We start from the raw sequence: 57,671 nt of genomic DNA, 5'->3' as shown, positions 1-57,671 counted from the left end.
TATTCCCACCATATCAAGGTGCACCTATGTTTAAAACATCATATTTAAAGGAACATCCTGAAATCAAAGCACCACTTAACAAATTAGCAGGTAAGATATCTGATGAAGATATGCAACAAATGAATTATGAAGTTACAGTGAAAAAACAAGATCCTTATGAGGTAGCTAAAAACTATTTAGAAAAACATAATTTAATTGATTAATTCATAAGACAATACGAGTTTAACAATGTGTTTTACTATGTTAAAGCACACATTAAGTTGAACTCGTATTTATATTTGATTAAATTCTCACTTCAAAAAAAGTTACATTGATTTTCAATGGAAATAAGGTATATAATGGTTACTAAGTTTTGAAATTTCTGTAAATTTAAGGAGGCCCGAATCAACAATGAAAAAACAAATAGAACAATTATCAGCATATCAACCAGGTTTATCACCAAGAGCACTAAAAGAACAATACGGGATTGAGGGTGAACTTTATAAATTAGCTTCTAATGAAAATTTATATGGACCGTCACCTAAAGTGAAAGACGCAATCACGCAGCATTTAGATGAATTGCAATTTTATCCTGAAACAGGTTCTCCGTTAATTAAAGAAGCAATAAGTGAGCATTTGAATGTTGATCCAGCACGTATTTTGTTCGGTGCAGGATTAGATGAAGTGATATTAATGATTTCACGTGCTGTTTTAACTAAAGGAGATAAAATTGTTACAAGTGAAATGACTTTTGGTCAATATTATCATAATGCCATAGTAGAAGCAGCAGATGTTGTTCAGGTACCACTAAAAGATGGTGGGTTTGATTTAGAAGGCATACTTTCTGAAGTTGATGATAACACTAAACTTGTATGGCTATGTAACCCTAATAATCCTACTGGCACATATTTTACACATGATGAATTGCAACGTTTCTTGTCACGTGTGCCTCAAGAAATACCAGTAATTATAGATGAAGCTTATGTTGAATTCGTGACAGCTGAAGACTTTCCAAATTCATTAGCACTACAAGAGCAATTTTCCAATGCTTTTTTACTTAGAACGTTCTCTAAAGCATATGGATTAGCAGGTATGCGTATTGGATATGTGGTCGCTGCTCAAGAAGCAATTGAAAAGTGGAATATTATACGACCACCATTTAATGTAGGACGGTTATCAGAACACGCTGCACTTGCTGCATTAGAAGATCAAGCGTATTTAGATTCTATTCGTGAAAAAAATGCTCGAGAAAGAGCAAAATTCTTTGATTCAGTTAGTAGTCATAAATTAAATCCAAGCCAAACGAACTTCATTTTTGTGAATACGTCACGACCTCACGAATTGTATGAAGCATTGTTAAAACAGGGGTGCATTACAAGAGAATTTCCGAATGGTGTCAGAATTACGATTGGCTTCCCTGAGCAAAATGATAAAATGATCGAAGTATTAAATAACTTTGATTTATAACAAACATCATTTATAACGTTCAATAAATTAAAATGTATAAAGCTTGAACTATATAACGAAAATATTTAATTTATATAGTATATTATGATAGGCTTATGTACAATTTTGGTTTCATTGAACGTTTTTTGCTATACTAATAATGATAAACAGGGTCATGTTGTCAGATGATTAATGTAATCATGCGTGATCATTGTTAGTGAATGAGAACTTAAAAGGGAGTAGAGTATGAGATGACTAGAAAATCAATTGCTATTGATATGGACGAAGTACTTGCTGATACAGTAGGTGCACTGATTGAAGATGTGAACAAACGTACAGATTTAGGTATAACCTATGATATGCTGGACGGTAAAAAATTACGTCACGCAATGCCCGAACATGATGGCTTATTGCATGAAATTTTACGCGAACCAGGTTTTTTCAAAAAATTGAAAGTGATGGCACATGCTCAAGAAGTTGTGAAAAAATTAACTGAATACTATGATGTTTATATTGCTACTGCTGCAATGGATGTTCCTACATCATTTCATGATAAATATGAATGGTTAAGAGAGTATTTTCCATTTTTAGATCCACAGCACTTTGTTTTTTGTGGGCGTAAAGATATCGTAAATGCAGACTATCTCATAGATGACAACCCTCGTCAGTTAGCTATATTTACAGGTAAGCCAATTATGTATACTGCGTCTCATAATGTAAACGATGATCGTTTTACACGTGTAGATGACTGGTATGATGTTGAAAAATATTTCTTAGGTGACCGTGATTACGATATATAAATTTAATGACATGCACGTATCTTTGTGTGTTTAAATATGTAATTTTAATGATGCTATACTTAAAATGTGCAGAATCTTGAAAATTCATGAGTGAGCGGGCGATAAGTTCAAGTGTACTATCTATACTTTAAGAGAGTAAACATTTCTAAACGCTATATCAAAAGGACTAATCCATTGTGTACGTGGATTAGTCCTTTTGAATAAGATTTTATTTAGTAAACATTATATATAGTGTATTTATTCATATTCATTATCAGGCGTATTTTCAGGTAACGTTAAAATTTGTATTGCTTTAGGTATGACTTCAATATGGATAGGTGTTTTTAATGCAATTTCTCCATCGATGTCCACCTTCATTTCGGGTGTGGTCTCTATTTTGATATCTTTAGATAATAAATGCTGAATACCGTTTGTCATATGGTTCCAGTTCATGCTATCTCTTTGTTTAAATATATCACTCAATACACTCGAACTGTGTTCTTTAAAAATAAATAAATTCAGATAACCATCACTAGGTGAAAGGTCTGTTAAAGGTATGCGACTGCCTCCTATAAATGACCCATTAGCAACAACGAGCATTGCAGTATTACCATCAATAACTTTACCGTCAACGGTTAATTGATAATCAAAATGCTCCGGATTAAGCAAAGTTTTAACTGTAGATCCTACGTAACTCAATTTGCCAAAGATGTCCTTATTGCCGTTTTGAACATTTTCTGCATTTTGAACAATGAGTCCCAATCCAGCAAAGTTTAGTGCGTATTGATCATTGATTTTCATAACATCATAAGACTGCAACTCTGATTGAATAAGTTGTTGACTGGCCATTTTATGACGTGGACTCAGGTTTAATGTTTTAACAAAATCATTAAATGTGCCACCTGGAATAATACCAATAGGGATATTCAATTCATGTTGCATTATGCCATTGATTAATTCATTGACAGTACCATCGCCACCAAGGAGGAAAATGATATCTACATCGTCACTATAACTTTGGTCTTTAATCTTCTGACAAAATCTTATAATATCACCCTCGTCTTCACTTAGTTGAAGCGACAGATGTTTACAAAATGTAGTTAAGGAAGCTGCTACATCTCCAAGTCCCCGATATATATCTTTAATACCACTATATTCATGATAAAATAAGACACCGTGTTTGAATTTAGTATTTTCCAATTTTTTCACCATATTCTTTTAAATTTTGTTGCTTATTCACTTTACCCATATTTTCACAGTTATAATTATATAGGAAGAGTTGGTGGCATTTACTTTATTTTTAAATTTTTTTGCTGTGACAATTTTTTGCAAGGATGAATAGGATAATGTTTATCTGAGCTTTAGCGCATGAAAAAACCCACTTACTCAATAAAGTGAGAAGTGGGCTTGATACGTGTGCTATTTAATGCCACGCATACCTTTGACGATTTTTGGTACAAATGCTAAAACAATCAAACTAACTACAATTGCAATACTTCCTAAAAATAGGAAGTAATTTTTGTGTCCCAGAGGCTCAATGAGCTTCACTAAAGTACCATTTATAGCTTGTGCACAGGCATTTGTTAATAACCATAAACTCATCATTTGCGTATTGAAAGCTTTTGGTGCGAGTTTAACTGCTGCACTGTTACCTGTAGGTGATAAACAGAGTTCACCGATAACACAAATAATATAAGATAGAATAACCCAGTTGACACTAATGTCTGCACCGCCAGCTGAATGCCCAATAGAGCCAATCATTATGTAAGAAGCACCTGCTAATATTGCGCCTAAAACAAATTTTGTTGCTATGCTTGGTTGACGTCGAGCCATTTTGGCCCAAATCAATGAAACCACTGGCGCTAACAATACAATAAATAATGGATTTATCGACTGGAAGAGTGTAGGACCGAAATCTGTTTTCCACCCAAATAGATTTAATTTCATGTCACTGCTTTCAAATGCAAAGAGATTAAGAACGTTAGCACCTTGCTCTTGAATAGACCAGAATATTACGCCAAGTATAAATAGCGGTATAAATGCGATTACTCTTGAGCGTTCATCATCTGTGACTTCTTTACTTCGAATCATAATTGTGAAATATACGATTGGTAATGCAATCCCTAGTATAAGTACTGTTGTACTAACTAAATTAAATGATAATGTGCCTGTTAAGCCAGTAATTAATAATACAACTGCAATGATTACAATGATTGCAGCAAATAAAATACCATATTTTTTCTTCTCACTTTTATTCAATGGGTTGGTTGGTTTTGTACCAATTTGACCTAAATTTCTTTTATTGAAAAATATGTACCAAACGAGTCCAAGCGCCATTCCAATTGCAGCGATTAGGAAACCGCCGTGGAAGTTACCTGTATGTACAAAGCGATCTAGAATAATAGGTGAAAGTAATCCGCCTAAGTTAACAGACATATAGAATATAACAAAACCAGCATCTATTCGTGTATCTCTATCGGGATATAATCTACCAACAATATTTGAAATGCTTGGCTTCATTAAACCAGAACCTACAATAATAAAGAACATAGAAATAAATAATCCTACGATATCTAAAGGTAAACTTAAGAAAACATGTCCAATAATGATTAGAATACCACCGTAAAACGTTGCTCCGCGTGTTCCTGTAATTCTATCGGAAATCCATCCGCCGAGTACAGAGGTCATGTATATCAGTGCCCCGTATACTGCCATAATTGACTGTGCAGTACTTTTATCCATGCCGAGTCCGCCATCTTTGATAGCGAAATACATGTAGAAAATGAGTAAGGCACGCATACCGTAATAGCTGAACCTCTCCCAAAATTCAACAAAGAATAATACGCCTAGCCCTTTAGGATGTCCAAAAAATCCTTTTTGTGGGATGGATTGAACCGCTTGTTCATGGGCTTTATCTTGATTTTGCATAAAAACATTCCCCGTCCTTTCATACTCCCTATAAGAATGTATAAAAATGATTTTACGCTTAATTAAATTAAATTTCAATAATATTCTCAAAAAAAGAATATTTAAAATATTGCCACTATTCAAAGAAAGTGTTATTTTAGTTGTATCTAATATAAAGGGGGATTTTAATATGCAAACAGTAAAAAAATTGTTGATTAGTTTTTCTGCAATCTTGTTATTTGGAGGTATATCAGTTGATTCTCCTGATGCGAGTGCAAAGGGAAAGGCTAAAGACACTGCAAAATATTTAGAAACTAAAGGTGGTTGGAAAGACGGAGAACCTGGTTATACTGCAGGTTGTAATATTAGTTGGGCACTTGGCATTAAAGATGTTTGTGGAGAGAAAAAGGATTCTTTATAAAACTGTGAATTAAATAAAAAATATAATAAGATTAATTAAGTATTTATAGATATATTCAATTTAAGATTAAACTAAGTTTGTAAATATGACTATTTTAATGTGTGAACATTTAGTACGCATATTACTACGATAGCAGTCTTCTGAGCTTTCTCAGTAGACTGCTTTCTTAATTAATAAGATTAATCAATTGGAAGGCTTTAAGTAATTGGGATATCGAGAATAGAGATTATAGGCTCGACTAGATATTTTAAATAATAATCTCAATACCTATAAAAAAGCTATGAAAAAACGATTGTCAGATTTTTCATAGCTAAGATTAGTCAATTTTATGAGTGAGCAAGAAAAGATTAACGATTATCTATTTTTTCTGGATAGAGATCATGATTCATTAAACGATGTTCTGCCATTTTTTCATATTTACTGTCAGGGCGACCATAGTTTGTATAAGGATCAATAGATATACCACCACGAGGCGTGAATTTGCCCCAAACTTCTATATAATGTGGATCCATTAAGTCGATGAGATCATTCATAATAATATTCATACAGTCCTCATGAAAATCGCCATGATTTCTAAAGCTAAATAAATACAATTTTAATGATTTAGATTCTACCATTTTAATATTTGGAATATACGAAATATAAATAGTAGCAAAATCAGGTTGACCCGTAATAGGGCATAAAGATGTAAACTCAGGACAATTAAATTTAACAAAATAATCACGGCCCGGGTGTTTATTATCAAATGATTCTAATACATCTGGTCGATAATCAAAATCATATTTATTATTTTGGTTTCCTAGTAAAGTAATATCTTTTAAATCTTCATGTTTACGTCCTTCAGACATCGTAATTGCTCCTTTAATATTTAGATTTTTGTTCCTTTTTCTGAACGGTTAACGGTTGGCGTCTTGCTTTTTCAAACATATAATAGCTTGCACCAATAATAATGATATAACCTAGAATTGCATAGAAATCTGGTGACTCACCAAATAAAATAAAACCAAATAGCGCGGTGAATATAATAGATGCGTACGTAAATATTGAAATATCTTTAGCTGGGGCAAAACTATAGGCTAAGGTAATACCTATTTGACCAGCAGCCGCAGCTAAGCCAGCACCGATTAAATAAACAACTTGCATGACAGACATTGGTTCGAATGTAAATATCGTAAATGGAATGAGTGCTATTATAGAGAAGAAAGAAAAATAAAAAACAATCGTATATGGTGCCTCTTTGCTACTTAATGCTCTAACACAAGTATAGGCACTTGCCGCGAAGATACCTGATAGTAATCCGCCAATCGCTGGAATCATAGAAGAAGAAAACTCAGGTTTCACAACGAATAACATACCAAAAATGGCTACGATCATAGCAATAAATTGGTAATTGCGTACTTTTTCGTTTAAGAAAATCAAACTAAGTAGTATCGTCCAAAAAGGATTTAATTTCATTAATGTATCTGCGTCACTAAGAATCATATGGTCGATGGCATATATATTTAATAATACGCCAATTAAGCCAAGCGCAGAACGAGATATTAATAAAGGCTGGCTACTCAATTTACCAAAAAGTGGTTGTTTGTACTTAAATATAAAATACAAAGGAATAAACATTGCCACTAGGTTTCTTGCCAATGATTTTTGAAAGACAGGGAGATCTCCAGCTAATCTAAAAAAAACAGACATAAAGCTAAAACCAACTGCAGAAATTAGAATAGCAATAATACCTTTTATTTTTGGATTCACATATATCGCCTCAATTTTAAAATTTTAACGTATCTATATTAGCATAGTTAATTAGAAAATGTATATATCTTGAATTTAAAAGGGAAATATATTAAAGTATAAATACGAACAAACGTTCTGTTTATGTAGTGTTTCATTAAGAAATTTTAAAAGTAATTAAGTATAGCAATTAGTTCTAAAATATAATATATGAAGCGCAATATATAAGGCCTATGGCTAGATAATCCAGATATATCAAGCTTTAAAGAGAAATTAAAAAAAGCAAGCATTGAGCCTCTAAAAGTCGAAAAAATATTTTTTAAAAATTTAAAATTGAGTTTAAGGTTGAATTGGTGCCATTTTCATACTGTTTTCATTGTTTTGACATAAATTAAAGACTTTTAATAAGGCGATGAGTTATGTATAATGAAACACATAATATAGTATTAATGGCCAGGACGAAACACTATATATTGTGTTTTGATACGTGGTCAATTTATTTATAATAAATCAAATTTTAAGTAAAATCACACAGTTTCAGGCTTTAAATAATGACAAATAAGGCATTAATACTTAAATGTTGAGTTTTTACATACCTACTTATAGAATTACAAGTTACTATATATAGTGGTTATTTCAATCATTTAATACATTCAAAAGCAACACCTCGAAAGCCTTACAATTTTTGATTTTCCAACTTACGTATTTCTATTAGAAAGAAGGTGAGCCAATGAAAGTGGTATATTTTTCGTTTTCCGGCAATGTGCGCAGATTTATAAAAAAAACCGAACTGACAAATGTTATGGAAATCACGCAAAATAATTGTTCAGAGAGAATTGAGGAGCCATTCGTTTTGGTCACTGGGACAATAGGATTTGGTGAGGTACCCCAACCAGTTCAAGCGTTTTTAGAAGTAAATGATGATTTATTAAAAGCTGTTGCAGCTAGCGGAAACCGTAATTGGGGACAAAATTTCGCAAAAGCTGGACGATCAATTTCGGAACGTTACCAAGTTCCATTATTATTGAAGTTTGAAGTACAGGGCACTGCAGATGATATAGATGAATTTAAAGATAAGGTGGGAAATTTCAATGAAGATTATGGACGAGAAGAAATACAATCATATTGAATTAAACAATGAGGTTACAAAAAGAAAAGATAATGGTTTCTTTAATTTGGAAAAGGATCAAGAAGCGCTAGCAGTTTATTTAGAAGAGATTCAAGATAAGACAATCTATTTTGATACTGAAATTGAACGCTTACATTATCTCGTGGATAACGATTTTTATTTTGACGTTTTTGAAAAATATTCAGAAGCGGATTTACAAGAAATTACAGATTATGCTAAAAGTATTGACTTTCGTTTTGCCAGTTATATGTCAGCAAGTAAATTCTTTAAAGACTATGCGTTGAAGACAAACGATAAAACACAGTTCTTAGAAGATTATAAGCAACATGTTGTGATTGTTGCACTATATCTAGCAAATGGTCATAAACCAACAGCTAGACAACTTATCTCAGCTATGATTGAACAACGTTATCAACCAGCAACGCCAACGTTTTTAAATGCTGGGCGTGCGCGTCGTGGTGAGCTTGTGTCATGTTTCTTACTAGAAGTAGACGACAGTTTAAATTCAATCAATTTTATAGATTCTACAGCGAAACAGTTAAGTAAAATTGGTGGCGGTGTTGCTATCAACTTATCTAAATTGCGTGCTAGAGGAGAAGCGATTAAAGGTATTAAAGGCGTGGCAAAAGGTGTATTACCTGTTGCTAAATCTCTTGAAGGTGGATTTAGCTATGCTGACCAATTAGGACAACGTCCTGGGGCTGGTGCTGTGTACTTAAATATTTTCCATTATGATGTAGAAGAATTTTTAGATACTAAAAAAGTTAACGCGGATGAAGATTTACGATTATCAACTATTTCTACTGGTTTAATTGTACCTTCAAAATTCTTTGAACTGGCAAAAGAAGGTAAAGACTTTTATATGTTTGCACCACATACAGTTTATAATGAATATGGTGTAACGTTAGATGACATTAATTTAGATGAATACTACGAAAGTTTAGTAGCCAATCCAAATGTTGATAAAAAGAAAAAAGATGCTCGTGAAATGCTAAATATGATTGCACAAACACAACTGCAATCTGGTTATCCTTATCTAATGTTTAAAGATAATGCGAATAAAGTACATCCTAACTCTAATATTGGTCAAATTAAAATGAGTAACTTATGTACAGAAATCTTCCAATTACAAGAAACGTCTATTATTAACGATTATGGTATCGAAGACGAAATAAAACGTGATATATCTTGTAACTTAGGATCTTTAAATATTGTTAATGTTATGGAATCTGGAAAATTTAAAGATTCAGTGCACACAGGCATGGATGCATTGACAGTGGTCAGTGATGAAGCAAATATACAAAATGCGCCAGGTGTTAGAAAAGCTAATAGTGAATTACATTCAGTTGGATTAGGCGTTATGAATCTACATGGTTATCTAGCCAAAAATAAAATTGGTTATGAGTCTGAAGAAGCAAAAGATTTTGCTAACATATTCTTCATGATGATGAACTATTATTCAATTGAAAGATCCATGGAAATTGCAAAAGATAGACAAGAAACATTTAAAGACTTTGATAAATCAGATTATGCGAATGGGAAATATTTTGAGTTTTACACTTCGCAAACGTTTGCACCAAAATATGAAAAAGTACGTAAATTATTTGAAGGTTTAGAAATTCCTACACCTGAAGATTGGAAAGCATTACAAAAAGAAGTTGAAACTCACGGCTTATTCCACGCATATCGTTTAGCGATTGCACCAACACAAAGCATTTCTTATGTTCAAAATGCGACAAGTTCAGTTATGCCGATAGTTGACCAAATTGAGCGCCGTACTTACGGTAATGCAGAAACGTTTTATCCAATGCCATTCTTATCACCAGAAACAATGTGGTACTACAAATCTGCATTCAATACTGATCAAATGAAATTAATCGATTTAATTGCTACGATCCAAACACATGTGGATCAAGGTATTTCTACAATTCTTTATGTAAACTCAGAGATATCAACACGTGAATTATCTAGATTATATGTTTATGCACATCATAAAGGGTTGAAATCTTTATATTACACTAGAAATAAATTATTAAGTGTTGAAGAATGTACGAGTTGTGCAATATAAAACGAGGCTATCTAATTTAATAAACAAGGAAATATGAATCTTGAAATATCGCATATGTTTTAAAAACAAAAAGGTAATGCATTAAGTGAACATGATTTAAATTAAAGTGTATCAACATTATAGAAATAGAGTCACTTATGCAGAGGGATAGAAAATCTAAAGATATATTTAGATTTCTGTCCCACTTTCTGTGTTTTATAATTCAAATAAATATTTACTGGATAGGGGAATTATCTAAATGAAAGCAGTCAATTGGAATACTCAAGAAGATATGACAAATATGTTTTGGCGACAAAATATTTCGCAAATGTGGGTAGAAACTGAATTTAAAGTTTCAAAAGATATTGCAAGTTGGAAAACATTATCCGATGAAGAAAAAAACGCATTTAAAAAAGCATTAGCAGGTTTAACTGGTCTGGATACACACCAAGCAGATGATGGCATGCCATTAATCATGTTACATACTACAGATTTACGTAAAAAAGCGGTTTATTCCTTTATGGCGATGATGGAACAAATTCATGCTAAAAGTTATTCTCACATCTTTACAACTTTATTACCATCTAGCGAAACAAACTACTTATTAGATAAATGGGTCCTAGAAGAGCCACATTTGAAATTTAAATCGGATAAAATTGTAAATAATTATCATAAATTATGGGGTAAAGAAGCATCGATTTATGATCAATATATCGCACGTGTATCAAGTGTTTTTCTAGAAACATTTTTATTCTATTCTGGTTTCTATTACCCATTATATTTAGCTGGGCAAGGTAAAATGACAACCTCAGGAGAAATCATTCGTAAAATTTTATTAGATGAATCTATTCATGGTGTGTTTACTGGGATGGATGCGCAAAGTTTACGAAATGAATTGTCTGAAAGTGAAAAACAACAAGCAGACCAAGAAATGTATAAACTATTAGATGAATTATATAAAAACGAAGTTTCTTATACACAATCTTTATATGATGATATCGGTTTAACTGAAGATGTGCTTAACTATGTAAGATATAATGGTAACAAAGCATTATCAAACCTTGGATTTGATCCGTACTTTGAAGAGAGAGAATTTAATCCAATTATCGAAAATGCGCTAGATACATCTACAAAAAACCATGATTTCTTCTCTGTTAAAGGCGATGGTTATACATTAGCGCTAAACGTTGAAGCATTACAAGATGAAGATTTTATTTTTGAAGACTAAATTGCGACCATTTCAACTATCATAATAATATAAAATTTAGTGATTGCAGATGTCTGAAATATAAGCAATTTTTAATCACCAAAAAACGTCAGTTTCTATTGAAATTATATAGAAATTGACGTTTTTTTAATTTGTATAAGTTTCGTTCGATGTACTACAATTTACAAATTTTATGCCAATACAACTAATTCGAACACTAATTTTGTCTTACGTAATAGTTGAATGAGTGATTCAAGTGAAACGACAAAAATTTCTATAAATACTTGAGTATAAAATGAAAGTACTTGATTAAATGTATTAGTTTCTAATTTAGATATTTTTAACATAAATGGAGAATTGTTTTGATAATCTCTATTATTGCTATTGAATTTACTTGCAAAGATGATAAAATTTAATTTATAGGTATTGATAATGATTATCACATTCAATACGATATAGCGTTTATGAAAGGATTAATTACTCACTATGAAATTTTTACTAAATGGCGTTGTCTTAGCTATTATTTTATTCTTTTTAACTATCCTTTCTTTATTTATAGGCGTTAGTAAAGTATCGATTACTGATATTTTTCATTTAACGCATGAACAAATAAATATCATCGTGTCTAGTAGGATCCCCAGAACTATAAGTATTTTAATCTCTGGAAGTACTTTAGCGCTTTCTGGACTTATTATGCAGCAGATGATGCAAAATAAATTTGTGAGTCCAACGACAGCAGGGACAATGGAATGGGCCAAGTTAGGTATTTTAATATCAATGATATTTTTTCCACAAGAGAATATTATTATTAAATTAATATTTGCAGTAATATTAAGCATCGGTGGCACATTCTTATTTGTTAAATTAGTACAGTACATACGATTCACAGATGTTATTTTTATTCCACTTTTAGGTATTATGCTTGGTGGTATTGTGTCTAGCTTAGCGACATTTCTTGCTTTAAGAACGAATACTGTACAAAGTGTAGGCAACTGGCTTAACGGAAATTTTGCTATCATTACGAGTGGTAGATATGAAATATTATACTTAAGCATTCCTTTATTAATACTTACATATATATTTGCTAATCATTTCACGATTGCAGGGATGGGGAAAGATTTTAGTAATAACTTAGGCGTTAACTATGAAAAAATAATAAATATTGGTTTATTTATCACTGCAACTATAACAGCGCTTGTAGTTGTTACAGTGGGGACATTACCATTTTTAGGCCTCATTGTTCCGAATATTGTGTCAATTTTTAGAGGTGATCATTTAAAACAAGCATTGCCTCATACAGCAATGTTAGGGGCAGTATTTGTTATGTTTTCTGACATAATTGGTAGGATTATTGTCTATCCATATGAAATAAATATTGGTTTAACAATTGGTGTCTTTGGCACGATTATTTTCTTAATCTTATTGATGAAAGGAAGACATAATTATGCAGATTAGTGCTAAATCAAAGTTAATGATATTAATCGCTATCACTTTATGTGTTGCTTTAATTTATCTTTTCATCGGTATTGATTTCGAAATTTTTAGATACCAGTTTATCAGCCGTTTTAGAAAATTAGTGCTTATGCTATTGGTAGGTGGAGCAATTGCAGCTTCAGTAGTCATTTTTCAGGCAATTACAACGAATCGTTTGTTAACACCGTCGATTATGGGTCTTGATGCTGTATATATGTTTGTGAAAGTATTGCTGGTATTTGTGTTTGGTGTACAGTCTGCATTTGTTACTAATATATATTTAAGTTTTGCTACTTCACTGTTAGTAATGGTTATATTTTCACTATTACTATTTCAAGGCATTTTTAGAATTGGTGATGTGTCAATATACTTTATTTTACTCATAGGAGTTATTTTAGGCACTTTCTTCAGAAGTATCACTGGATTTTTAGAACTGATTATTAACCCTGAAGACTTTTTGGCAGTTCAGAGTTCAATGTTTGCCAATTTTGATGCTTCCAATAGTAAATTGGTGATGCTGTGCGGAGTTATATTAATGATATTAATCCTTATTACAGTGATTGCGATACCGTATTTAGATGTACTTTTATTAGGCAAAGACCAAGCAATTAATTTAGGTTTGTCTTATAAAATGGTTACAAGATTATTACTTATACTTGTTGCGATATTAGTATCCATCTCTACTTCATTGGTAGGTCCAATTACATTTTTAGGATTGTTAACTGTTAATCTAGCACACGAATTGATGAAAACCTATGAACATAAATATATATTACCGGCAACGATTTGTTTAAGTTGGTTGAGTTTATTTATTGCACAGAGTGTAGTGGAAAATTTATTTGAAGCGACGACGCAAGTGAGTATCATTATAGACTTAGTAGGTGGAACGTACTTTATCTATCTATTAATTAAAAGGAGACATGCGAATTGATACGTGTTCAAGGATTGACTAAAACGATTCAAGATAAAACGATTTTAAATGACATTAATGTAGAAATCAGTAAAGGGCGTTTAACTTCAATGATAGGTCCAAACGGCGCTGGTAAGAGTACCTTATTATCAGCAATCACACGCTTGATTGATTTCGATAAAGGAACTATTGAGATTGAGGGGAAAGCTATATCTGAATATAAAAGTAATGAGTTATCTAAAAAATTATCTATTTTGAAACAGGCCAATCATACTGAGTTAAATATTACTGTGGAGCAACTTGTTAATTTTGGAAGATTTCCATATTCAAAAGGACGCTTAAATGAGGCGGATCGAGCGCAAGTTGAGTATGCACTTGAGTTATTGAATCTTAAAGAAATTAGACATCGTTACTTAAAAACATTGTCAGGTGGTCAACGACAACGTGCATACGTAGCTATGACGATAGCACAGGACACAGAGTATATTTTGCTTGATGAACCATTAAATAATTTAGACATGAAACATTCAGTTCAAATTATGAAAACATTACGTCAACTCGCTAAATCCCTCAATAAAACTATTGTTGTTGTCATTCATGATATTAATTTTGCTTCGTGCTATTCAGATGACATCATTGCATTGAAAGATGGAGAAATGGTCAAAGCAAGTACTAAAGATGAAGTTATACAAGAAGATACGCTTAAGACACTATATGATATGGACGTTAAAATTGAAGACATTCGCGGACAACGTATTTGTGTATATTTTGATGAAGAAACAGCAGAGTATGAACTATCGATATTACAATCAGTCTAAAATGAAATGGTTGTTAATGAAGGGAGTGATGCAACTGCAACGTTGTTCATTTTAAAAGGCATATTGAAATGGTGATTAACTTTATTATTCCAGGAGGATTAAACATATGAAGAAATTTGCTTTATTTATGGTTATAGGTTTAATGTTTTTATTAGTAGCATGTAATAATGGAGGTTCAGACGACAAAAAGTCATCTGACACAAAATCAGATAATAATGAATCAAATAAAACAGTTAAGATAGAAAATAATTATAAAGCTAATGGCGAAAAGCGTGATGGCAGTGACGCAAAATCTGTAAAAGAATCAGTTGATGTTCCAGTAAATCCTAAAAATGCAGTTGTCTTTGATTATGGTGCATTAGATACATTAAAAGAGTTAGGACTTGAAGATAAAGTTAAAGCACTTCCTAAAGGTGAAGATGCTAAATCATTACCAGATTTCTTAAGTGAATTTAAAAGTGATAAATATTTAAATACTGGTAGTTTGAAAGAAGTGAATTTTGACAAAGTTGCAGAAGCAAAACCTGAGGTAATATTCATATCTGGACGTACAGCTAACCAAAAAAACTTGGATGAATTTAAAAAAGCAGCACCAGATGCTAAAGTTGTTTACATAGGCGTAGATAATAAAGATGAAGTTAAGTCGCTTAAAGCAAACGCTGAAAAAATAGGTAAAATTTATCAAAAAGAAGATGAAGTTAAGTCTCTTAATAAAAAATTAGACGATAAGATCGCAGGTATAAAAGAAAAAACAAAAGATTTAAAAGATCAAAAAGCGTTATATTTATTAGTAAATGAAGGTGAATTATCAACATTTGGTCCAGGTGAACGTTTTGGTTCTATGATATTTAATACAATGGGCTTTACACCAGCAGATAAAGAAATTAAAGAAAGTAATCATGGACAAAATGTTACAAATGAATATGTTGCAGAAAAAAATCCTGGTATTATTTTTGCGATGGACCGCGGACAAGCTGTAGCAGGTAAATCTACTGCTAAAAAACCATTGAGCAATGATGTCATCAAAGATGTTGATGCGATTAAACATAATAAAGTATATGAATTGGATCCAAAACTTTGGTACTTCTCAAGTGGTTCAACAACAACTGCAATTAAACAAATTGAAGAAGTTGAGAAAGCAATAGATAAAAAATAGTAATAGGCATAAGTGGGGATTGTCTTAATAACGTATACTAAAAGCAGTGAAAATCACTTTAAACGTGAATTCACTGCTTTTTTAATATGGTATAGTCTTGCTTACCGGTTGTTAATAAATGTGACAGGGATGCGCTTGATTAGTCTCAATTGTTTTTTGTTTGGCTCAGTACTAAAATGACATTGAGCACTTAAGTAATAAATTGAGTTGAAAACTTGTATAATGAATAAAAATAGTAAAAGAAGGTGACATAAAAATGATTTTAGATAATGTGAACCCAAATGATTTATTTCCAACAGAAAAGAAAGGTCCCAGTGTATTGGGTACGATAGAGTATTCTGTACAAGGTTCTACAGAATTTGAAGGTGCGTTTATTGCTACAAACGAACGCATTATTTTAAATGTAGATATGAATGGGGAATTCTATTATAGAAGTATAGGTTATGATGAAGTAGAGAAAATTACATACGAAGACGGTCGCATTCATTTCACATTTAATATTGGACCAATGCCGATGAAAGATATACAAAAAGGTGATGCAGAAGCGTTTGTACAATTTGTAAAGGACAAAATAAACATTCAATAAGAAGATAGTGTTTGAGAGAACGTGCCTTTACTATGTTTAAAATGGATTTACGATATTTGAATATATCAAAGAGAGAGACAGAAATTAGAAAAATAAATTTCTGTCTCTCTCTTATTGTTAAACGCCAATTATATAGAAAAGTACGTGCTGTAATGATATTTACAGCGATTATTAAAATGGGCATCACAGTTTGGACAAGCTTCAATCAACATATATGCATTGATTGTCATTTCATGTTTACATACACCACATAAAATAGCTTTTGTATTAAACGCTTCAGTTTCCCATCTCTGTATTGGGTGAGAGGTGTCTTCATTATGAGATTTATAACATGGATAATATTTATTACAGCATTTGAATTTAATTGCTATTACATCTAACGGTGTATGGTAGTGTGTACAACGTGTCTCGCTATCTACAGTTGCACCATATATTTTTGGCATCTTATAACACTCCTAACGTTCAATAGGATGCTCACCGATGATTCTAACTTCTGGATGAAGTTCAACATCAAATTTAGCTTTAACTGTTTTTTGTACGTGATGTATTAAATCTTCGTAATCAGTTGCAGTACCTTTATCTACGTTTACCATAAAACCTGCATGTTTCTTTGATACTTCTACGCCACCTATGCGATAGCCTTGTAGATTTGAATCTTGTATTAATTTACCAGCAAAATGTCCTGGTGGTCGTTGAAAGACGCTGCCACAAGATGGATATTCTAGTGGCTGTTTTGTTTCCCTTCTTTCAGTCAAATCATCCATTTTCTCTTGGATATCTTGTAGATTGCCAGGCGTTAATGTAAATGCAGCTTCTAATACAACTAAGTGTTCTTTTTGAACGATACTATTACGATAATCTAACTCAAGCTCTTTGTTTGTCAGTGTGATTAAGTCTCCTTTTTCATTAACGCATAGGGCATAATCGATACAATCTTTGACTTCACCACCATAAGCCCCCGCATTCATAAATACAGCACCGCCAATTGACCCTGGGATACCACAGGCAAACTCCAATCCAGTTAGTGCATTGTCTCGTGCAGTACGTGATACATCAATAATTGCAGCACCACTTCCTGAGATGATTGCATCATCTGAAACATCAATATAATCTAACTGGAGTAAACTGATGACAATGCCTCTAATTCCACCTTCTCGGATAATAATGTTTGAACCATTCCCTAAATACGTGACGGGGATATCGTTTGTGTAAGCAAAATGGACGATAGCTTGTACATGCTCATTTTGCGTTGGAGATAAGTAATAATCTGCTTGACCTCCCGTTTCAGTGTATGTATAGCGTTTTAGTGGTTCGTCAACTTTTATAATATTTTTTGGAACTATTGCTTCTAATTCTTTTAAGATGTCATCTTTATGCAATTATAGAACATCCTTTCCTGTTGAATTCATTTATATATTATACCAATGATTTAACTTGTTTGCTAAACAGTATATCGCTTTATTGAAAACGATTCAGTTTATTTATTCTTTTAATGATTAAACGTTAGTGATGTGTGTTCGATAAATCTTTATTAATTTCACGGAGTAGTTGTTTAAAAAGTAATTGTTTCTGATTTTCGTATTCACGGATTGGCGCTGTATCAGTTGCTAAATTGTACTTTTGTTTTCCGAAGTGAGTTGCTGAAGATGCATTGATTGTTAAATAATAATTTGTCTTCAGATAATCATTATAAAGTTGTGAGTCTATTTGAACAATATGTAATCGAGCAATTTGTTTTAAATCAATGAGATTATTAAATTGAGCCATAACTACTTTTTTGTGATATGGATGATGAAGTCTATAAAAACCTTGATAATTTAGTCTTTTTTCATCTAAAGCAGTGATATCATGTAAATCATCTACCCCTACTAATACATCTAAAATAGGTTCAGTAGGGTAGTTGAAGTGGCTAGTCCCTCCAATATGATGTGTTGTTTTTACTGGTGTATCTAAAAGGGTCAATAATTTATGACGTAGCATCTTATATTGTTTAATAAAAGTTTGCTGAACATCTTCTTTGATAAAAGGTTGAACATCCGAATACATTGAAATAAATCACTCCTTTAAATGATCAAAATAAATTGTTAAACTATAAATTCTGGAATAATATATCATATATTATTTTCAAGTTAAATAAGTTTCTGTATAATACGTAATGATAAGGAGTGCAGAAATGAAAAAATTAATGTGCTTTGTTTTATTGGTTTGTTTTGCTGTCGTAATTGTTGCTTGCGGACATGAAGGTGCCAACGAATTTAAAGATTTCGATAGCACTTTAAATGATGTAAAGCAAAAAGAAAAGGCGTTCAATAAAGAAATGGATTCTATTGATTTAGAAAACATTAATGATTTAAGTAAAACAGATATGACTGATAAAAACAAAAAAGAATTTAATCAATTGCAAAACAATTTGAATAGCAGGTTAACACCTAAATTTGAAGCATATGAGAAAGCTACAAAAAATCTGCCAGCACAGTCCGAAGAAACCAAGGAATTAAAATCTAAATATTTGACATCAATCAAAAAGAAAAAAGCTGCGATTGATGAACTTAAAACATTTGTTGATTTATACAATCAGTCAGTTAAAGCAAATGAAGATATTTTAGATTATACAAAACTTTTTGAAAAAAATAGATCACAAGTAGAAGAAAATATGAAAAAAGCTAATAATGCAGGTGAAAGTGTTAAAGGCTTTAAAGAGAAATTAGAACAAAATAATAAAGATTTAAAAAATACAGCGGAAAAAGAATCAAATGCTAGAAGTGCTAAATCAGAGCAACAAGCCATTGAAAATCAAATTATGCCATTAATAAAAAAACAAATTAAAGACTTAAACAAGGCAGAAATTACAGATGGTTATGTGAATGATGCGCGTAAAAATACGATTGAGATGTACTACAGCTTACAAAATTACTATGAAACAAGAGAAGAGACAATTGAAATTGGTGAAGCAATAGCTAAAATAGACATCAATCAATTACCGAAAGAAAGTAAAGATTTAAAACAATATGATAAGGATTTTAATAAAAAGTATGCCGAAATAAAAGGTAAATATCAATAATAAATTATTCAATTAAGTTATGAGATTTGTAATAAACTGTTAACAATAAAAAGGTAATTGTGTATAATTGGAAACAATGATATGTGAATATCATTGGAATTTCACACTTTTAGATACAATGTGGTGTGTTAAATATTTTTAGAGGTGAATAGAATGGCTATAAAGCTGAGTTCGATTGACCAGTTTGAGCAAGTTTTAGAAGAAAATAAATATGTATTTGTGCTGAAGCATAGTGAAACATGTCCTATTTCAGCCAATGCTATTGATCAATTTAACAAATTTTTATATGAAAGAGATATGGATGGTTATTATTTAATCGTACAACAAGAAAGAGCTTTATCAGATTATATAGAAGAAAAAACGAATGTAAAACATGAATCGCCACAAGCATTTTATTTTGTGAAGGGACAAGCGATTTGGAATGCAAGTCACGATCATATTAATGTGAAATCTTTGGCAGGCGCTGAAGAGTAAAAAAATAAATATTTAAAAAAGAAACGCTTGTTAAGCTTTAAGTTATATTAAAAGGTTTAGCAAGCGTTTCTTATAATGTGAAAAATTGTGTTTTGGCATGTATAATATAAAGTTGAATTAGTCATAAATCCACGGTAATTGAATATTGATCATTTTATCAGGCGTGGTATTCGCGTCAATTTAAAAATAAAGCTATGAAAAATGTAAGGTAATATGAATATTAGAGGTGACAAAATGAAAGTATTAGTAGCGATGGATGAATTTAATGGTATTATATCTAGCTATCAAGCCAATCGGTATGTAGAAGAAGCGGTTGCTAGCCAAATAGAGAAAGCGGATATCGTACAAGTACCGTTGTTTAATGGTCGGCATGAATTGATGGATTCTGTCTTTTTATGGCAATCAGGTACCAAATACAGAGTGGTTGCCCATGATGCAGATATGAATGAAGTAGAAGCAGTTTATGGTATTACAGATAATGGCATGACAATTATTGAAGGCAATCTATTTTTAAAAGGACAACGACCAATTATAGAAAGAACAAGTTATGGTTTAGGTGAAATTATACTTGATGCAATAGAAAATGGTGCTGAACATTTAATTATTTCGTTAGGTGCTATTGGTAGTTTTGACGGTGGTGCTGGTATGCTTCAAGCACTCGGAGCTAAATTTTATGATGACGAAGCGCAAGAAATCGATGTTACGCAAGGCAGTCGTGTACTAAAATATATTAGACGTATAGATGTTTCTCAAGTTAATCCAAAATTGAAAGATATGAGAATTCAACTTATGTCAGATTTTGATAGTAAATTATATGGTAAAAATAGTGAAATTATGCAAACATATGAAAATTACCAAATTTCGCATCAAGAAGCGGCTGAGATAGATAATTTAATTTGGTATTTAAGTGAGATGTTTAAAGCTGAATTGAAAATTGCACTAGGGCCTATTCAAAGAGGTGGCGCTGGTGGAGGTATAGCTGCAGTGTTAAACGGCTTATATGATGCTGAGATTATGACAAGTCATGAACTAGTGGATCAGATTACACATTTAGAATCATTAATTCAACAAGCAGATTTAATAATATTTGGTGAAGGTGTGAACGAACAAGATCAAATTTTAGAAACGACGACCGTTCGCTTAGCTGAGTTAGCTACAAAATATAATAAACCGTCGATTGCCATTTGTGCTACTGATGATAAATTTGATTTGTTTGAATCGATGGGTGTAACAGCAATGTTTAATACATTTATCGAAATGCCGCAATCCTTTACAGATTTTAAAATGGGCATTCAAATTAGACATTATACGGTTCAAGCGATTAAGTTATTGAAAACACAATTTGATGTTAATCAATAAAACAAGCATGCATCGTTGTCTATTGATGTACTAGAACGATAAAATTACTAATTAAACATCGGCAAAAGTGCCCTGAACATCTTGTACCAAGTAAAACCGCCAATTTCTGTAGATTTACAATAGAAATTGACGGTTTTTTTAATAGCGTTTGGAGATGATGAAAAATAGCACCATTATAACGATGACACCTGATGGCATTGTAGGTTTAAGCAAGCATAACATTGCAAAAGGTATGGGAACGTGGACTAGAAATGTATGCATAACCAAAATGATAAAACATAAATTAAAAAAAGAGGATGGAACAGAAATCTGATTATATTAAAAAGATTTCGTCGTTCCACCCTGGCAAATAAAAAGTGATTACATAAGCTAGCTCAAGCATAAGCCTTAATAACGCAATAAATTGAGCGGCAATATTAAGGATTACCTGAGCTAGCGCTCTATATGGTACCGATATTATTTATTATTTTGATAAGTTACTACTACTTCTTGGGCGATACCAACTATAACCTCAATCGCTTTTTCCATGACATCAATAGATGCATATTCGAAAGGACCATGGAAATTATCACAGCCAGTAAAAATGTTAGGGGTTGGCATTCCCATAAATGAAAGTTGTGAACCATCTGTACCACCACGGATTGGTTCAGTATTAGCTGGGATATCTAATTTGTCAAAGACACGTTTAGGAATATCTATAACATGTGGCATAGGTTTGATTTTTTCTCCCATATTGTAATACTGATCGTTTATTTCAACTTCAATGGGTTCATCTTCAAAATGACTATTGATATCATTTTTAATTTCTACTAAACGTTTTTTACGTAAATCAAACTCATGTTTATCATGATCACGAATAATATAGTAAAGCTTTGCTTTCTCAACATCACCATCAAATTTCATTAAATGATAAAAACCTTCATAACCTTCTGTACGTTCAGGCACCTCATTTTGTGGTAAAAGTGCATTGAATTGCTGGCCTAAAAGTACAGCGTTGACCATCGCATCTTTTGCGGAACCTGGATGAACATTCACACCATGACAAGTTACAGTTGCTTCTGCAGCGTTAAAACTTTCGTATTGTAACTCACCAAATTGACTACCATCCATTGTATATGCAAAGTCAGCATTAAAACGTTCGACATCAAATGCATGTGGCCCTTTACCGATTTCTTCATCCGGTGTAAAAGCTACTCTGATACGACCATGTTTGATTTCTGGATGCGATGTCAAATGTTTTAAAGCTTCCATAATTTCAACGACGCCAGCTTTGTCATCTGCTCCTAATAGCGAAGTACCATCTGTGATCATTAAAGTATGTCCTTCTACTTGTTTCATTGCAGGAAAGACATCTTGGCTTAAAACTCGATTTGTATCACCAAGCTGAATTGGTTTCCCATCATAACGCTCAATGATTTGTGGATTGACATTTGTGGCATTGAAATCAGGTGAAGTATCAACATGTGCTAAAAAACCGACAGTCGGGATAACTTCGTCTACATTACTTTCTAATGTTGCAAATAAATAGCCATTTTCATCAACATCAGTTTCTAAACCCAAATCAGTTAATTCATCGTTCAATAAATCCAATAAATCCCACTGCTTTTTAGTGGAAGGTGTTGAATTTGAAAGTGGATCAGATTGTGTATCAATTTTGACATATCGCGTAAGTCGTTCAATAATATCATTTTTCATAAAAACACCCCTTATGCTCTGTTATTCATATTATATGATTTCTTATATATTTTACCATTCATTTTACCAATATGTTGTTTTATGCGTGTATAAATATAATAAATAATCTCTGCACACAGAATACCAAAAGCAATTGCACCCGAAATAAGTGTTACTTCGAGAAATGTATTGACGGCATGTGTATATTGGTTACTCACTAAGTAACGTGTTGCTTCATACGCAAGTCCTCCAGGGACAAGCGGAATAATGCCAGGCACAATAAAGATGATGACTGGTCTTTTATAACGTCTACTCATGGTATGACTCATAATTGCTAATATAAAACTCCCTAGAAATGAAGCCATAACTTTGCCTAATTCTAAATCAAGGGTTACTTTATAAATAATCCATCCCATAGCACCAACGAAACCACAAGCTAAAAGGAGACGTCGAGGTGCATTAAAAATAACAGAAAATAGCATCGTTGCTAAATAACTAATAATAAACTGTAAGACATAGTAGCCAATGACCATTTGAGCACTCCTTTTTAAAATATTAATAATACGATTGCAACACCAGCGCCTATAGCAAATGATGTTAGTGCCGCTTCGACACCGCGAGACATACCAGCGATGAGTTCTCCTGCCATAAGGTCACGAATAGCATTTGTAATTAAAATACCAGGAACTAATGGCATGACACCTGCAATGGTAATAATATCTTGGTTTGCTGCCATACCTAATTTTGAAAATGAAGCTGCTATCGTAATCACAACTGCAGCACTAATAAATTCTGAAAAGAACTTTATTTGTATATAACGTTGAACAAAGTCAAAAGTTAAAAATGCACCAGCTCCTGCAAGAATTGCAAAAAAGAAGTCATTCATAACTCCACCAAACATAAATAAGAAGAAGCCACAAGCTATGGCGGCAGCAAAAAATTTAGTGATAGATGAAAACTGTAGTGATGCATGATGTAAATGTATGAGTTCAGATTTTGCTTCATCTATACTTAATTGATTACTAGAAATCTTTCTAGATAAACTATTTGTTAATGCAATTTTTTCTAGATCAGTCGTACGCTCACGTATACGGATAAGTCTTGTATTTGTACGGTTATTGAGTGAAAATATAATCGCTGTAGATGTTACAAAACTATATGTATCATCTAAGCCAAAACTTGCTGAAATTCTATTCATCGTATCTTCAACGCGATAAGTTTCAGCGCCACTTTCAAGCAATATTCTGCCTGCGATGAGCACAACGTCAATCACTTTATCTTCATCAATGATAGTGATCGAATCAGACATAGCTGGGCACCTCCTAAATTTTTCGTAAATCAATCAATAGAAAGTTTACCGTGTACGAAGGTAACTTTCAATAGTATTTATTTCAGTACAGATTGTTATTATCATTAACCACCTATATTGTAACAAACTTAAATTTATAAATGATATGTTTAATTATAAAAAATATTGAAGTCATGCATATGAGTTGTTATAGCTTAAGCATATTTGCATGTGTACACTAACGATTTAAGCACGTTACTTTCAAAAGTGATTTGTTATGGATTATGTTGAATCCCCATGTTTGAATAGACCGTTCCATGATATAAATTAAAAAGCTTGAGATATATAATTTAAATTATCCCAAGCTTTGAAAATACATTTATTTAGTTATAATTTAACTATAGGGTTAAACATCACTTGATTACGACCTTCATTTTTAGCCATATGCAACATATCATCTGCAACTTTAAAGACGGTACGTTGAGATTTATAGTCATCTTTAGTTAGGTATCCGACACCAATAGAGACTGATAATTTAATCATTTCTTTGTTTGGTAAATGGAAAGTAGATTGTTCAACGCCTTTACGGATACTTTCACTTAACTTAACACATTGGTCTAGTGTGTAGTCATATAACACTACAGAAAACTCTTCACCACCATTACGGTAAATGCTAAATTGTTCAGGCACATAGTTTTTTAATAATTGTGCGATTTGTCGTAATACAGCATCACCTGAATCATGTGAATACATGTCGTTAACATCTTTAAAACCATCAATATCAATGAGTAGTAAACCTAAGCTTTCATCATTTTCTTCTGCAATGCGTGTAGTTTCATTCAAATGTCTATCGAATTCTTTAACATTGCCTAAACCAGTCAAATAATCAAATCTATCTTCATTTTCATAGCGATTTACTAATGAGAAGAAATGCCAAATATCTACGAATGTAATCGAAGAAGTGATGGTTAAAACGAACGATAACGGTATCATATATAGTACTTCTTTAAATTCATAATACGGACTAATCAATGATAAGATGACAAATATGACTAGCGTAATTAAGTTGAGTATTTGTAATGAGATAATATCATTTTGTTTTAAAAATGGACCTATTGCTCCAACAATGATGGCTATTACAATTAAAATCATTGCAGTTATAATCGTATAATCACCAATTAATACATTAACTAAAGATACGATAAACGCTGCTAAAACTGTATAAACCATATTTGTATATCTACCTAAAAATAAAATCGGCACAAAAGATAAATAGAGGACATACTCATTAAAGATAGGGACAGGTTTAACAGATAATAATAATGCTACAATGGTCATTAAAATCGTGACGTATTCTTTTGAAAACACCATATTCTTATTTTCAGAGTACTGTAATCGGTGGAATAAATAAATTCCTGCGACAGTGACCGCAATATTATAAATAATAGCTTCAAACATTTTTCTTACGCTCCTTTAAATAAACACTTAGTCATTGTAAGTGAAAAGTTACATTTTGTCATCATTGATATTTAGAAATTAATAACATTCGTTTAAAATTCATGTTAAAATACTTATTTGAGTGATTGTAAAATATATAAATTGATTATTCTATAAAAAAGAAAGTGAATTTCAGCGTTGAACTCTGCTAATGATTACATTACTATTTGTATTACTAAAAGTACATCGTGTATTATAGACTTAATTGAATCGTTTATAGAATTTTCGATACATATATCAAGTAAACTATGTTTTGAAAATATACAAGTGTATATCCATAACCAAATATGATTTCATATTTAGAATATTTATAGAGACTTTAAACTCAAATTCAAAATTATAAAGACTTAAATTAATGAAGGTGAACTGATGTATACGTTATTATTAATCATTTTTTCAATGATTGTCAGTTTAATACTTACTCCCATTGTCATAAAGGTTTCCCATAAATTGGGCGTCGTTGACCAACCTAATTTTAGGAAAGTACATAAAAAACCAACTTCTGTCTTAGGAGGTACTGTGATACTACTTTCCTTTTTATTGGGGATTTGGTTAGGGCATCCAATTGAAACAGAGGTGAAGCCACTTGTCATTGGAGCAGTATTAATCTACTTAGTAGGGTTAATAGATGATATCTATGATTTAACGCCAATCTTAAAATTATTAGGACAAGTGATTGCAGCAATGGTTGTCGTTTACTACGGCGTAACCATAGATTTCATCTCATTACCGATTGGACCGACAATACATTTTGGTATTTTAGGTGTTCCGATTACTGTGATATGGATTGTAGCGATTACCAATGCGATTAACTTAATTGATGGATTGGATGGTTTGGCATCTGGTGTAGCAACAATCGCTCTGATGACTATTGGTTTCATCGCAATATTACAGGCAAATATATTTATCATAATGATCTGTAGTGTGCTTATCGGTGCGCTATTAGGTTTCTTATGTTTTAATTTTCATCCGGCTAAAATATTTTTAGGTGATAGCGGCGCATTGCTTGTTGGTTTTATTGTTGGTTTTCTTTCGCTTTTAGGTTTCAAAAATATTACGTTTGTGTCTTTATTTTTCCCGATTGTTATTTTAGCAGTACCGTTCATAGATACTTTATTTGCTATGATACGACGTGTGAAAAAAGGTCAACGTATTATGCAAGCGGATAAATCGCATTTACACCATAAATTACTAGAATTAGGTTATTCACATCGCCAAACAGTAATACTGATATATTCAATCGCGTTGTTATTTAGTCTTTCAAGTATTATTTTGTATTTATCACAACCATGGGGTGTACTCATGATGCTTGTGCTCATACTCATTACGATTGAACTCATTGTTGAATTTACAGGATTAATCGATGATGATTATAGACCGCTCTTAAAATTAATTGAAAATAAAGAGCGACATAAAGAAGATGAATAGATAAACTACCTAATTAGAACCTGAGATATGAATATCTCAGGTTCTAATTTTATATGATTTACAAAGTCACGACTGATAATACTTAATTTTTCAAATTATACATTCATCACATGCATCAATGTATAGCGGTAAGTTTATGTTTACCTGATAATTGTATGACAGTTATGCATTTTTGAAAGGTCATAAACTGAAATGGAAATGGTTTAGTTTGTTGGTATGTCAAATGGTAGCTTAATGATAGCTTGCTCATCTAAATCATAGTTACCAGAAGTGATTTTATTTAGAAAAGCAATAAAATCGTCATACTCCGCTTCTACCACGTCTATTTGATAACTCACTTTGTCTGTGTAGGTTGTGTTTCGTAAGAAGAATGATGTTTGTGCTAATTCATATTCAAATTTACCTGTAAGATCATAATCGATAGTGATTGTAGTTGGTATTGCTGAACGCAAAGCAACACGTCCTACTTCATAAATAACATCTCTCACAGCACCACTATATGCTCTTATTAAACCACCGCCGCCCAATTTTATACCACCGAAATAACGCGTAACTACGACACAAACATTGTGAACTTCTAGTTTTTTTAATATTTCAAGCATTGGTACGCCTGCAGTTCCACTTGGCTCTCCGTCATCATTTGCTTTTTGAATATTCATCTGTGCTCCAACTGTATAGGCTGAACAATTATGTGTCGCTTCCCTATGTTCTGATTTTACCAAGTTGATAAAGTCTTTAGCGTCTGCTTCAGATTCAACAGGTTTGATATGGGCAATAAAGCGTGATTTGCTAATTACATTTTCTATCATATGTTCTTGCTTTATTGTTATGATTGATTCATCCATATTTAAACACTCCAGTCATAGTTTCGATCAATACCTATTATTATACACGGTTCTGAATTCAAGTTTAATGTAAAAATAAATTTTCTTTTAATATAAAATAATGTATCATAGTTGTGAGTATAATTGAGGAGGATTATGATGAAAATTGCTGTATTAACAGATTCAACGAGTTATCTATCTCAAACATTAATTGATAAATATAATATAAATATTGCCCCACTAAGTGTAACTTTTGATAACGGTGAAAATTTTGAAGAAAATGCATCTATTTCAGCAAATGAATTCTACGAAAGAATGAAAGCATCTAAAACAATTCCTACGACAAGTCAGCCGGCAATCGGTGAATTTGTAACTAAATACGAACAATTACGTGATGAAGGCTATACGGATGTCATAGGCGTTTTCCTTTCTTCAGGTATCAGTGGTACTTATCAAACAGCTACACAAGCGGGTGAAATGGTTGAAGGTGTTAATGTTCATACGTTTGATTCGAAAATTTCAGCTATGGCAATGGGGAGTTTCGTATTACGAGCAATTGAATTAATTGAACAAAATGAAACACCGCACGCTATCATTAAAGAGCTTGAAGCAATGCGAGAAGTAACTGGTGCGAGATTGATGGTAGACGATTTAAAAAACTTGCAAAAAAGTGGACGTATTACTGGAGCCCAAGCGTGGATTGGTACGATGTTAAAAATGAAACCAGTCTTAAGGTTTGAAGACGGTTTAATTTTGCCAGATGAAAAAATACGTACTAAAAAACGTGCGCTTAAAGAAATTATCAATAAAGTGATTGATATCGTTAAAGATTATGAAGAGGTTACGTTATTAGTTATAGGTGGAGATGTTCAAGAGGATACAGACTGGCTGTACAATGAATTACAAAAAAACTATCCACAATATAAAGTACACCGTTCAAATTTAGGCCCTGTGGTCGCAGCTCATTTAGGTCCAGGCGGTATGGGCTTAGGTTTCACTGGTAGATCTATTCGTATAGACTAAATTATAGATTCAAAAGTATTATTATCATTTTTAAGAAAAGTAGTATTTTTGCAAGAGATGTATAGTGAAACCAACACTTCGTTCAGTCATCGATGCCAACCATAATATGACAAATGAGTTGTTTAGCATTTAAATTACTGTACGACTAACAAATAAATCATTTATTTTATGGCGGGTCTTTGAAATTAAAGTGAAATTTAATTTTTGACTCGCTTTTTGGTTTGGAGGAAACATACAATTAAATATTATGGAAGAATGATTAATGATAAATCCTTATTAACAGATGAACGTATAAAGCAAACAACGAAAGGTGTGGTATTAGATAATAATGGCTATTGGACATGTGCTCAATGTCACTCACGCCGACAAACGCATTTTTACAAATATCTATCAACAGTGTTAGATAAGGAGATTGTCTACTGTAGAAATTGTATCAATATGGGTAGAATGGATAATATAACTGAAATCTATATCATAGAAAGTCAGAATGTAATGACACCTTGTCATTATCAATTACCATTCAAATTATCAGAACAACAACAATTTACATCTGACAAAATTGTATCAGCGATTGCAGGCTTTCGTTCACTATTGCTCCATGCAGTCACAGGTGCAGGTAAAACTGAGATGATATTTGAAGGAATTAAATTTGCGCGGAACCACGGTTATAATGTCGCAATTGTATCTCCTCGAGTTGATGTTGTTTTAGAAGTCAGCATGAGGATTAAGGCAGCTTTTCACGAAGAAAAAATAGATGTATTGCATCAATCATCACAGCAACAATATAATGGCCATTTTGTTATCGCCACAATTCATCAACTCTATCGTTTCAAACAACATTTTGATGTGATAATTGTAGATGAAGTAGATGCCTTTCCTTTACCTACAGAACCAACGTTAATACAAGCATTGCAGCATGCCTCGAAGTTAAAACACTGTCATATATTAATGACTGCCACACCAACAAAAGCTTTAATGAAACAAATTAGCAATTTAGAAATTATTCAATTACCTGCGCGTTTTCATAGACATCCTTTACCCGTGCCTCAATTTAAATTCCTTAGAATCAATCCCAATAAGAAGCAATATAAATTATTACGATTTTTACAACATCAAGTCAATCAACGACGATATACGCTAGTCTTTTTTAACAATATTACTTTAATGAAACAACTGTATCAGTTATATAAAGCTGAAATTCCATCTTTAACATATGTCTACAGCAATGATGTATTTCGTTTTGATAAGGTGAAACGTTTGAGAAACGGGGAACATACCGTTGTTTTCACCACTACCATTTTAGAAAGAGGCTTTACTATGGCAAAACTCGATGTTGTAATCATAAACAGTCATCAGTTTGAAACGAGTGCCATCATTCAAATATCAGGAAGAGTTGGAAGAAAAGCAGAAGCACCTACAGGAAGTGTATTTTGTTTGCATGAAGGGATCACACTATCTATGATTAAAGCTCAATATCAGATAAGGAAAATGAATCAACTTGCACAAAAAAGAGGGTGGATAGATTGACTGCGACATGTTTATATTGTCACATCTATTATTCAGAACCTTTAAATGCATTTACGTTTTACAAAAAGGCTTCAAAATTGTGTGATGATTGCAATCATCTCTGGGAGATAATGAAATTAAAGACGACGAATCGATGTGCAACATGTTTGAAGTTACGCAATGAAACTGAAATATTATGTTCGGATTGTGCCGAGTTAGCTTCGAAGTTTAAATTAATGAATAAATTGTATTGTTATTACCGATATGACGGTATTGTAAAAGAAATGATTCAACAATATAAATTTCAAAGAGATGTTGCAATCGCAGAAATAATCGCAGAAAAGGTTAAATTGCCTCATTACAAATATGATTACATTATCCCCATACCGTCCCCTTTATTTAGAGATAAAGAAAGAACATTTAACCCCGTACAACTAGTATTAGACATACAAAAAGTTAAGTATTATTGTCTGCTTGCCACACACTCACATATTAAACAATCAGAATTAAGTAAAGAAAAACGTATGCAACGACCCAATCCTTTTGTAATGGAACAAAGTGTGGATTTAAAAGGAAAATGTATTTTATTAATCGATGACATTTATACTACGGGCTTAACGGTTCATAATGCGGCACAGCTATTACTTGATAGAAAAATCAGAAAATTCGATGTGTTTACGTTTGCACGCTAGGTTATTCGTGGTATTATAGAAATAAGCACTATTACCAATATAGAGGTTTTAAAGGAGTCGATTACTATGATCAGATTTGAAATTCACGGAGAGAACCTCACTATTACTGATGCGATTCGCAACTATATTGAGGAGAAAATTGGTAAATTAGAACGTTACTTTAACAATGTGCCAAATGCAACTGCACACGTTAAAGTTAAAACGTACCAAAACTCAGCAACTAAAATAGAAGTAACTATTCCATTGAAAAATGTTACGCTAAGAGCGGAAGAACGTCATGATGATTTATACGCTGGTATTGATTTAATTAATAGCAAATTGGAAAGACAAGTTAGAAAATATAAAACGCGTGTAAATCGTAAAAATAGAAAAAATGACGAACAAGAAGCTTTTGCATCATTACCTGAAGAACAAGAAGCAGAAAATCTTCAAAATGATGACAATGATAGTGAAATTGAGATTATTCGTTCAAAAAATTTCAGTTTAAAACCTATGGATTCTGAAGAAGCAGTATTGCAAATGGATTTATTGGGCCATGATTTCTTCATTTTTACAGATCGTGAAACAGATGGTACGAGCATAGTTTATAAAAGAAAAGATGGCAAATATGGACTAATTGAAACAACTGAATAATTTAATTAAATTAGTGTCATATTTATAAAAGTAGTAGCGTCCATGATTGAGTGAAATCATGGACGCTCATTTTTTGCTGTGTTATTATGTAATAATTTGAAAGTGAACATGTATGTTGTGTATATTTTAAATGAGTCAATATTATAATTTGTATTCAAAAACATGTAAGTAAATATAGTATAGATGGCACGATAAACGTAATAAGTGTAAATTTAGGCTTATAAATGATATTATAAATTGTTGTAAACTAAGAGTTATATAGCTAAAGGAGCGAACAGAATGGGTTTTTTATCAAAAATTGCAGATGGCAATAAAAGAGAAATAAAACGCCTTGGTAAATTAGCCGACAAAGTCCTTGCACTAGAAGAGGATATGTCGATATTAACTGATGAAGAAATTAAAGAAAAGACAAAAAATTTTCAAGCGCAAGTTCAAGCAGAAGACGATATTAAAAAGCAAAATAAAATTTTAGATGATATTTTACCAGAAGCCTTTGCATTGGTAAGAGAAGGGTCAAAACGTGTATTCAACATGATTCCTTATAAAGTGCAAGTTATGGGTGGTATAGCCATTCATGGTGGCGACATTTCTGAAATGAGAACTGGTGAAGGTAAAACGTTAACGGCGACAATGCCAGTTTATTTAAATGCGTTAACAGGACGCGGTGTACATGTTATTACAGTCAATGAATATTTATCTAGTGTACAGAGTGAAGAAATGGCAGAATTATATGAATTTCTTGGATTAAGTGTTGGTTTGAACTTAAATAGTAAAACTACTGCAGAGAAAAGAGAAGCTTACGCATGTGATATTACTTATAGTACCAACAACGAATTAGGATTTGACTACTTACGTGATAACATGGTGAATTATGCAGAAGAACGCGTGATGAGACCACTTAATTTTGCGATTATTGATGAAGTAGATTCAATCTTAATTGATGAAGCACGTACGCCGCTTATTATTTCAGGAGAGGCGGAGAAGTCAACGTCACTTTATACGCAAGCAAATGTTTTTGCTAAAATGCTTAAAAACGAAGATGATTATAATTATGATGAAAAGACAAAAGCTGTGCAATTAACAGAACAAGGTATTGATAAAGCAGAGCGTATGTTTAAAATTGATAACCTTTACGACGTGAAAAATGTTGATATCATCAGTCATATTAATACAGCGTTACGTGCGCATGTTACGTTACAAAGAGACGTAGATTATATGGTGAACAACGGCGAAGTATTGATTGTTGACCAATTTACAGGACGTACAATGCCTGGACGTCGTTTTTCAGAAGGATTGCACCAAGCGATTGAAGCTAAAGAAGGTGTGAAAATTCAAAACGAATCCAAAACAATGGCTTCAATTACATTCCAAAACTACTTCAGAATGTATAATAAATTATCTGGTATGACAGGTACTGCAAAAACAGAAGAAGAAGAATTTAGAAATATTTACAATATGACAGTTACACAAATTCCTACGAACAGACCAGTACAACGTATTGATAAGCCAGATTTAATTTATATCAGTCAAAAAGGTAAATTTGATGCAGTTGTAGAAGATGTCATTCAAAAGCACAAACAAGGTCAACCAGTCTTATTAGGGACTGTTGCCGTTGAGACAAGTGAATATATTTCTAACTTATTGAAAAAACATGGCGTACGACACGATGTCTTAAATGCGAAAAATCACGAACGTGAAGCGGACATTATCGCAAGTGCTGGCCAACGCGGTGCGGTGACAATAGCTACCAACATGGCTGGCCGTGGTACGGACATCAAATTAGGTGATGGTGTTGAAGAAATTGGCGGTTTAGCAGTAATTGGTACAGAGCGCCATGAATCACGTCGTATAGATGACCAATTACGTGGTCGTTCAGGTCGTCAAGGTGACAAAGGTGATAGCCGTTTCTATTTATCGTTACAAGATGAGTTAATGGTGCGCTTTGGTTCGGAACGTTTACAAAATATGATGAATCGATTGGGTATGGATGATTCAACACCAATTGAATCTAAAATGGTTTCTCGTGCTGTTGAATCAGCTCAAAAACGTGTTGAAGGTAATAACTTTGACGCTCGTAAACGTGTCCTTGAGTATGATGATGTACTGCGTAAACAACGTGAAATTATCTATAGTGAACGTAATGATATTATTGACAGCGATGAAAGTAGCGAATTAATTAACGCAATGCTACGCTCTACATTAGAAAGAAGTATTCAATATTATGTAAATGAAGAAGATGACGATCCAGACTATGAACCATTCATCAACTATGTAGAAGACGTCTTCTTGAATGAAGGCGAATTAAAAGTTGAAGATATTAATGGAAAAGATAATGATGATATTTTTGAGGTTGTATGGTCAAAAATAGAAATAGCATTAAAAGAGCAAAAAGAAAAAATTGGTAGTCAGTTTGATGAATTTGAACGTATGATTTTACTTCGCTCTATTGACACACATTGGACAGACCATATCGATACAATGGATCAATTGCGTCAAGGTATTCACTTACGTTCGTATGGACAACAAAATCCACTACGTGACTATCAAAATGAAGGTCACCAATTATTTGATACTATGATGCAAAACATTGAAGAAGACGTAAGTAAATATATTCTAAAATCAGTGATTTCCGTTGAAGATGACGTAGAACGTGATAAGACAACTGATTTTGGTAAAGCTGAGCATGTATCAGCAGAAGATGGAAAAGAAAAAGCGAAAGCAGAGCCTTATGTTAAAGATGAACATATAGGTAGAAATGACCCATGTCCTTGCGGTAGTGGTAAAAAGTATAAAAACTGTCATGGCGCTTAAGTTTATCTAATATGATACACATGTGAGACAGGATTTCACTATTTGAATTATTTTTATATGTCAGGCATCTTTTACAGTTAAATTGTAGCGTTTAACTGTGAAAGATGTTTTTTTTAACATAAGCTAGCAGCGATTTGGTGCTTAAGTTGAAATTAACAGTTTATATTTTGTATCATATGTATGATAGTCTAGTAATTAATTTAGTAATTATACTTCATTCGAAAAATTTAGGAGAGATGCATAATGGAATTATCTGAAATTAAGCGTAATTTAGATGCTTATAAAGAAAAGTTAGAACAACTTAGGGGGTCTCTTTGACTTAGAAGAAAAAGAGACAAACATACAAGAATACGAAGAAATGATGGCGGATCCTTCGTTTTGGGATAATCAAGATAAAGCGCAAGACGTAATAGATAAAAATAATGCTTTAAAATCTGTTGTCAATGCGTACAGAGATTTAGAAGCAAATATAGAAGATATGGAAACGACACGAGAATTATTGTTAGAAGAAGACGATACGTCGATGAAAGACGATTTAGAAGCGAGCGTCACTCATTTTCAAAACGAATTAAACCAATTTGAACTACAATTATTGTTAAATGGGCCTTATGACGCGAATGATGCAATTATTGAATTGCATCCTGGTGCAGGTGGTACTGAATCACAAGATTGGACAAATATGTTGTTGAGAATGTATCAACGCTACTGTGAGCAAAAAGGCTTTAAAGTTGAAATCGCAGACTATTTACCTGGAGATGAAGCGGGCGTAAAAAGTGTAACAATGATTGTGAAAGGTCATAATGCATATGGTTTTTTAAAAGCCGAGAAAGGTGTACATCGACTCGTACGCATATCACCGTTTGATTCATCTGGTCGTCGACATACATCTTTTGCTTCATGTGATGTCATACCACAATTTAATAACACTGAAATAGAAGTAGAAATCAATCCTGATGATATTACTGTTGATACATTTAGAGCTTCGGGCGCAGGTGGTCAACATATCAATAAAACCGAATCTGCTATTAGAATTACCCATCATCCAACAGGTATTGTGGTAAATAACCAGAATGAACGTTCACAGATCAAAAACAGAGAGGCTGCAATGAAAACATTGAAGTCTAAACTATATCAATTAAAAATTGAGGAACAAGAACAAGAAATGGCCGAAATCCGTGGAGAACAAAAAGAAATCGGTTGGGGAAGTCAAATTAGATCTTATGTATTCCATCCATATGCAATGGTTAAAGATCATAGAACAAACGAAGAAACCGGTAAAGTCGATGCAGTCATGGATGGTGATTTAGGACCGTTTATCGAAGCTTATCTACGCAAGCAAATGAATCTGAATCATTCAGAAAAAGATTAATACTTAAATAGAACAATTATTATTCATAACTTTATGAGTGAGCTAGAAACCAATGTATAACTTATTGTTTTCTAACTTACTCATATTTTTTATAGCAGTATAAAGTAGGCAAGACTGACACGTTCATACGAAACGACTGCTTAATTTATTTCAGTAATTTTTAGATAAACTACTACTTATATGTAAAATACAAACTTAAATATTACAGTTAAAGTTAACAGATATTCAAAGGTGATTAAAACTATTGTGATAAAGATAAGAAAGCTATGATTAAAGCGTTAAAAGGGGATTCATTCAAAAATATCTTTTGCATTACAAAACGATAACAAGGGTAAAAGTATTCAGAGAATATGCTATATTATGATTGATTAAATATTGAATAAAATTAGACAGCAAAGGATTGAAATACATCATGAAGAAAGGCTTAACTTTTTCTGTAACTTCTGCAGCACTGTTTTTTGGAATGAATGGTCTAGCGTCAGCTGATCAAGTACATACAGTGAAAGAAGATACGGATTTATCAAATATAGCGCATGCATTCGCAACAACGACTCATACGATACAATCATTGAATCATATGGAATTTGTGCAGTCGGTTAAGGTTGGGCAAACGCTTGTATTACCTGACGAAGATATTGTAGAAGTTAAAGAAGGCGATACACTTCAAAGTATTGCGAATAAACATCACCTCAGTTTAAATGAACTTTATCAATTAAATCCATTCATTACTGAAACAATTTATCCTGGGCAACTCATTGCAGTTTCTGAAAAAGGATCGTCACATTTAGACAACCAACTACAGAGTGCATACGTACAAAGTGACTCGAATAGTGATCCATTCACAACAGGGGTAACAACTGAAAACAGTAATGCTTTCACAAGATTAGCGAACGATTATATACCAGTAAAGCAGCAATCTTGGTCAAATAACAGTGTTGATGCGCGCAATACCACTTCAAATGGTCACAACCTTCACAATAATAGCTATCAATCAAAACACTATGTAGCCGGTGGGCAGAATTATTATGCTTGGGGGCAGTGTACATACTATGCTTTTGATAGACGTCAACAACTTGGTAAATCTATAGGCAATTTATGGGGCAATGCTAATAACTGGGCATCGGCTGCGCGTCAAAATGGTTATGTGGTTAATGCTACACCTGAAGTAGGTGCTATTTTACAGAGTAGCGCTGGAAATTATGGTCATGTAGGGATTGTAGAACGTCAAAACAGTGATGGATCCATTTTAGTTTCAGAGATGAACATGCAAGGCTTGGGACAAAAATCCTATAGAACGATTTACAATTCAGGACAATATAATTATATTCATTAAAAAATAAAAACTTATATCTAGCAGTTTTATCTGCAATTGTAACAATATTCTTAATGTATAGCCCGGGACATAAACATGTCTCGGGCTTATTATTTTAGAGGCCCTGCGTGCAGGCTAAACGTGTCAGAATCAGTATTTTTTACACTCAATATGATTTTCACTAAAATTTATTACAGTCTTATTATTTTTGAATCTTGTAAAATGAGTAAAACTTGAAAGACAAAAAAGTAAGTTATATTTTAAAATTAGAACGATTTGATGATATTTAACGGCATTAAAAAGACATTTTAGATATGGAATGATATTATAAAATCAAGTATAATCAATCATTAAATAAATGAGGAGGCGCTATCATGGGAGTACATCAATATTTTAAACGTTTATCAGACTTAGAAAAATTAATACGATTGCCTGGGAAATTTAAATATTTTGAGCATAATGTTGCTGCACATTCTTTTAAAGTGACTAAAATTGCTCAGTATTTAGGTACAGTAGAAGAATATCACGGCAATAAAGTAGATTGGAAAAGCTTATACGAAAAAGCCTTAAACCATGATTTCGCCGAAATTTTTACAGGGGATATTAAAACGCCAGTCAAATATGCGAGTGGAGAATTAAAAAAATTATTCTCACAAGTAGAAGAAGAAATGGTAGATCATTTTATAAACGAAGAAATACCAGAGCAATATCAATCCATATACCGAGAGCGACTGCAAGAAGGAAAAGACGATTCGCTAGAAGGTCAAATCTTATCAGTTGCTGATAAAATTGATTTGTTATATGAAACATTTGGTGAAATTCAAAAACGTAATCCTGAACCACTATTTTTTGAAATATACGAAATGTCATTAGAAACAATCATGCAATTTGATCATTTGAATTCAGTACAAGATTTTATAGAAAATATTATTCCTGAAATGCTTACAGAGAGATTTATACCGAAATCGGAATTACGAGAAACAACGATGTCTATTTTAAATAATAGGAACGGGTGACATGAATGATCTGGTATATACTTGCATCTTTTTTTCCATGCATACTTGTCGTATTGTTTAGCGTACTGACTAGAAGTAAATGGGTAGGTACGATTTTAACTTTGATCTTAATAGGTACTTCAATTGAAAAAGGATTTTTTCATGATGAATGGATTATTTTTATAGATGTTGCTTCATTATTAGCAGGTTACTTAATTATTGACCAACTAGAACTCCATAAAAAAGAAGATGATTAAGTATTAAGCGTTAAGCAACTTAATTGTAATAGCATGATGAAAGATATATAATTATTTAACTTCATTTTATCTGAATAAAAATTTATGAACGCAAACAAACATGGTATTATACTGTGTTTGTTTTTATTTAGTGAAATATCATTTTTGCGAACAAATGTTTGTATTAAAGGTAATAAATCTGTTAAAATGTAAACTGTTAATAGTATACTTAAGTAAAATATAGTTACAGCCACTATAGTAAGTCGCGTATTAAATGAGATATTTAAACTATGTTCGAACGGATAGAAATATAATAGGAGGCATGTGTCATTATGGAACACTACCCATTTAAATTACAATCGAATTTTGATCCTAAAGGTGATCAACCTGAAGCGATTCGACAAATTGTAGATGGTGTGAATGCGGGTAAGAGACATCAGACTTTACTTGGAGCTACGGGTACAGGTAAGACATTTACAATGAGTAATGTGATTCAACAAGTTGGTAAACCGACTTTAATCATCGCCCATAACAAAACGTTAGCAGGACAATTATATAGTGAATTTAAAGAATTCTTTCCTGAAAATAGAGTCGAGTATTTTGTCAGTTACTACGATTATTATCAACCAGAGGCGTATGTACCATCAACTGACACATTTATTGAAAAAGATGCGTCAATTAATGATGAAATTGACCAATTGCGTCACTCTGCGACAAGTGCACTATTTGAAAGAGATGACGTCATTATCATAGCTAGTGTGAGCTGTATCTATGGTTTAGGTAATCCAGAAGAATATCGGGACTTAGTGGTTAGTGTTCGTGTAGGTATGGAAATGGACAGAAGCGAGTTACTTAAAAAATTAGTAGATGTGCAATACACAAGAAATGATATAGATTTCAGACGTGGTACGTTCCGAGTTAGAGGAGATGTTGTAGAAATATTTCCTGCCTCTCGTGAAGAAATGTGTATTCGCGTTGAATTTTTCGGAGATGAAATAGATAGAATACGTGAGGTTAATTACTTAACTGGAGAAGTGTTGAGAGAGCGCGATCATTTTGCTATTTTCCCAGCTTCTCACTTCGTTACACGAGAAGAAAAAATGAAATCTGCCATCCAACGTATTGAAAATGAACTTGAAGAACGATTATCAGAATTGCGTTCTGAGAATAAATTGCTTGAAGCTCAGCGCTTAGAACAAAGAACGAATTATGATTTGGAAATGATGAGAGAGATGGGATTTTGTTCAGGTATTGAAAATTATTCTGTACATTTGACACTTAGACCCATGGGTTCCACGCCTTATACATTGCTTGATTATTTTGGAGATGACTGGCTTGTGATGATTGATGAGTCACATGTGACATTACCACAAATTAGAGGTATGTATAATGGTGACCGTGCGCGTAAACAAGTGCTTGTGGATCATGGATTTAGGCTACCAAGTGCTTTAGACAATAGACCGTTAAAATTTGAAGAATTTGAAGAAAAAACGAAACAACTCGTATATGTATCTGCTACACCAGGACCTTATGAATTAGAACATACAGATGAAATGGTGGAGCAAATCATTCGTCCAACAGGATTATTAGATCCTAAAATTGAAGTGAGACCTACAGAAAATCAAATTGATGATCTGCTTGGCGAAATACAAACGCGTATTGAACGAAATGAACGTGTTTTAGTAACGACATTGACTAAAAAGATGAGTGAAGACTTAACCACGTATATGAAAGAAGCAGGCATCAAAGTGAATTATTTACATTCAGAAATTAAAACTTTAGAGCGAATTGAAATTATTCGAGATTTACGTGTGGGTACCTACGATGTGATCGTTGGTATTAACTTATTAAGAGAGGGTATTGATATACCAGAAGTATCACTAGTCGTTATTTTAGATGCAGATAAAGAAGGTTTCTTACGCTCTCAGAGATCACTTGTCCAAACAGTAGGTCGTGCAGCCCGTAATAGTGGTGGTGAAGTGATTATGTATGGTGATAAAATTACGGATTCAATGCGCTATGCACTTGATGAAACAGAGCGTCGTAGATCGATTCAACAAGCATATAATGAAAAGTATAATATTACACCAACTACTATTAATAAAAAAATTCATGATGTAATCAGTGCTACTGTTGAAACAGATGAAACAAACGAAGCAAAACGTACGGAAGTACCTAAGAAAATGACGAAAAAAGAGCGTGAGAAAACGATTGATAATATAGAAAAAGAAATGAAGCAAGCAGCTAAAGACTTAGACTTTGAAAAAGCAACTGAACTCAGAGATATGTTGTTTGAATTAAAAGCAGAAGGGTGACGAAAATGAAACAACCATCCATTGTAGTTAAAGGGGCACGTGCCCATAATTTAAAAGATGTTGATATTGAAATACCTAAAAATAAACTTATAGTTATGACAGGTTTATCTGGGTCAGGCAAATCTTCATTGGCTTTTGATACGATTTATGCAGAAGGTCAACGTAGATATGTAGAGTCATTAAGTGCTTATGCAAGACAGTTTTTAGGACAAATGGACAAGCCAGATGTCGATACGATTGAAGGTTTATCTCCTGCGATTTCAATAGACCAAAAAACAACGAGTAAAAACCCAAGATCTACAGTTGCAACAGTTACTGAAATTTATGATTATATTCGTCTGTTATATGCGCGTGTTGGGAAGCCATTTTGCCCAAATCATGGTATCGAAATTGAATCTCAAACTGTGCAACAAATGGTCGATCAAGTTTTACAACTTGAAGAGCGTAGTAAGATTCAATTACTGGCGCCTGTAGTAACTCATAGAAAAGGTGCGCACGAAAAATTAATTGATGATATTAGTAAAAAGGGATATGTACGTGTGCGTGTTGATGGCGAAATTATTGATGTTAATGAAGTGCCGAATTTAGATAAAAATAAGAATCATACGATAGAAGTTGTCATAGATCGCCTTGTAATCAAAGAAGGTATTGAAACACGTCTAGCAGATTCTATAGAAACGGCGTTACAATTAGCTGAAGGTAACTTAATCGTAGATATTATTGGTGGCGATGAGTTAAAATTTTCCGAAAATCATGCTTGTCCCATTTGCGGATTCTCAATCGGAGAATTAGAACCACGAATGTTTAGTTTTAACAGCCCATTCGGTGCTTGTCCGACTTGTGATGGTTTAGGACAAAAACTGATGGTCGATTTAGACTTAGTCGTTCCTGATAAAGAGAAATCATTGAATGAAGGTGCAATCGTTGCCTGGGAATCATCAAGTTCAGACTTTTATCCAACATTATTAAATCGTGTTTGTGAAGTCTATAAAATAAATATGGACAAACCATTCAAAAAATTAACTGAACGTCAAAAGGATATTATTCTTTATGGTTCCAAAGATAAAGAAATTGAATTTACATTCAAGCAACGAAATGGCCAAACGAGAAAACGCACAATGGCGTTTGAAGGTGTGATTAATAATATCAATAGACGTTATCATGATTCTCCTTCAGAACTCGTAAGAGAAATGATGAGCAAATACATGACAGAACTCACTTGTGAAACTTGCCACGGTAAACGATTAAGCCGTGAAGCCTTATCAGTATATGTGGACGGGAAAAACATTGGTGAAGTGGTAGAACGTTCAATTAAAGATGCATTGTATAACTATGAACATATCACAATGTCAGAACAAGACAGAAAAATTGCCAATCAAATTCTAAAAGAGATTAATTCGAGATTAGAATTTTTATATAACGTAGGTTTAGAGTACTTAACCTTAAATCGTGCATCTGGCTCTTTATCAGGTGGTGAGGCGCAACGCATACGTTTGGCAACTCAGATTGGTTCTAGGCTTTCTGGTGTATTATATGTTTTAGATGAACCTTCTATAGGCTTGCATCAACGTGATAATGATCGGTTAATTAGCACATTAAAAGAAATGCGCGATCTAGGTAACACTTTAATCGTTGTTGAACATGATGATGATACGATGCGTGCTGCAGATTACTTAGTAGACGTAGGACCAGGTGCTGGTGAACACGGTGGTGAAATTGTTGCTAGTGGTACGCCTAAACAAGTTATGGCAAATACAAATTCATTAACAGGTCAATATTTGAGTGGTAAGAAAAAAATTGAGGTGCCAGAATCACGTCGTGAAGTTACGGATAGAAAGATTAGTGTTAAAGGTGCACGAAGTAATAATTTGAAAGATGTTAGTGTAGACTTTCCGCTTTCAACGATGAATGTTGTTACAGGTGTGTCTGGTTCTGGTAAAAGTACATTAGTCAATGAAGTATTGTATAAGTCATTAGCTAAGAAGATTAATAAATCTAAAGTCAAACCAGGAGATTATGATGAAATTAACGGTATAGACCAACTTGATCGTATTATTGATATTGATCAATCACCGATTGGTAGAACCCCACGTTCTAATCCAGCAACCTATACTGGTGTTTTTGATAATATACGAGATATTTTTGCACAAACGAATGAAGCAAAAGTGAGAGGTTATTCTAAAGGTCGCTTTAGTTTTAATGTTAAAGGTGGTCGTTGTGAAGCATGTAAAGGTGACGGTATCATTAAAATAGAAATGCACTTTTTACCAGATGTTTATGTGCCTTGTGAAGTTTGTGGTGGTACTAGATACAATCGTGAAACGCTTGAAGTAACATACAAAGGTCAAAACATTGCAGATGTCTTGGCTATGACTGCCGAAGAAGCAACAAACTTTTTTGAAAATGTGCCTAAAATACATCGTAAATTGAAAACATTAGTTGATGTTGGTTTAGGTTATGTTACTTTAGGACAACCGGCTACGACATTATCTGGTGGTGAAGCACAACGTGTTAAACTTGCTTCAGAATTGCATAAACGCTCTACAGGTCGTTCTATCTATATTCTAGATGAACCAACCACTGGTTTACATGTTGATGATATTAGTCGATTATTAAAAGTACTAAATAAATTGGTTGATAATGGTGACACAGTTGTTATCATCGAGCACAATTTAGACGTTATAAAAATGGCTGATCACATTATTGATTTAGGTCCAGAAGGCGGTGATGGTGGTGGCACAATTGTTGCAACAGGCACACCAGAAGATATCGCAAAAGTGAAGGGCAGCTATACTGGTCAATATTTAAAACCAGTTTTAGAAAGAGATACTGTTCAAGCATAACGTTATATTGAATAAACTTTGTAATAACATATAAAATATTATTTACTCCATACAAGTAGACATCATCATATGTCAGAATGTATGGAGTATTTTTTGATATCTAATATTTTAATTTATTTAGACATGTTGGGTGGTCAACGCAATGATTTAAAATAAATTAAATGTTTAAATCAGTAACAGTAATTTCATTCATAAATAATATAAGGTATGATGTCTACGATGGGATTTATTTTGGACTTCTGTACTTTTTTATATAGATTATCAGTCCTTTTTGATATGATAATGACATATGTAATTTTAGGAGAAATATTAATAGAGGTGAACCTATGTTAACAACAAAGAGTTTAATTGAACGCTTTAACCTTGAGCTTATAGCTGGAGAGTCAGGCTTAAATAAACAAATAAAAAACACAGATATATCAAGACCAGGATTAGAAATGGCTGGATATTTTTCTCACTATGCATCCGACCGCATTCAATTGTTAGGGACAACAGAGTTGTCATTTTATAACCTACTACCTGATGAAGAGCGCAAAGGACGTATGAAAAAATTATGCCGGCCAGAAACACCAGCCATTATTGTGACAAGAGATTTAGAACCGCCAGAAGAGCTTGTAGCATCAGCTAAAGAGTTTGATACACCGCTTATCACATCAACAGTTGCAACAACGCAATTAATGAGTCGTTTAACGACTTTCTTAGAACATGAGCTGGCAAGAACAACTTCATTGCACGGTGTGTTGGTAGATGTGTATGGTGTCGGTGTGCTTATAACAGGAGACTCAGGTATTGGTAAAAGTGAAACAGCACTTGAATTAATCAAGCGTGGTCACAGACTTGTCGCGGATGACAACGTAGAAATTAGAGAAATAAGTAAAGATGAATTGATTGGTAGGCCACCTAAATTAATAGAGCATTTATTAGAAATTAGAGGGTTAGGTATTATTAATGTCATGACACTGTTTGGTGCAGGTTCCATTTTGACTGAAAAGCGTTTACGTTTAAATATTCATTTGGAAAATTGGCATAAAGATAAATTGTATGACCGTGTTGGCTTGAATGAGGAAACATTGCGCATCTTAGATACTGAGATTACTAAAAAGACAATACCGGTTAGACCAGGTCGTAACGTAGCAGTGATTATTGAAGTTGCAGCGATGAACTACAGACTTAATATTATGGGCATTAACACTGCAGAAGAATTCAATGAACGCTTAAATGCTGAAATTATGCGTAACGGTAGCAACAATAAGGAGAATCAATGATGTTATTGAATTATATTGATCCAATCGCATTTGAGCTTGGTCCTATTTCGGTTCATTGGTATGGCATTATCATCGCCGCAGGTATACTATTAGGATATTTTATCGCTCAAGAAAGTGTTAAACGCATAGGTTTTGATAAAGATATATTGATTGATATCATCTTTTGGAGTGCGATTTTTGGTTTTATCGCAGCCAGAATCTATTTTGTTATTTTTCAATGGCCATACTATGCACAACATCCAATAGAAATACCAATGATTTGGTATGGTGGTATCGCTATCCACGGTGGTCTAATTGGTGGTTTTATCACAGGTATTTTCGTGTGTAAACAAAAAAATATCAATCCATTTCAAATTGGTGATGTGATTGCGCCAAGTTTGATTTTAGGACAAGGTATTGGTCGATGGGGTAACTTTATGAATCATGAAGCTCATGGTGGACCTGTGTCTAAATCATTTTTAGAAAATATCCATATACCGGACTTTATTATTAATAATATGTATATTGATGGCCAATACTACCAACCGACGTTTTTATACGAATCTATATGGGATATTCTAGGATTTGTTATATTAATCTCATTAAGAAAACACTTACGTATAGGTGATACTTTCGCGCTATATCTTATCTGGTATTCTATAGGTAGATTCTTTGTAGAAGGTTTGCGCACAGATAGTTTAATGCTCACTGGAGACATACGTGTTGCTCAACTGATGTCTGTCGTGCTTATAGTTGCTGGAATTATCCTTATGATAGTTAGAAGAGTGAAATATAATGCACCACGATATAAAGGTGTTGGCCCTTTAACATGGTCAAAGCAAAAGGTGAAGTGATAGAATATAATGCGTGACTTAAAAAAGTTAAAAGTTGACGGTGAAAATCCGTTGTGGCATATGTATCGTTATATAAGCCGCGTCAAAATGTTTAAACAAACAGTAGTTGTTGAAGTTTGTCGCTACTTACCTAATGTGAAATTAAAGCATTGGATGTATCGCAATTTATTAAATATGAATATAGGTAGACATAGTGCATTTGCATTTAAAGTCGTACCTGATTTATTGCATCCTGAATATATCACGATTGGTGAAAACTGTGTCATAGGTTATAATACAACTATTTTGACGCATGAATTTTTAGTAGATGAATTTCGAACAGGGCATGTTGATATTGGAAATCATACGTTAATCGGAGCCAATGTAACCATTTTGCCTGGTGTAAAAATTGGGGATTATGTGAAAGTTGGTGCTGGTACTGTAGTATCTAGAGATATCCCAAATCACACATTGGCGTACGGAAATCCAATGCAACTGAAACAATGACTAAATACAGGAGGTGAACATGGATGGCGCAAAACAACAATAAAATTATTTCAATGAAGCTTGACAGTCCTTTTTATAGGAAATTAGCGGACCAAAAATATCAACAACAAGATTATAAAAAGGCAGCAGAATACTATGAAAAAGTGCTTGAAATGTCACCCCAGGAATTTGATGTTTTTGAAATTAAAGTAAAATTATCAGAGTGTCTCGCACATCTTGGTTATAACAATAGAGCAGAACATATTTTTTATGAAATGATTGCAAAGCAAGAATCAGTCATGGATAGTTACTATCAACTCAGTCAACTGAATATTACGCTAAATGAAGCAAATAAAGCTTTTTTATTTGGAATGAATTACGTCATTTTAGCAGAAGATGATGATTACCAAGAAGAGTTAGAAGAAATGTTTGAAGTTACTTATAACTCAGAAGAAAAGATAGAGATTGAATGTCAATTATTTGCTGTTCAACTCATTTTTCAATATTTATTCTCACAAGGTAGACTACCTGAAGCAAGAAATTTTATTTTGAATCAAAATGAAGCGATTCAAGATCATCGAGTGGTTAGAAATTTATTAGCTATGTGTTACCTTTATCTCAATGAATATGATACTGCTAAAGTAATGTTTGAACGTTTGCTTAATGAGGACAATACTGATGTACATGCGCTTTGCCATTACACATTATTATTGTATAACACTAATGAACAAGAAAAGTATCAACGGTATTTAAATATTTTAAGTAAAGTTGTACCTATGAATGATGATGAATCATTCAAATTAGGTATTGTCCTATGTTATTTAAAACAATATGAAGCTTCCCAAAAATTGTTACAACCTCTTTATAGAAAAGGGAAATTTCTTTCTATACAAATGTATAATGCGTTGAGCCATAATCATTATCATCTCAATCATATTGAAGATAGCAAATTTTTTTGGTCCAAGTTACAAGAAATATCTAAGGTAGATGTAGGTTATGCACCTTGGGTCATTGAACAAAGCAAGTCGTACTTTAACGAGCAAGTGTTACCACTATTATTAAGTGATGATAGTCATCATAGGTTATACGGGATTTTCTTGTTAAATCAATTAAAGGGTCGTGAAGTACTACTCACACAAGATATATGGGCTGTCTTAGAAGATATGAATGATTATGAAAAACTATATTTAACTTATCTTATTCAAGGTTTACAGTTAAATAAGTTAGATTTCATTCATAGAGGCATGTTAATGTTGTATAATATTGAATATTTGAAAAATAACGCAGAATTATTTATTGTATGGATTGATAAAGCAGAGGCAATTATAGCAGAACAAGCAGATTTAACATATGTAGATGATTATGTGGCAGCTTTTGTTTATATGTATTATCGTAGTATGGATGCTAAGATTACGAAGCAACAAGTATTGGAATGGTTTGATATAACAGCTTATCGTTTGAATAAAACGATAGATTATTTGGTAAGCATATAATTTTATGAAATGCAAGAAATCGTATATAATGCGTATAATGAATTAATAAACAGGAGGCAATTTAAATGGCTGAACAAGTGGATTTTGATGTTGCAATTGTAGGCGCAGGACCAGCTGGTATGACTGCTGCCGTATATGCATCGCGTGCAAACTTAAGTACTGTAATGATTGAACGTGGTATGCCAGGTGGACAAATGGCAAATACAGAAGAAGTTGAAAATTTCCCAGGTTTTGAAATGATAACAGGGCCAGATTTATCAACTAAAATGTTTGAACATGCTAAAAAATTTGGTGCAAAATATCAATATGGTGATATCAAATCAATAGAAGACAAAGGTCAATACAAAGTTATAAATCTTGGAAACAGTGAAATTACTGCACGAGCTGTGATTATATCTACTGGTGCTGAATATAAAAAAATTGGTGTGCCAGGTGAACAAGAATTAGGCGGTCGCGGTGTAAGTTATTGTGCAGTATGTGATGGTGCATTCTTCAAAAACAAAAAATTATTTGTTATCGGTGGTGGAGATTCAGCAGTTGAGGAAGGTACATTCCTTACAAAATTTGCTGATAGTGTAACAATCGTACACCGTAGAGATGAACTACGTGCGCAAAAAATCTTACAAGATCGTGCATTTAAAAACGATAAAATCGATTTTATTTGGAGCCATACTCTAAAAACAATCAATGAAAAAGACGGCAAAGTTGGTTCAGTTACTTTAGAATCTACTAAAGATGGTGCTGAACAAACATTAGATGCTGATGGTGTTTTCGTATACATTGGTATGAAACCACTAACAGCACCATTTGAAAATTTAGGCATTACAAATGAAGTAGGTTATATTGTTACTAATGAAGATATGAGTACGAAAATACCAGGCGTATATGCTGCTGGTGACGTACGTGCAAAAGGTCTACGTCAAATCGTAACTGCAACAGGCGATGGCAGTATTGCAGCACAAAGTGCAATTTCATATATTGAAGAATTAAAAGATGTTATAGAAGCATAGGCATAAACGCGTTATTTACTGTAATTAATTAAATAATAACGAGATTCAGACAGAGCTAGAATGTACCAACCTTACACGAATCATGTAGGTTGAGCATTCTAGCTTTTTTACATAATCGCATTTTAAGGTTGAAGTATTCGCTAGTTATGCGTTTTAGTTTTTTTATGCAGATGTATGCGTGATGATTTTTAAAACGTCGTAAAGAGATGCTGCTTTTCATAAATGATGTGAATCGAAAAAGAGATAAAGGTCCTTTAACATTTTTGGCAACAACTTTGTTACTTTTAAGTCAGTCTGCAATAGCAGTTAAGGTGAATTAAGTGATAAAACTACTACCAAAGTCGTTTTTCATGTAAAATATAATGTGATAGCATAGTGGTCATAAACTGACTAAGTTAAAACGATTGCGTATATGGATAAAAAATTCCAATATTATAAATGGAATATTAAAAATAATCTTTGGATGGTGTAAAGCAATGCAACGAGAAGAAAAAGAAGTGACTAAAAGTGAATTATTAGTTGTGACTGGTTTGTCTGGCGCAGGTAAGTCGGTTGTAATTCAAAGTTTAGAAGATATCGGTTATTTTTGTGTAGATAATTTACCTCCAATACTATTGCCGAAGTTTGTAGAATTAATGGGTCAAGGAAATCCTTCGCTGCAAAAGGTTGCCATTGCCATTGATTTAAGAGGGAAAGAACTTTTCAAATCATTGATTAAAGAAATCGATCAAATCAAAAGCAACTCAGACATTATCGTTGATATGATGTTCCTAGAAGCATCCAACGAAAAGTTGATTTCGCGTTATAAAGAGACGCGACGTGCACATCCATTAAACGAACAAGGCCAGCGCTCATTAATCGAAGCAATTGAAGAAGAACGCAGCTTACTCGCTGAAATTCAAAGTTTAGCAAATTATACGATTGATACATCATTTATGAAACCTAAAGAGCTTCGTAAGCGCATTGGAGATTACTTTAATCAAAGTAATTATCAAACATTTAATATCAATGTAACAAGTTTTGGGTTTAAACATGGTATTCAAATGGATGCAGATTTAGTGTTTGATGTGAGATTTTTGCCAAATCCGCATTATGTAGATGAACTCAGACCATTAACTGGTGAAGACGAAGCAGTATATAATTACGTTATGAAATGGAAAGCAACAAATATTTTTTATGAGAAATTAATGGATTTATTAAAATTTATGATTCCAGGTTATAAAAAAGAAGGTAAATCACAACTTGTGATAGCGATTGGTTGTACTGGAGGCCAGCATCGTTCTGTAGCTTTAGCAAAACGTATTGGTGCAGAGCTTAATGAAAATTTTGACTATAATGTATATGTGCATCATAGAGATGCTCAAATTGAAAGTGGCGTGAAACGAAAAAATGAAAAGAATTAAACTTGTACTTATTGGCGGTGGTACAGGTTTATCTGTTTTAGCACGTGGTTTAAAAGACTTCCCGATAGATATTACGACGATTGTCACAGTTGCTGATGACGGAGGTAGTACGGGGAAAATCAGAAATGAAATGGATATTCCTGCACCAGGTGACATACGAAATGTAATTTCAGCACTCAGTGATTCTGAATCAACAATTGAAAGATTGTTTCAATATCGTTTTAAAGAAAATCAAGTTGAAGGTCATTCTTTAGGCAACTTATTGATAGCTGCATTAACGAATATAAATGATGATTTTGGCCATGCAGTAAAAGAATTAAGTAAAATTTTAAATATAAGAGGCCGTGTGATACCATCTACAAATTCTAGTGTACGCTTAAATGCAGTGATGGAAGATGGCGAAATTGTTTATGGTGAATCAAAAATTCCTAAAAAAAATAAAAAAATAGAACGTGTATTTTTAGAACCAGAAAATGTAGAACCTATGGAAGAAGCGGTTGAAGCGATAGAGGATGCAGACTTAATCGTTTTAGGACCAGGTTCGTTATATACAAGTGTAATCTCAAACTTATGCGTTAAAGGTATTGCGGATTCGTTATTAAATTGTGATGCGCCTAAGCTATATGTATCAAATGTTATGACACAACCTGGTGAGACCAATCATTACACTGCCTTAGATCATGTCGAAGCAATACATAATCACATGGGTCGTCAATGTATAAACTATGCTATATGTAGTACCCAAACTTTTAACACTGATGTCTTACAACGTTATAAAGAAGATGGGGCAGTTCCAGTTAAATGCAATATGAGTGATATGGAAGCACGAAACATCAAAGTTTTTACGCACGAAAACTTGGTGGAAGTATCACAAGAAAATTATGTTCGACACAATACAGAGGTCTTGTCTAAAATGATTTACGAGATCGCTATGAGAGAGACAGAAACGATTGAATTTAAACGAGATAAATAAAATCGTAAAAAAACTAAGTATTAAACTTAGATAAGAAGGGGCTGAAGATGTATGAGCTTTGCATCAGAAATGAAAAATGAACTGACTAGAATAGAAGTAGATGAAACAAATGCAAAAGCAGAGCTCAGTGCGCTTATACGGATGAATGGTGCACTCAGTCTTTCCAATCAACAATTTGTGATTAATGTTCAAACTGAAAATGCTACGACAGCAAGACGGATATATTCCTTAATAAAAAAAGTGTTTAATGTTGAAGTAGAGCTACTTGTAAGAAAAAAAATGAAATTAAAAAAGAACAATATTTATATTTGTAGAATTAAAGCACGTGCTAAAGAAATTTTAGATGAATTAGGTATATTGAAAAATGGTGTCTTTACGCATGAAATAGATGAAGCGATGATTCGTGAAGATGAAATGAAAAGAAGTTATCTACGAGGTGCTTTTCTTGCGGGTGGATCAGTGAATAATCCAGAAACATCTTCTTATCATTTAGAAATATTTTCATTGTATGAAGACCATTCCGAAGGTATTACGAATTTAATGAATGAATATGAACTCAATGCTAAACATCTAGAACGAAAAAAAGGAAGCATTGCTTATTTAAAAGAAGCTGAAAAAATTTCTGATTTCTTGAGTTTAATCGGTGGCTATCAGGCATTACTTAAATTTGAAGATGTGCGTATTGTTAGAGATATGAGAAATTCCGTAAATCGATTGGTCAATTGTGAAACGGCGAATTTAAATAAAACCGTTAGTGCAGCGATGAAGCAGGTCGAAAGCATTCAACTAATCGACCAAGAAATTGGTTTAGATAATCTTCCTGATCGATTACGGGAAATAGCGAAGTTACGCATAGAGCATCAAGAAATTTCTCTGAAAGAATTAGGCGAAATGATGTCTACAGGTACAATTTCTAAATCCGGTGTCAATCATCGTTTAAGAAAATTAAACCAAATGGCTGATAAAATTCGGAGTGGTGAAACAATTGAACTTTAATCATTTGTCTGTAAAAGAAAATGGTGCTTATTACCAATGTTAAAACTAATTTTAAAAATATATTAAAATGTTATTGAAAAAAACTGCTTTTTGATATTATAATATGCTAATTAGATTTATATATGACGCCTCATATGAGGTGTCTTTTTTAATATGATTCAAATGGAGTTGTATTTTCTGAAGCATCAACTTACTTTGTTGATACCAAATAGATTATGACGATTAAGCGTATGCTATTGCAGTCTAAGGTTAGGTACAGCTAAGTATCATATTTAGTACAGGTTATGGCAGATAGTCTGTGACATGATTAAAATTTAAATGAAATAGAATGGGAGTGAATCAATGACAGCATTAATAAAAAATCATTATAAAAGTATCATCTTATGTTTAATTGGAACGTTTATCAACGCTATAGGTGTAAATTGCTTTTTACTTGGATCAAATTTGGGTGATGGCGGTACGGTAGGTATTGCGCTAGCCTTAAAATACACTTTGGGATTTTCTCCAGCTTGGTCTTCTTTGATTATTAATACCATAGTCGTTTTTATCGGCTGGAAGTATTTAAGTAAAACAATCGCTGTTTATACCGTTATTTCAAACACGGCACTCTCATTCTTTTTACGAGTAACTGAAAATATTAATTTAGGGATAGATGATTTTGTTATAAATTCTGTATTTGGTGGTGCAATTATAGGAATAGGTGCTGGACTTGTAATTTCTACAGGGAGTACCCTTGGAGGCACATCTGTAATTGCTAAAATTATAAGTAAATACTCAGAAATGAAGACATCACAAGGTATTTTTATTCTAGATGGCATTGTCGTCTTATCATTCTTGATGGTGTTACCATTAAAGAATGTCTTGTTTACGATTATTATGCTATTCATTACTGAAAGAGCGACTTCATTTATAATTGAAGGCTTTAATCCTAAAAAAGGCGTTACAATCATATCTAATAAGAATGAAATCATCAGTGACAAAATTAATTCCTTTACTGGTCGGGGCTCAACTTTATTAAATGGAAAAGGTGGTTATGCAAAAACAGAAACAACGATGTTATATGTTGTTGTGCCGCAATCTCAGGTGACAAGAGTGAAAAAATTAGTCAATGAAGTAGATGAAAATGCCTTTTTAGTTATTCATGATGTGCGAGATGTCTTAGGCAGCACGTTTATCAATGTAAAGTAATAGTGTTATGCTTAAGTTATTAAATATTGATAAATAAATACAAAATCATTTTCACAAAATCTTAAACGCTTAAATGTTGAAATTTAAGCGTTTTGAATAACAGCGAGTTTCAAATCTACTGGTTTGGTATTTTTCATGGTGTGAAAATAAAAAAAGACTTTCATCAACGGATAGTAAATGTCAATGAAAGCCCGAAAACTTCAATGTTCAGTTTGATGGTTTTAAGGAAGATTATCCAAAATATCCCCTCGAAGGGCATATTATAAAGTTATTAAACGCTGTTATATAGGTTTTTGTTTTGTGATTTGGGGACTATTTGGGGACTGGGATATAAATTATAATAAAAAACCACCTAATATTTATTATTAAGTGGCTTAAATAGTTTCTAATAATTTCATCGCTTTTTCATCTTCACGCTCGTAAGTTTCTTGAAGTAAGTGGGAGTAAATGGATTGTGTTGTGGCTGGGTTGGAATGTCCTAAATGTTTTGATATATATAGTATTGAAAAGCCATGATGTATGAGTATAGAACAGAAACTGTGTCTTAGCGAGTGAATAGTTATCTCTTTTATATTTAGATTAGCACATGCTTTTCTCAGTACTTTGTTTACAGCAGCATTAGTTATCGTTTTACCATCAACAGTAAAGATGTAACCACTGATATTAGTAGGTCGTGAATCAATAAATGATTGAATGCGTTTCATAGTTACTGCATCAATACTTATTATTCTGTCTGATGTTTCGGTTTTGGTACCTCTTAAATGAATTTTATTATTTTTAATATCCAGATCTTCACGTTTCAATTTAGCAATTTCTGAAAATCTACCACCTGTTGCAAGTGCTACTAATAGCACAAGTGATGAGGTGGTATTTTTTTGTTCAAAATAATGTTTAAGTTTTTTGAATTCAGATTCATTAATAAATTTCATTTCTTCTGTTTTGGCTGGAATAGATGCGTGTAATTCTGCTTTGTATGTAGGGTTTTTAATAACATAACCTTCATGTATAGCATCATCGAATGCATTACGTATATAACTATTTAACTTTCTAATCGTTTCATAACTGTGCGTTAAACCGTACTCATTGAGAAACTTTTGATATTCAGTACGTTTAATATCTTTTAATAACTTGTGTCTAAAATGCTCCTTAATATGCTTGTATGCAGATTCATAATGTCTTTTAGTTGATTCTGATACGTGTGGTAGTTTATTAACTTCATACCATTGATAAAAATAATCTGCAAATGTTATATCATTACTTACAGCATAACCATTTCTCATTTTATATTCTAAATCTTCTGCAATTCGTTTAGCTTCTTGTTTAGTACGATAACCACCTTTTTGAACTTTTTTACGGTTACCTTCATCGTCTACATATGAGATAGAATATCTCCATGTTTTACCTCGCTTTTCAATGTATGCCACTTAATCACCTCGATTTTGTTCTGACAAATATTGTTTCAATTCATTTATTGTAGTCATTCTTACTAGACGTTGTAATTTTAAAGCATCTTGTTGTTCTACTGCTTGGTTAATTGCTGAATAGTAATTATCTTCATAGAAAACGTCTCTATTTTGGTTAATCATACCTAATTGACTTATCAAACTATTTCTATCGTCAATATTCTTGTTTAACAAATCGAATATCAATGTATATTCATGTGAGTGCGAAATAAGGACGTTTTCATCTTTTTCTCTAGATATTTTAGTTCTTTCGTTTAATAATCCTTCTTTAAATATATTTATTATATTTCTCAATCTATCACGCTCATGATCTTTTAAAATAAGAAGTTCTTTTTCTGTTTCGTTGTTATCTAAGAGTATATTAACGTCAGTTCTTCCTAAAAATAGTTCAAATCGTTCTTGATTTAATAGCCATTCCAAATCAAAGTATGGGTATTCAACAGAATTAATTTTAGAATTTTTTTTGTCAATTCTAACAAAATTATCTGTGAATTTTTTATTAGGTAAACCTTTATCTAAATTTGCCTGTTTCATATTAGCAAATTGATTAAATTCTTTTTCAGCATTCTCTAAATTATATGAGGCTAAAGTTAGAAATCTTGAATAAAGGTTTTCTTTATTTTCTGGATCTAATGAATATGCTAAAGATAACAGCCTTTCTTTTTTAGGTAAACTGACAGAATTATTTTCAATTTTTGAAATATATGATTCCGATATACCCGATTTATTTGCTAATTCTTTCATTGTAAACCCTTTTTCTTTCCTTTGTTCTTTTAACAAACTGTTCAATGACATGGTTTCACTCCTTTAATAATAATTAATACAGTTATCATTTTACATTTATTTTCAAGTTTTTCAAGATTAATACTTGCAATTTTAAAATAAGCGATTATAATAAGGGTATATTCAAGTTTTGACATTAGCAAAAATTGAATTAAAAAAGAGGGGGGTTACTTATGAAAGATATTAACACTTTTAAAATTAAACAGTTACTAGTTAATAACAATATGAGTATTAAAGAACTAGCAAAAGAAACACCAGTTAATTATTCGTATTTGTTAGAGATTTTAAATCATAAAAAAAAGCCATCAATAATGCTAGTAATGAAAATTGCTAAAGCACTTAATGTTGAAATAGATCAAATTTCCAATATCAGTATTAAGGAGGAAGTTAGATGATTAAACAGTTTTTTGACGGTAAAGAAATTCGTTTTATTGAAAAAGACGGGGAGTATTGGGCAATAGCAGGTGATGTTGCAAAAGCATTAGGGTATTCACACACACCACATATGACTAGATTATTAGATGTGTCAGAAAAGGCTGTCCATAATGTGGACACCCTTAAAGGTAAGCAAAAAGCTGTAATTATTTCAGAAGTAGGTATTTACGAAGCTATTTGGAATAGTAGACGTGATGAAGCTGATGAGTTTAAGAAATGGGTTAAGCAAGTTATTAAAGAGTTAAGACAATCAATCGGATTAAAGCAACATGAAGTATTTCATTTAATGGATAAGCAGCATCAACGAAAAGCTATGGACGTTTTGCAAAAAGGTTTATCTAATCCCAATAAGATTAGTTATATTAAATGTCAAACTGTAGTTAATAAATGTGTTTCAACATTGTTTGGTTATGATAAAGCCTTAAAAAAAGAACAAATGAGTGAGGATATGTTAATTATTCGTCAACAAATTTTAGATGATACAGTCGATTTAATGACTTCTATTAACAAATTTGGTTTAGATATTTCAGTCAGTAAAACTATCTACAATAAATATTTAAATACACAAGCTACTGCTTAATAAGGAGGTGAAAATAATGCAAGAACAACTACAAGAAAATGAAGGTATTGTAATTATTAATGAACCTAAACTTGTGTGGTCATTTAAAGATTTACAGTCACACATGCAATTATCAAGGAATTCAGTTATGAAAAAACTTTTGCTTAATCCGAGATTTAAAAAGGACATTGAAAAGTATGTACATGAACCTAAATCACAATCAGATCATTACAAGTTTTTAGCAGAACCAATGAAAGAATATATTAAGAAGAATTTTAACGAAATATATAATTCCTAGGAGGGATTAAATGAAAAACTACGTAATACTACTCACATTACTTACAGTATTTACCTTATTACTAGCATTAGCGATTAACGATGTGTTTGTACCATTAGCTTTATATATTATAGGTGCAGTCGTAGCAATACCGTTGAAAGATAAAATTATTATAGGAGTGAATTAAGATGACAAAAGATGAATATATCGAGCAAACAGAAAAATCTCATCATATTTTAGGTCAAAGTGACTATGCGAATGAACTAATGAAATGGTTAATCGATTACTGCAATTCAAAACCACTTGATGAAGAAATCAGCGAAGATTTGGGAGAACTACTATTCAATTTAAATAATAAATTATTGATTGATTTAAATGATTTAAAAATGCAGATGACAAATATTAGAAAAGGGAGTAAATAACATGAATTTTGAAATGGATAATATAGGTACACAACTAGAATTATTGAAGGAAAATTTTGAAGATATGAAAGAAGCGCAAGGTTGGTTTGACGATGAGTGTTTACCGTATGACCGTAATTACCTTATAACTAAAGATGAAGCTCTTTCATATGCTCGTTCTTATCACGAACATCGTATTCA

At 32.6% G+C, this 57,671-nt stretch carries 57 protein-coding genes (2 of these 57 only partly in view); 43 read left to right on the top strand and 14 right to left on the bottom strand.

Annotated features, from left to right (window positions below; genetic code table 11):
* From KA883_RS05660 to KA883_RS05650, 3 genes are all read left to right on the top strand, one after another.
* Positions 1-203: the final stretch of an ABC transporter permease/substrate-binding protein gene (locus tag KA883_RS05660; protein WP_046207399.1), read on the top strand. 1,312 nt of this gene lie to the left of the window's left edge; 203 of the gene's 1,515 nt are visible here — the last part of the coding sequence; the start codon falls outside the window, past its left edge; the stop codon is at positions 201-203.
* 187 nt (positions 204-390) lie between these two features.
* Positions 391-1,446, top strand: coding sequence for a histidinol-phosphate transaminase (hisC, locus tag KA883_RS05655; RefSeq protein ID WP_046207400.1), 1,056 nt, complete (start codon positions 391-393; stop codon positions 1,444-1,446).
* Between the two features lie 230 nt (positions 1,447-1,676).
* Positions 1,677-2,225, top strand: coding sequence for a 5' nucleotidase, NT5C type (locus tag KA883_RS05650; RefSeq protein WP_046207401.1), 549 nt, complete (start codon positions 1,677-1,679; stop codon positions 2,223-2,225).
* Positions 2,226-2,462: 237 nt separating this feature from the next.
* Here the strand turns inward: KA883_RS05650 and KA883_RS05645 are convergent, their stop codons facing one another.
* Positions 2,463-3,416 (bottom strand): diacylglycerol/lipid kinase family protein, encoded by a 954-nt coding sequence (locus KA883_RS05645; protein WP_046207402.1) that lies wholly within the window; start codon positions 3,414-3,416, stop codon positions 2,463-2,465.
* Between the two features lie 207 nt (positions 3,417-3,623).
* Positions 3,624-5,132 carry a peptide MFS transporter gene (locus KA883_RS05640; protein ID WP_046207403.1) on the bottom strand — a complete coding sequence of 503 codons (1,509 nt, stop codon included), beginning with the start codon at positions 5,130-5,132 and terminating at the stop codon, positions 3,624-3,626.
* A 169-nt stretch (positions 5,133-5,301) separates the two neighbouring features.
* Between KA883_RS05640 and KA883_RS05635 the strand changes: the two genes are divergently transcribed.
* On the top strand, positions 5,302-5,532 hold the full coding sequence (locus KA883_RS05635; protein WP_046207404.1) for a hypothetical protein: 231 nt from the start codon (positions 5,302-5,304) through the stop codon (positions 5,530-5,532).
* Between the two features lie 347 nt (positions 5,533-5,879).
* Here KA883_RS05635 and queF read toward each other — a convergent pair whose 3' ends face one another.
* Positions 5,880-6,380, bottom strand: a complete 501-nt coding sequence (queF, locus tag KA883_RS05630) for a preQ(1) synthase (RefSeq protein ID WP_046207405.1) — start codon at positions 6,378-6,380, stop codon at positions 5,880-5,882.
* A 13-nt stretch (positions 6,381-6,393) separates the two neighbouring features.
* On the bottom strand, positions 6,394-7,281 hold the full coding sequence (locus KA883_RS05625) for a DMT family transporter (RefSeq protein WP_046207406.1): 888 nt from the start codon (positions 7,279-7,281) through the stop codon (positions 6,394-6,396).
* Positions 7,282-7,990: 709 nt separating this feature from the next.
* Here KA883_RS05625 and nrdI point away from each other — a divergent pair.
* From nrdI to KA883_RS05585, 8 genes are all read left to right on the top strand, one after another.
* Positions 7,991-8,389: a class Ib ribonucleoside-diphosphate reductase assembly flavoprotein NrdI gene (gene nrdI / locus KA883_RS05620; protein WP_046207407.1), complete on the top strand. Its 399-nt coding sequence runs from the start codon at positions 7,991-7,993 to the stop codon at positions 8,387-8,389.
* Positions 8,352-10,457, top strand: a complete 2,106-nt coding sequence (gene nrdE / locus KA883_RS05615; protein ID WP_046207408.1) for a class 1b ribonucleoside-diphosphate reductase subunit alpha — start codon at positions 8,352-8,354, stop codon at positions 10,455-10,457. The genes nrdI and nrdE overlap by 38 nt, the downstream gene beginning before the upstream one ends.
* A 238-nt stretch (positions 10,458-10,695) precedes the next feature.
* Positions 10,696-11,664 carry a class 1b ribonucleoside-diphosphate reductase subunit beta gene (gene nrdF / locus KA883_RS05610; protein ID WP_019469517.1) on the top strand — a complete coding sequence of 323 codons (969 nt, stop codon included), beginning with the start codon at positions 10,696-10,698 and terminating at the stop codon, positions 11,662-11,664.
* 465 nt (positions 11,665-12,129) lie between these two features.
* Positions 12,130-13,098 (top strand): ABC transporter permease, encoded by a 969-nt coding sequence (locus KA883_RS05605; protein ID WP_046207409.1) that lies wholly within the window; start codon positions 12,130-12,132, stop codon positions 13,096-13,098.
* A complete protein-coding gene (locus tag KA883_RS05600) occupies positions 13,088-14,047 on the top strand; it encodes an iron chelate uptake ABC transporter family permease subunit (protein ID WP_046207410.1) in 960 nt (319 codons plus the stop codon). The genes KA883_RS05605 and KA883_RS05600 overlap by 11 nt, the downstream gene beginning before the upstream one ends.
* Positions 14,044-14,844 (top strand): iron ABC transporter ATP-binding protein, encoded by an 801-nt coding sequence (locus KA883_RS05595; protein WP_046207411.1) that lies wholly within the window; start codon positions 14,044-14,046, stop codon positions 14,842-14,844. Before KA883_RS05600 ends, KA883_RS05595 begins: the two co-directional genes overlap by 4 nt.
* A 106-nt stretch (positions 14,845-14,950) precedes the next feature.
* Positions 14,951-16,000 carry a ferrated catecholamine ABC transporter substrate-binding lipoprotein SstD gene (locus KA883_RS05590; protein ID WP_210139899.1) on the top strand — a complete coding sequence of 350 codons (1,050 nt, stop codon included), beginning with the start codon at positions 14,951-14,953 and terminating at the stop codon, positions 15,998-16,000.
* A 256-nt stretch (positions 16,001-16,256) separates the two neighbouring features.
* The gene (locus KA883_RS05585) at positions 16,257-16,586 is read left to right on the top strand and encodes a PH domain-containing protein (protein ID WP_046207413.1); all 330 of its coding nucleotides are present in this window, start codon (positions 16,257-16,259) and stop codon (positions 16,584-16,586) included.
* A gap of 128 nt (positions 16,587-16,714) precedes the next feature.
* Here KA883_RS05585 and KA883_RS05580 read toward each other — a convergent pair whose 3' ends face one another.
* The 3 genes from KA883_RS05580 to KA883_RS05570 all read right to left on the bottom strand — a co-directional run bounded on the left by KA883_RS05580 (position 16,715) and on the right by KA883_RS05570 (position 18,632).
* Positions 16,715-17,029 (bottom strand): CHY zinc finger protein, encoded by a 315-nt coding sequence (locus KA883_RS05580; protein WP_210139898.1) that lies wholly within the window; start codon positions 17,027-17,029, stop codon positions 16,715-16,717.
* Positions 17,030-17,041: 12 nt separating this feature from the next.
* On the bottom strand, positions 17,042-17,965 hold the full coding sequence (gene murB / locus KA883_RS05575; RefSeq protein ID WP_046207415.1) for a UDP-N-acetylmuramate dehydrogenase: 924 nt from the start codon (positions 17,963-17,965) through the stop codon (positions 17,042-17,044).
* 124 nt (positions 17,966-18,089) lie between these two features.
* Positions 18,090-18,632: a GrpB family protein gene (locus KA883_RS05570; protein WP_046207416.1), complete on the bottom strand. Its 543-nt coding sequence runs from the start codon at positions 18,630-18,632 to the stop codon at positions 18,090-18,092.
* A 127-nt stretch (positions 18,633-18,759) separates the two neighbouring features.
* On the opposite strand from KA883_RS05570, the gene KA883_RS05565 reads away from it, so the two are divergent.
* The 4 genes from KA883_RS05565 (at position 18,760) to KA883_RS05550 (ending at position 21,793) form a co-directional block, all read left to right on the top strand.
* Positions 18,760-19,647, top strand: coding sequence for an EMYY motif lipoprotein (locus tag KA883_RS05565; protein ID WP_046207417.1), 888 nt, complete (start codon positions 18,760-18,762; stop codon positions 19,645-19,647).
* Between the two features lie 153 nt (positions 19,648-19,800).
* The gene (gene ytxJ, locus KA883_RS05560) at positions 19,801-20,121 is read left to right on the top strand and encodes a bacillithiol system redox-active protein YtxJ (protein WP_019469507.1); all 321 of its coding nucleotides are present in this window, start codon (positions 19,801-19,803) and stop codon (positions 20,119-20,121) included.
* 234 nt (positions 20,122-20,355) lie between these two features.
* The gene (locus KA883_RS05555) at positions 20,356-21,480 is read left to right on the top strand and encodes a glycerate kinase (RefSeq protein ID WP_046207418.1); all 1,125 of its coding nucleotides are present in this window, start codon (positions 20,356-20,358) and stop codon (positions 21,478-21,480) included.
* Positions 21,481-21,637: 157 nt separating this feature from the next.
* Positions 21,638-21,793, top strand: coding sequence for a hypothetical protein (locus tag KA883_RS05550; protein WP_155390644.1), 156 nt, complete (start codon positions 21,638-21,640; stop codon positions 21,791-21,793).
* Between the two features lie 143 nt (positions 21,794-21,936).
* On the opposite strand, the gene pepT is transcribed toward KA883_RS05550, so the two are convergent.
* The 4 genes from pepT to gdpS all read right to left on the bottom strand — a co-directional run bounded on the left by pepT (position 21,937) and on the right by gdpS (position 25,900).
* Positions 21,937-23,175 carry a peptidase T gene (gene pepT, locus KA883_RS05545; protein ID WP_046207419.1) on the bottom strand — a complete coding sequence of 413 codons (1,239 nt, stop codon included), beginning with the start codon at positions 23,173-23,175 and terminating at the stop codon, positions 21,937-21,939.
* A gap of 11 nt (positions 23,176-23,186) precedes the next feature.
* The gene (locus KA883_RS05540; RefSeq protein WP_046207420.1) at positions 23,187-23,687 is read right to left on the bottom strand and encodes a threonine/serine exporter family protein; all 501 of its coding nucleotides are present in this window, start codon (positions 23,685-23,687) and stop codon (positions 23,187-23,189) included.
* Between the two features lie 14 nt (positions 23,688-23,701).
* Positions 23,702-24,463 carry a threonine/serine exporter family protein gene (locus KA883_RS05535; protein ID WP_046207421.1) on the bottom strand — a complete coding sequence of 254 codons (762 nt, stop codon included), beginning with the start codon at positions 24,461-24,463 and terminating at the stop codon, positions 23,702-23,704.
* A gap of 366 nt (positions 24,464-24,829) precedes the next feature.
* Complete coding sequence (gene gdpS, locus KA883_RS05530; protein WP_046207422.1) at positions 24,830-25,900, bottom strand: GGDEF domain-containing protein GdpS; 1,071 nt, start codon at positions 25,898-25,900, stop codon at positions 24,830-24,832.
* A 408-nt stretch (positions 25,901-26,308) separates the two neighbouring features.
* On the opposite strand from gdpS, the gene KA883_RS05525 reads away from it, so the two are divergent.
* Positions 26,309-27,367: a glycosyltransferase family 4 protein gene (locus KA883_RS05525; RefSeq protein WP_046207423.1), complete on the top strand. Its 1,059-nt coding sequence runs from the start codon at positions 26,309-26,311 to the stop codon at positions 27,365-27,367.
* Between the two features lie 203 nt (positions 27,368-27,570).
* Here KA883_RS05525 and KA883_RS05520 read toward each other — a convergent pair whose 3' ends face one another.
* A complete protein-coding gene (locus KA883_RS05520) occupies positions 27,571-28,212 on the bottom strand; it encodes a YigZ family protein (protein WP_046207424.1) in 642 nt (213 codons plus the stop codon).
* A gap of 138 nt (positions 28,213-28,350) precedes the next feature.
* Here KA883_RS05520 and fakB1 point away from each other — a divergent pair, with 138 nt between their 5' ends.
* The 20 genes from fakB1 (at position 28,351) to KA883_RS05420 (ending at position 53,552) form a co-directional block, all read left to right on the top strand.
* Positions 28,351-29,214 (top strand): fatty acid kinase binding subunit FakB1, encoded by an 864-nt coding sequence (fakB1, locus tag KA883_RS05515; protein WP_210139897.1) that lies wholly within the window; start codon positions 28,351-28,353, stop codon positions 29,212-29,214.
* Positions 29,215-29,469: 255 nt separating this feature from the next.
* Positions 29,470-30,741, top strand: a complete 1,272-nt coding sequence (locus KA883_RS05510) for a DEAD/DEAH box helicase family protein (RefSeq protein WP_210139896.1) — start codon at positions 29,470-29,472, stop codon at positions 30,739-30,741.
* Positions 30,742-30,956: 215 nt separating this feature from the next.
* Positions 30,957-31,412, top strand: coding sequence for a ComF family protein (locus KA883_RS05505; protein ID WP_230625199.1), 456 nt, complete (start codon positions 30,957-30,959; stop codon positions 31,410-31,412).
* A 66-nt stretch (positions 31,413-31,478) separates the two neighbouring features.
* Positions 31,479-32,045, top strand: a complete 567-nt coding sequence (gene hpf, locus KA883_RS05500; RefSeq protein WP_046207428.1) for a ribosome hibernation-promoting factor, HPF/YfiA family — start codon at positions 31,479-31,481, stop codon at positions 32,043-32,045.
* A 279-nt stretch (positions 32,046-32,324) separates the two neighbouring features.
* A complete protein-coding gene (gene secA, locus KA883_RS05495; protein ID WP_046207429.1) occupies positions 32,325-34,856 on the top strand; it encodes a preprotein translocase subunit SecA in 2,532 nt (843 codons plus the stop codon).
* Positions 34,857-35,099: 243 nt separating this feature from the next.
* Positions 35,100-36,225, top strand: a protein-coding gene (gene prfB, locus KA883_RS05490; protein ID WP_155390646.1) for a peptide chain release factor 2 whose coding sequence is annotated in 2 segments (ribosomal slippage) — positions 35,100-35,171 and positions 35,173-36,225 — 1,125 coding nt in all. Because the reading frame shifts where the segments join, the coding sequence is not laid out codon by codon here.
* 412 nt (positions 36,226-36,637) lie between these two features.
* The gene (locus KA883_RS05485) at positions 36,638-37,558 is read left to right on the top strand and encodes a COG3942 and LysM peptidoglycan-binding domain-containing protein (RefSeq protein ID WP_046207431.1); all 921 of its coding nucleotides are present in this window, start codon (positions 36,638-36,640) and stop codon (positions 37,556-37,558) included.
* 353 nt (positions 37,559-37,911) lie between these two features.
* Complete coding sequence (locus KA883_RS05480; RefSeq protein ID WP_019469491.1) at positions 37,912-38,553, top strand: YfbR-like 5'-deoxynucleotidase; 642 nt, start codon at positions 37,912-37,914, stop codon at positions 38,551-38,553.
* 5 nt (positions 38,554-38,558) lie between these two features.
* A complete protein-coding gene (locus KA883_RS05475; RefSeq protein ID WP_019469490.1) occupies positions 38,559-38,789 on the top strand; it encodes a CsbA family protein in 231 nt (76 codons plus the stop codon).
* 308 nt (positions 38,790-39,097) lie between these two features.
* On the top strand, positions 39,098-41,083 hold the full coding sequence (gene uvrB, locus KA883_RS05470; RefSeq protein WP_176745312.1) for an excinuclease ABC subunit UvrB: 1,986 nt from the start codon (positions 39,098-39,100) through the stop codon (positions 41,081-41,083).
* A gap of 5 nt (positions 41,084-41,088) precedes the next feature.
* Entirely contained in the window at positions 41,089-43,926 is a 2,838-nt protein-coding gene (gene uvrA, locus KA883_RS05465) for an excinuclease ABC subunit UvrA (protein WP_046207433.1), read from the top strand.
* A 326-nt stretch (positions 43,927-44,252) separates the two neighbouring features.
* Complete coding sequence (hprK, locus tag KA883_RS05460) at positions 44,253-45,191, top strand: HPr(Ser) kinase/phosphatase (RefSeq protein ID WP_046207434.1); 939 nt, start codon at positions 44,253-44,255, stop codon at positions 45,189-45,191.
* A complete protein-coding gene (lgt, locus tag KA883_RS05455; protein ID WP_046207435.1) occupies positions 45,188-46,024 on the top strand; it encodes a prolipoprotein diacylglyceryl transferase in 837 nt (278 codons plus the stop codon). Before hprK ends, lgt begins: the two co-directional genes overlap by 4 nt.
* A gap of 9 nt (positions 46,025-46,033) precedes the next feature.
* Positions 46,034-46,510, top strand: a complete 477-nt coding sequence (locus KA883_RS05450) for an acyltransferase (protein WP_046207436.1) — start codon at positions 46,034-46,036, stop codon at positions 46,508-46,510.
* Between the two features lie 23 nt (positions 46,511-46,533).
* A complete protein-coding gene (locus KA883_RS05445) occupies positions 46,534-47,982 on the top strand; it encodes a tetratricopeptide repeat protein (RefSeq protein ID WP_046207437.1) in 1,449 nt (482 codons plus the stop codon).
* A gap of 65 nt (positions 47,983-48,047) precedes the next feature.
* On the top strand, positions 48,048-48,992 hold the full coding sequence (gene trxB, locus KA883_RS05440; protein ID WP_046207438.1) for a thioredoxin-disulfide reductase: 945 nt from the start codon (positions 48,048-48,050) through the stop codon (positions 48,990-48,992).
* Between the two features lie 476 nt (positions 48,993-49,468).
* Positions 49,469-50,395, top strand: coding sequence for an RNase adapter RapZ (rapZ, locus tag KA883_RS05435; RefSeq protein ID WP_046207439.1), 927 nt, complete (start codon positions 49,469-49,471; stop codon positions 50,393-50,395).
* Positions 50,382-51,368: a gluconeogenesis factor YvcK family protein gene (locus KA883_RS05430; RefSeq protein ID WP_046207440.1), complete on the top strand. Its 987-nt coding sequence runs from the start codon at positions 50,382-50,384 to the stop codon at positions 51,366-51,368. Before rapZ ends, KA883_RS05430 begins: the two co-directional genes overlap by 14 nt.
* Positions 51,369-51,419: 51 nt before the next feature.
* Complete coding sequence (gene whiA, locus KA883_RS05425) at positions 51,420-52,364, top strand: DNA-binding protein WhiA (protein ID WP_046207441.1); 945 nt, start codon at positions 51,420-51,422, stop codon at positions 52,362-52,364.
* Positions 52,365-52,706: 342 nt separating this feature from the next.
* A complete protein-coding gene (locus KA883_RS05420) occupies positions 52,707-53,552 on the top strand; it encodes a YitT family protein (protein ID WP_046207442.1) in 846 nt (281 codons plus the stop codon).
* Between the two features lie 374 nt (positions 53,553-53,926).
* Here the strand turns inward: KA883_RS05420 and KA883_RS13700 are convergent, their stop codons facing one another.
* Both KA883_RS13700 and KA883_RS05410 read right to left on the bottom strand, forming a co-directional pair.
* Positions 53,927-54,976: a tyrosine-type recombinase/integrase gene (locus KA883_RS13700; RefSeq protein WP_210128587.1), complete on the bottom strand. Its 1,050-nt coding sequence runs from the start codon at positions 54,974-54,976 to the stop codon at positions 53,927-53,929.
* A complete protein-coding gene (locus KA883_RS05410) occupies positions 54,977-55,810 on the bottom strand; it encodes a helix-turn-helix domain-containing protein (protein WP_210128586.1) in 834 nt (277 codons plus the stop codon).
* A gap of 161 nt (positions 55,811-55,971) precedes the next feature.
* Here KA883_RS05410 and KA883_RS05405 point away from each other — a divergent pair, with 161 nt between their 5' ends.
* The 6 genes in view from KA883_RS05405 to tscT are tightly spaced (at most 16 nt apart) and all read left to right on the top strand, a layout consistent with a single transcriptional unit that may run on beyond the window.
* Positions 55,972-56,193: a helix-turn-helix domain-containing protein gene (locus KA883_RS05405; protein ID WP_011303615.1), complete on the top strand. Its 222-nt coding sequence runs from the start codon at positions 55,972-55,974 to the stop codon at positions 56,191-56,193.
* Positions 56,190-56,813, top strand: coding sequence for a BRO-N domain-containing protein (locus KA883_RS05400; RefSeq protein WP_210128585.1), 624 nt, complete (start codon positions 56,190-56,192; stop codon positions 56,811-56,813). The genes KA883_RS05405 and KA883_RS05400 overlap by 4 nt, the downstream gene beginning before the upstream one ends.
* A gap of 16 nt (positions 56,814-56,829) precedes the next feature.
* Entirely contained in the window at positions 56,830-57,090 is a 261-nt protein-coding gene (locus KA883_RS05395) for a DUF771 domain-containing protein (protein WP_210128584.1), read from the top strand.
* Between the two features lie 10 nt (positions 57,091-57,100).
* A complete protein-coding gene (locus KA883_RS05390; protein WP_210128583.1) occupies positions 57,101-57,256 on the top strand; it encodes a hypothetical protein in 156 nt (51 codons plus the stop codon).
* Position 57,257: 1 nt separating this feature from the next.
* Positions 57,258-57,491, top strand: coding sequence for a hypothetical protein (locus KA883_RS05385; protein WP_210128582.1), 234 nt, complete (start codon positions 57,258-57,260; stop codon positions 57,489-57,491).
* Between the two features lies 1 nt (position 57,492).
* Positions 57,493-57,671 carry the 5' portion of a type II toxin-antitoxin system toxin TscT gene (gene tscT / locus KA883_RS05380; RefSeq protein ID WP_210128581.1) on the top strand. Its footprint extends 124 nt past the window's final position, so only the first 179 of its 303 coding nucleotides appear in the window; the start codon lies at positions 57,493-57,495; the stop codon falls past the right edge of the window.

The organism is Staphylococcus sp. GDY8P54P, from assembly GCF_017892645.1.
Lineage (GTDB): Bacteria > Bacillota > Bacilli > Staphylococcales > Staphylococcaceae > Staphylococcus > Staphylococcus ureilyticus.
The sequence above is the reverse complement of the archived record's forward strand: the minus strand, read 5'-3'. Positions and strand labels throughout refer to the sequence as shown.

Bases quoted from the DNA above. Each gene is read 5' to 3' on its own strand.
- KA883_RS05650 (WP_046207401.1), top strand. From the start codon at position 1,677: ATGACTAGAAAATCAATTGCTATTGATATGGACGAAGTACTTGCTGAT.
- gdpS (WP_046207422.1), bottom strand. From the start codon at position 25,900: ATGTTTGAAGCTATTATTTATAATATTGCGGTCACTGTCGCAGGAATT.
- pepT (WP_046207419.1), bottom strand. From the start codon at position 23,175: ATGAAAAATGATATTATTGAACGACTTACGCGATATGTCAAAATTGAT.
- nrdI (WP_046207407.1), top strand. From the start codon at position 7,991: ATGAAAGTGGTATATTTTTCGTTTTCCGGCAATGTGCGCAGATTTATA.
- KA883_RS05550 (WP_155390644.1), top strand. From the start codon at position 21,638: ATGAAAAATAGCACCATTATAACGATGACACCTGATGGCATTGTAGGT.
- KA883_RS05395 (WP_210128584.1), top strand. From the start codon at position 56,830: ATGCAAGAACAACTACAAGAAAATGAAGGTATTGTAATTATTAATGAA.
- nrdE (WP_046207408.1), top strand. From the start codon at position 8,352: ATGAAGATTATGGACGAGAAGAAATACAATCATATTGAATTAAACAAT.
- nrdF (WP_019469517.1), top strand. From the start codon at position 10,696: ATGAAAGCAGTCAATTGGAATACTCAAGAAGATATGACAAATATGTTT.
- fakB1 (WP_210139897.1), top strand. From the start codon at position 28,351: ATGAAAATTGCTGTATTAACAGATTCAACGAGTTATCTATCTCAAACA.
- queF (WP_046207405.1), bottom strand. From the start codon at position 6,380: ATGTCTGAAGGACGTAAACATGAAGATTTAAAAGATATTACTTTACTA.
- KA883_RS05420 (WP_046207442.1), top strand. From the start codon at position 52,707: ATGACAGCATTAATAAAAAATCATTATAAAAGTATCATCTTATGTTTA.
- ytxJ (WP_019469507.1), top strand. From the start codon at position 19,801: ATGGCTATAAAGCTGAGTTCGATTGACCAGTTTGAGCAAGTTTTAGAA.
- KA883_RS05430 (WP_046207440.1), top strand. From the start codon at position 50,382: ATGAAAAGAATTAAACTTGTACTTATTGGCGGTGGTACAGGTTTATCT.
- hpf (WP_046207428.1), top strand. From the start codon at position 31,479: ATGATCAGATTTGAAATTCACGGAGAGAACCTCACTATTACTGATGCG.
- KA883_RS05405 (WP_011303615.1), top strand. From the start codon at position 55,972: ATGAAAGATATTAACACTTTTAAAATTAAACAGTTACTAGTTAATAAC.
- KA883_RS05585 (WP_046207413.1), top strand. From the start codon at position 16,257: ATGATTTTAGATAATGTGAACCCAAATGATTTATTTCCAACAGAAAAG.
- trxB (WP_046207438.1), top strand. From the start codon at position 48,048: ATGGCTGAACAAGTGGATTTTGATGTTGCAATTGTAGGCGCAGGACCA.
- KA883_RS05520 (WP_046207424.1), bottom strand. From the start codon at position 28,212: ATGGATGAATCAATCATAACAATAAAGCAAGAACATATGATAGAAAAT.
- KA883_RS05645 (WP_046207402.1), bottom strand. From the start codon at position 3,416: ATGGTGAAAAAATTGGAAAATACTAAATTCAAACACGGTGTCTTATTT.
- KA883_RS05580 (WP_210139898.1), bottom strand. From the start codon at position 17,029: ATGCCAAAAATATATGGTGCAACTGTAGATAGCGAGACACGTTGTACA.
- KA883_RS05540 (WP_046207420.1), bottom strand. From the start codon at position 23,687: ATGGTCATTGGCTACTATGTCTTACAGTTTATTATTAGTTATTTAGCA.
- KA883_RS05390 (WP_210128583.1), top strand. From the start codon at position 57,101: ATGAAAAACTACGTAATACTACTCACATTACTTACAGTATTTACCTTA.
- KA883_RS05505 (WP_230625199.1), top strand. From the start codon at position 30,957: ATGAATAAATTGTATTGTTATTACCGATATGACGGTATTGTAAAAGAA.
- hprK (WP_046207434.1), top strand. From the start codon at position 44,253: ATGTTAACAACAAAGAGTTTAATTGAACGCTTTAACCTTGAGCTTATA.
- KA883_RS05565 (WP_046207417.1), top strand. From the start codon at position 18,760: ATGAAAAAATTAATGTGCTTTGTTTTATTGGTTTGTTTTGCTGTCGTA.
- KA883_RS05635 (WP_046207404.1), top strand. From the start codon at position 5,302: ATGCAAACAGTAAAAAAATTGTTGATTAGTTTTTCTGCAATCTTGTTA.
- KA883_RS05600 (WP_046207410.1), top strand. From the start codon at position 13,088: ATGCAGATTAGTGCTAAATCAAAGTTAATGATATTAATCGCTATCACT.
- KA883_RS05445 (WP_046207437.1), top strand. From the start codon at position 46,534: ATGGCGCAAAACAACAATAAAATTATTTCAATGAAGCTTGACAGTCCT.
- KA883_RS05555 (WP_046207418.1), top strand. From the start codon at position 20,356: ATGAAAGTATTAGTAGCGATGGATGAATTTAATGGTATTATATCTAGC.
- KA883_RS05640 (WP_046207403.1), bottom strand. From the start codon at position 5,132: ATGCAAAATCAAGATAAAGCCCATGAACAAGCGGTTCAATCCATCCCA.
- KA883_RS05570 (WP_046207416.1), bottom strand. From the start codon at position 18,632: ATGTATTCGGATGTTCAACCTTTTATCAAAGAAGATGTTCAGCAAACT.
- KA883_RS05485 (WP_046207431.1), top strand. From the start codon at position 36,638: ATGAAGAAAGGCTTAACTTTTTCTGTAACTTCTGCAGCACTGTTTTTT.
- lgt (WP_046207435.1), top strand. From the start codon at position 45,188: ATGATGTTATTGAATTATATTGATCCAATCGCATTTGAGCTTGGTCCT.
- hisC (WP_046207400.1), top strand. From the start codon at position 391: ATGAAAAAACAAATAGAACAATTATCAGCATATCAACCAGGTTTATCA.
- uvrA (WP_046207433.1), top strand. From the start codon at position 41,089: ATGAAACAACCATCCATTGTAGTTAAAGGGGCACGTGCCCATAATTTA.
- KA883_RS05450 (WP_046207436.1), top strand. From the start codon at position 46,034: ATGCGTGACTTAAAAAAGTTAAAAGTTGACGGTGAAAATCCGTTGTGG.
- KA883_RS05475 (WP_019469490.1), top strand. From the start codon at position 38,559: ATGATCTGGTATATACTTGCATCTTTTTTTCCATGCATACTTGTCGTA.
- KA883_RS05525 (WP_046207423.1), top strand. From the start codon at position 26,309: ATGTATACGTTATTATTAATCATTTTTTCAATGATTGTCAGTTTAATA.
- KA883_RS05410 (WP_210128586.1), bottom strand. From the start codon at position 55,810: ATGTCATTGAACAGTTTGTTAAAAGAACAAAGGAAAGAAAAAGGGTTT.
- KA883_RS05535 (WP_046207421.1), bottom strand. From the start codon at position 24,463: ATGTCTGATTCGATCACTATCATTGATGAAGATAAAGTGATTGACGTT.
- whiA (WP_046207441.1), top strand. From the start codon at position 51,420: ATGAGCTTTGCATCAGAAATGAAAAATGAACTGACTAGAATAGAAGTA.
- secA (WP_046207429.1), top strand. From the start codon at position 32,325: ATGGGTTTTTTATCAAAAATTGCAGATGGCAATAAAAGAGAAATAAAA.
- rapZ (WP_046207439.1), top strand. From the start codon at position 49,469: ATGCAACGAGAAGAAAAAGAAGTGACTAAAAGTGAATTATTAGTTGTG.
- KA883_RS05605 (WP_046207409.1), top strand. From the start codon at position 12,130: ATGAAATTTTTACTAAATGGCGTTGTCTTAGCTATTATTTTATTCTTT.
- KA883_RS05400 (WP_210128585.1), top strand. From the start codon at position 56,190: ATGATTAAACAGTTTTTTGACGGTAAAGAAATTCGTTTTATTGAAAAA.
- KA883_RS05480 (WP_019469491.1), top strand. From the start codon at position 37,912: ATGGGAGTACATCAATATTTTAAACGTTTATCAGACTTAGAAAAATTA.
- KA883_RS05590 (WP_210139899.1), top strand. From the start codon at position 14,951: ATGAAGAAATTTGCTTTATTTATGGTTATAGGTTTAATGTTTTTATTA.
- KA883_RS05385 (WP_210128582.1), top strand. From the start codon at position 57,258: ATGACAAAAGATGAATATATCGAGCAAACAGAAAAATCTCATCATATT.
- KA883_RS05510 (WP_210139896.1), top strand. From the start codon at position 29,470: ATGATTAATGATAAATCCTTATTAACAGATGAACGTATAAAGCAAACA.